At 58.4% G+C, this 56,793-nt stretch carries 50 protein-coding genes, 1 tRNA gene and 1 riboswitch (2 of these 52 only partly in view); of the genes, 24 read left to right on the forward strand and 27 right to left on the reverse strand.

Annotation, left to right across the window (positions count from 1 at the left end):
* Positions 1-355, reverse strand: partial view of an ABC transporter permease gene (locus JSY17_RS04225; RefSeq protein WP_201014376.1) — the 5' portion only. It extends 506 nt beyond the left edge of the window; 355 of the gene's 861 nt are visible here — the first part of the coding sequence; it begins with the start codon at positions 353-355; its stop codon lies beyond the left edge, outside the window.
* Between the two features lie 261 nt (positions 356-616).
* A complete protein-coding gene (locus JSY17_RS04230; RefSeq protein ID WP_206400662.1) occupies positions 617-1,267 on the reverse strand; it encodes an imm11 family protein in 651 nt (216 codons plus the stop codon).
* Between the two features lie 469 nt (positions 1,268-1,736).
* Between JSY17_RS04230 and JSY17_RS04235 the strand changes: the two genes are divergently transcribed.
* Positions 1,737-1,916, forward strand: coding sequence for a hypothetical protein (locus tag JSY17_RS04235; protein ID WP_117183870.1), 180 nt, complete (start codon positions 1,737-1,739; stop codon positions 1,914-1,916).
* Between the two features lie 340 nt (positions 1,917-2,256).
* Here the strand turns inward: JSY17_RS04235 and JSY17_RS04240 are convergent.
* The 13 genes from JSY17_RS04240 to JSY17_RS04300 form a co-directional block, all read right to left on the reverse strand.
* Positions 2,257-2,330: transfer RNA gene (locus JSY17_RS04240), tRNA-Gly, on the reverse strand.
* Positions 2,331-2,487: 157 nt separating this feature from the next.
* The gene (locus JSY17_RS04245) at positions 2,488-3,369 is read right to left on the reverse strand and encodes an alpha/beta fold hydrolase (RefSeq protein WP_206400663.1); all 882 of its coding nucleotides are present in this window, start codon (positions 3,367-3,369) and stop codon (positions 2,488-2,490) included.
* Between the two features lie 307 nt (positions 3,370-3,676).
* Positions 3,677-4,369 carry a pseudouridine synthase gene (locus JSY17_RS04250; RefSeq protein WP_117165946.1) on the reverse strand — a complete coding sequence of 231 codons (693 nt, stop codon included), beginning with the start codon at positions 4,367-4,369 and terminating at the stop codon, positions 3,677-3,679.
* Between the two features lie 41 nt (positions 4,370-4,410).
* Positions 4,411-4,641 (reverse strand): cysteine-rich CWC family protein, encoded by a 231-nt coding sequence (locus JSY17_RS04255; RefSeq protein ID WP_122370933.1) that lies wholly within the window; start codon positions 4,639-4,641, stop codon positions 4,411-4,413.
* Positions 4,638-6,119: a sensor domain-containing diguanylate cyclase gene (locus JSY17_RS04260; RefSeq protein ID WP_206400666.1), complete on the reverse strand. Its 1,482-nt coding sequence runs from the start codon at positions 6,117-6,119 to the stop codon at positions 4,638-4,640. The genes JSY17_RS04255 and JSY17_RS04260 overlap by 4 nt, the downstream gene beginning before the upstream one ends.
* 102 nt (positions 6,120-6,221) lie before the next feature.
* On the reverse strand, positions 6,222-9,551 hold the full coding sequence (locus tag JSY17_RS04265) for a dermonecrotic toxin domain-containing protein (protein ID WP_232849260.1): 3,330 nt from the start codon (positions 9,549-9,551) through the stop codon (positions 6,222-6,224).
* A gap of 81 nt (positions 9,552-9,632) precedes the next feature.
* The gene (gene atzF, locus JSY17_RS04270) at positions 9,633-11,447 is read right to left on the reverse strand and encodes an allophanate hydrolase (RefSeq protein WP_206400669.1); all 1,815 of its coding nucleotides are present in this window, start codon (positions 11,445-11,447) and stop codon (positions 9,633-9,635) included.
* 36 nt (positions 11,448-11,483) lie between these two features.
* Positions 11,484-15,077, reverse strand: a complete 3,594-nt coding sequence (gene uca / locus JSY17_RS04275; RefSeq protein ID WP_206400673.1) for an urea carboxylase — start codon at positions 15,075-15,077, stop codon at positions 11,484-11,486.
* 112 nt (positions 15,078-15,189) lie between these two features.
* Entirely contained in the window at positions 15,190-15,804 is a 615-nt protein-coding gene (locus tag JSY17_RS04280) for an urea amidolyase associated protein UAAP2 (RefSeq protein WP_117183861.1), read from the reverse strand.
* A gap of 12 nt (positions 15,805-15,816) precedes the next feature.
* Complete coding sequence (locus tag JSY17_RS04285; RefSeq protein WP_117165952.1) at positions 15,817-16,542, reverse strand: urea amidolyase associated protein UAAP1; 726 nt, start codon at positions 16,540-16,542, stop codon at positions 15,817-15,819.
* Positions 16,543-16,556: 14 nt separating this feature from the next.
* Complete coding sequence (locus JSY17_RS04290; protein WP_206400675.1) at positions 16,557-17,321, reverse strand: ABC transporter ATP-binding protein; 765 nt, start codon at positions 17,319-17,321, stop codon at positions 16,557-16,559.
* A complete protein-coding gene (locus JSY17_RS04295) occupies positions 17,318-18,133 on the reverse strand; it encodes an ABC transporter permease (RefSeq protein WP_117165954.1) in 816 nt (271 codons plus the stop codon). Before JSY17_RS04295 ends, JSY17_RS04290 begins: the two co-directional genes overlap by 4 nt.
* A 27-nt stretch (positions 18,134-18,160) precedes the next feature.
* A complete protein-coding gene (locus tag JSY17_RS04300) occupies positions 18,161-19,234 on the reverse strand; it encodes a putative urea ABC transporter substrate-binding protein (protein ID WP_117185024.1) in 1,074 nt (357 codons plus the stop codon).
* A 62-nt stretch (positions 19,235-19,296) separates the two neighbouring features.
* Positions 19,297-19,399, reverse strand: a riboswitch (guanidine-I (ykkC/yxkD leader).
* A 480-nt stretch (positions 19,400-19,879) separates the two neighbouring features.
* Between JSY17_RS04300 and JSY17_RS04305 the strand changes: the two genes are divergently transcribed.
* The gene (locus JSY17_RS04305) at positions 19,880-20,221 is read left to right on the forward strand and encodes a hypothetical protein (protein WP_162880414.1); all 342 of its coding nucleotides are present in this window, start codon (positions 19,880-19,882) and stop codon (positions 20,219-20,221) included.
* 62 nt (positions 20,222-20,283) lie between these two features.
* On the opposite strand, the gene JSY17_RS04310 is transcribed toward JSY17_RS04305, so the two are convergent.
* Positions 20,284-21,390 carry an enoyl-CoA hydratase/isomerase family protein gene (locus tag JSY17_RS04310; RefSeq protein WP_206400933.1) on the reverse strand — a complete coding sequence of 369 codons (1,107 nt, stop codon included), beginning with the start codon at positions 21,388-21,390 and terminating at the stop codon, positions 20,284-20,286.
* A 131-nt stretch (positions 21,391-21,521) separates the two neighbouring features.
* Between JSY17_RS04310 and ung the strand changes: the two genes are divergently transcribed.
* Complete coding sequence (ung, locus tag JSY17_RS04315; RefSeq protein ID WP_117165957.1) at positions 21,522-22,205, forward strand: uracil-DNA glycosylase; 684 nt, start codon at positions 21,522-21,524, stop codon at positions 22,203-22,205.
* 115 nt (positions 22,206-22,320) lie between these two features.
* On the opposite strand, the gene JSY17_RS04320 is transcribed toward ung, so the two are convergent.
* The 4 genes from JSY17_RS04320 to JSY17_RS04335 form a co-directional block, all read right to left on the reverse strand.
* Positions 22,321-23,346: an AbrB family transcriptional regulator gene (locus JSY17_RS04320; RefSeq protein ID WP_117183853.1), complete on the reverse strand. Its 1,026-nt coding sequence runs from the start codon at positions 23,344-23,346 to the stop codon at positions 22,321-22,323.
* Positions 23,339-24,853 carry a tripartite tricarboxylate transporter permease gene (locus tag JSY17_RS04325; RefSeq protein ID WP_200977362.1) on the reverse strand — a complete coding sequence of 505 codons (1,515 nt, stop codon included), beginning with the start codon at positions 24,851-24,853 and terminating at the stop codon, positions 23,339-23,341. The genes JSY17_RS04320 and JSY17_RS04325 overlap by 8 nt, the downstream gene beginning before the upstream one ends.
* A gap of 1 nt (position 24,854) precedes the next feature.
* On the reverse strand, positions 24,855-25,313 hold the full coding sequence (locus JSY17_RS04330) for a tripartite tricarboxylate transporter TctB family protein (RefSeq protein WP_200998921.1): 459 nt from the start codon (positions 25,311-25,313) through the stop codon (positions 24,855-24,857).
* A gap of 65 nt (positions 25,314-25,378) precedes the next feature.
* Positions 25,379-26,365, reverse strand: a complete 987-nt coding sequence (locus tag JSY17_RS04335) for a Bug family tripartite tricarboxylate transporter substrate binding protein (protein ID WP_183133944.1) — start codon at positions 26,363-26,365, stop codon at positions 25,379-25,381.
* A 428-nt stretch (positions 26,366-26,793) separates the two neighbouring features.
* Between JSY17_RS04335 and JSY17_RS04340 the strand changes: the two genes are divergently transcribed.
* On the forward strand, positions 26,794-27,465 hold the full coding sequence (locus tag JSY17_RS04340; RefSeq protein ID WP_117183845.1) for a response regulator: 672 nt from the start codon (positions 26,794-26,796) through the stop codon (positions 27,463-27,465).
* Positions 27,458-28,843 (forward strand): sensor histidine kinase, encoded by a 1,386-nt coding sequence (locus JSY17_RS04345; RefSeq protein ID WP_117165963.1) that lies wholly within the window; start codon positions 27,458-27,460, stop codon positions 28,841-28,843. Before JSY17_RS04340 ends, JSY17_RS04345 begins: the two co-directional genes overlap by 8 nt.
* Here JSY17_RS04345 and JSY17_RS04350 read toward each other — a convergent pair.
* Together JSY17_RS04350 and ygfZ are read right to left on the reverse strand one after the other, a co-directional pair.
* Positions 28,837-29,658: an HDOD domain-containing protein gene (locus JSY17_RS04350; RefSeq protein WP_117183843.1), complete on the reverse strand. Its 822-nt coding sequence runs from the start codon at positions 29,656-29,658 to the stop codon at positions 28,837-28,839. The genes JSY17_RS04345 and JSY17_RS04350 overlap by 7 nt on opposite strands.
* A 110-nt stretch (positions 29,659-29,768) precedes the next feature.
* The gene (ygfZ, locus tag JSY17_RS04355) at positions 29,769-30,710 is read right to left on the reverse strand and encodes a CAF17-like 4Fe-4S cluster assembly/insertion protein YgfZ (protein ID WP_206400677.1); all 942 of its coding nucleotides are present in this window, start codon (positions 30,708-30,710) and stop codon (positions 29,769-29,771) included.
* 142 nt (positions 30,711-30,852) lie between these two features.
* Between ygfZ and JSY17_RS04360 the strand changes: the two genes are divergently transcribed.
* Positions 30,853-31,107: an FAD assembly factor SdhE gene (locus JSY17_RS04360; protein ID WP_117165966.1), complete on the forward strand. Its 255-nt coding sequence runs from the start codon at positions 30,853-30,855 to the stop codon at positions 31,105-31,107.
* Positions 31,091-31,555, forward strand: a complete 465-nt coding sequence (locus JSY17_RS04365) for a protein YgfX (RefSeq protein WP_117183840.1) — start codon at positions 31,091-31,093, stop codon at positions 31,553-31,555. The genes JSY17_RS04360 and JSY17_RS04365 overlap by 17 nt, the downstream gene beginning before the upstream one ends.
* Here JSY17_RS04365 and nadB read toward each other — a convergent pair.
* Positions 31,524-33,140: an L-aspartate oxidase gene (gene nadB, locus JSY17_RS04370; protein ID WP_201012748.1), complete on the reverse strand. Its 1,617-nt coding sequence runs from the start codon at positions 33,138-33,140 to the stop codon at positions 31,524-31,526. The genes JSY17_RS04365 and nadB overlap by 32 nt on opposite strands.
* Positions 33,141-33,725: 585 nt before the next feature.
* On the opposite strand from nadB, the gene rpoE reads away from it, so the two are divergent.
* The 11 genes from rpoE (at position 33,726) to pdxJ (ending at position 44,083) form a co-directional block, all read left to right on the forward strand.
* Positions 33,726-34,307: an RNA polymerase sigma factor RpoE gene (gene rpoE / locus JSY17_RS04375; RefSeq protein ID WP_002554912.1), complete on the forward strand. Its 582-nt coding sequence runs from the start codon at positions 33,726-33,728 to the stop codon at positions 34,305-34,307.
* Between the two features lie 32 nt (positions 34,308-34,339).
* On the forward strand, positions 34,340-34,930 hold the full coding sequence (locus tag JSY17_RS04380) for an RseA family anti-sigma factor (protein ID WP_025261578.1): 591 nt from the start codon (positions 34,340-34,342) through the stop codon (positions 34,928-34,930).
* 8 nt (positions 34,931-34,938) lie between these two features.
* A complete protein-coding gene (locus JSY17_RS04385) occupies positions 34,939-35,895 on the forward strand; it encodes a MucB/RseB C-terminal domain-containing protein (RefSeq protein ID WP_206400685.1) in 957 nt (318 codons plus the stop codon).
* A gap of 358 nt (positions 35,896-36,253) precedes the next feature.
* A complete protein-coding gene (locus JSY17_RS04390; RefSeq protein WP_232849277.1) occupies positions 36,254-37,636 on the forward strand; it encodes a DegQ family serine endoprotease in 1,383 nt (460 codons plus the stop codon).
* A 171-nt stretch (positions 37,637-37,807) separates the two neighbouring features.
* Positions 37,808-39,604, forward strand: coding sequence for a translation elongation factor 4 (lepA, locus tag JSY17_RS04395; RefSeq protein WP_117165971.1), 1,797 nt, complete (start codon positions 37,808-37,810; stop codon positions 39,602-39,604).
* A 9-nt stretch (positions 39,605-39,613) separates the two neighbouring features.
* Positions 39,614-40,468: a signal peptidase I gene (gene lepB / locus JSY17_RS04400; RefSeq protein WP_117165972.1), complete on the forward strand. Its 855-nt coding sequence runs from the start codon at positions 39,614-39,616 to the stop codon at positions 40,466-40,468.
* A gap of 116 nt (positions 40,469-40,584) precedes the next feature.
* Positions 40,585-40,962, forward strand: coding sequence for a DUF4845 domain-containing protein (locus tag JSY17_RS04405; RefSeq protein ID WP_117183831.1), 378 nt, complete (start codon positions 40,585-40,587; stop codon positions 40,960-40,962).
* Positions 40,959-41,648 carry a ribonuclease III gene (gene rnc / locus JSY17_RS04410; protein WP_117183829.1) on the forward strand — a complete coding sequence of 230 codons (690 nt, stop codon included), beginning with the start codon at positions 40,959-40,961 and terminating at the stop codon, positions 41,646-41,648. The genes JSY17_RS04405 and rnc overlap by 4 nt, the downstream gene beginning before the upstream one ends.
* Positions 41,641-42,543, forward strand: a complete 903-nt coding sequence (era, locus tag JSY17_RS04415) for a GTPase Era (protein ID WP_095068607.1) — start codon at positions 41,641-41,643, stop codon at positions 42,541-42,543. Before rnc ends, era begins: the two co-directional genes overlap by 8 nt.
* 65 nt (positions 42,544-42,608) lie before the next feature.
* Complete coding sequence (recO, locus tag JSY17_RS04420; protein ID WP_206400686.1) at positions 42,609-43,292, forward strand: DNA repair protein RecO; 684 nt, start codon at positions 42,609-42,611, stop codon at positions 43,290-43,292.
* A 50-nt stretch (positions 43,293-43,342) separates the two neighbouring features.
* The gene (gene pdxJ, locus JSY17_RS04425; RefSeq protein WP_117165975.1) at positions 43,343-44,083 is read left to right on the forward strand and encodes a pyridoxine 5'-phosphate synthase; all 741 of its coding nucleotides are present in this window, start codon (positions 43,343-43,345) and stop codon (positions 44,081-44,083) included.
* Between the two features lie 62 nt (positions 44,084-44,145).
* Here pdxJ and cmoB read toward each other — a convergent pair whose 3' ends face one another.
* The 3 genes from cmoB to JSY17_RS04440 form a co-directional block, all read right to left on the reverse strand.
* Positions 44,146-45,105: a tRNA 5-methoxyuridine(34)/uridine 5-oxyacetic acid(34) synthase CmoB gene (gene cmoB, locus JSY17_RS04430; protein ID WP_117185030.1), complete on the reverse strand. Its 960-nt coding sequence runs from the start codon at positions 45,103-45,105 to the stop codon at positions 44,146-44,148.
* Positions 45,102-45,845, reverse strand: coding sequence for a carboxy-S-adenosyl-L-methionine synthase CmoA (gene cmoA / locus JSY17_RS04435; protein WP_206400693.1), 744 nt, complete (start codon positions 45,843-45,845; stop codon positions 45,102-45,104). Before cmoA ends, cmoB begins: the two co-directional genes overlap by 4 nt.
* A 100-nt stretch (positions 45,846-45,945) precedes the next feature.
* Entirely contained in the window at positions 45,946-46,338 is a 393-nt protein-coding gene (locus JSY17_RS04440; RefSeq protein ID WP_117185031.1) for a protease inhibitor I42 family protein, read from the reverse strand.
* Between the two features lie 734 nt (positions 46,339-47,072).
* Between JSY17_RS04440 and JSY17_RS04445 the strand changes: the two genes are divergently transcribed.
* The 6 genes from JSY17_RS04445 to JSY17_RS04470 all read left to right on the forward strand — a co-directional run bounded on the left by JSY17_RS04445 (position 47,073) and on the right by JSY17_RS04470 (position 54,768).
* Positions 47,073-48,107 (forward strand): polysaccharide biosynthesis protein, encoded by a 1,035-nt coding sequence (locus tag JSY17_RS04445; RefSeq protein WP_117183820.1) that lies wholly within the window; start codon positions 47,073-47,075, stop codon positions 48,105-48,107.
* A 2-nt stretch (positions 48,108-48,109) separates the two neighbouring features.
* Positions 48,110-49,228, forward strand: a complete 1,119-nt coding sequence (gene wbjC, locus JSY17_RS04450) for a UDP-2-acetamido-2,6-beta-L-arabino-hexul-4-ose reductase (RefSeq protein ID WP_122370946.1) — start codon at positions 48,110-48,112, stop codon at positions 49,226-49,228.
* 23 nt (positions 49,229-49,251) lie between these two features.
* Positions 49,252-50,382, forward strand: a complete 1,131-nt coding sequence (gene wecB, locus JSY17_RS04455; RefSeq protein WP_117165981.1) for a non-hydrolyzing UDP-N-acetylglucosamine 2-epimerase — start codon at positions 49,252-49,254, stop codon at positions 50,380-50,382.
* A 14-nt stretch (positions 50,383-50,396) separates the two neighbouring features.
* Positions 50,397-51,653: a glycosyltransferase family 4 protein gene (locus tag JSY17_RS04460; protein WP_206400694.1), complete on the forward strand. Its 1,257-nt coding sequence runs from the start codon at positions 50,397-50,399 to the stop codon at positions 51,651-51,653.
* Positions 51,650-52,618: a UDP-glucose 4-epimerase family protein gene (locus JSY17_RS04465; protein ID WP_200998904.1), complete on the forward strand. Its 969-nt coding sequence runs from the start codon at positions 51,650-51,652 to the stop codon at positions 52,616-52,618. Before JSY17_RS04460 ends, JSY17_RS04465 begins: the two co-directional genes overlap by 4 nt.
* Positions 52,619-52,773: 155 nt before the next feature.
* Positions 52,774-54,768, forward strand: coding sequence for a polysaccharide biosynthesis protein (locus JSY17_RS04470; RefSeq protein WP_117184011.1), 1,995 nt, complete (start codon positions 52,774-52,776; stop codon positions 54,766-54,768).
* A gap of 63 nt (positions 54,769-54,831) precedes the next feature.
* On the opposite strand, the gene lon is transcribed toward JSY17_RS04470, so the two are convergent.
* Positions 54,832-56,793, reverse strand: the 3' portion of a protein-coding gene (lon, locus tag JSY17_RS04475) for an endopeptidase La (protein WP_117183813.1). It continues 456 nt past the right edge of the window; the window shows 1,962 of its 2,418 coding nt (coding positions 457-2,418); the start codon falls outside the window, past its right edge; it ends in the stop codon at positions 54,832-54,834.

Here is a 56,793-nt window from a genome sequence, read left to right on the forward strand (position 1 = left end):
TCGCTGTGCTTAAGAACAACAGGGCGCGATCCAGGAATCCACCCGTGCGCAAGCCCGCAATAACCCCCAGCGGCGGCCCGATGAGCAGGGAAAGTATCAAGCCGCTGAGGGCCAATGGAATTGAGCTACTCAAGCCCTGAGCAACCTTGTCCACTACGGATTCCCCCGAGACCAGCGATTTGCCGAGATCAAAGGTCAGCAGGTCGCCCATCCAGCCAAAAAAAAGCGACATCAGCGACTGATCAGGGGGCAAGTTGGCACCGCGCTGAAGGATTATTGACAAAAACGTCAGTGCTCCGACCAGTAATGCAACCCATACGGCTTGCAACAGCCTGACGCTCAACAAGCGAATCATGCTGCGCACTCCTCAGCGATAGCAGGTAGCGGCTTGCGAGTGGCGTACACCCTGCTGATGTAATGGAAAATACTGTGCGGACGCGGCGGCTTTGGTTGCAGAACTGCCCCGGTGAACGGTTCTATAGTGATAGTTGCGACTGCCGACGACCCAGCGGGCGTTTCCGATAGAGCGGTCATCAGTGGGATGTTTTTGATGAGCATTGGATGTCCATGTCGTGAGAATACGAAAGTCTGCTCGGGCAAACCGCGTTGATGGGGATTACAGATCTGCGGCGTCCCGCAGTGATACGCCGTTCAGATTCGAGGCGTTCAACGCTTCAAACATTTCCCGGTCACAAATGGATTGGACTCCGAGCCGAGGCTGTCGGAAGACGTGGGCTTTACCCACCACCGATGGCTTGAAGATGAGGCTGGCGCCCCCCGAGATGCTGTAAAACCTGAGGTCTTCTCCGGTGCCATGATCCCGTTCGTATTCGATCCTGACCCGCGAGGCCTCTTCATCAAGCGCGTCCAGATAACGCACCACATTACACAGGTAGTATTGGGGGCCTGCAGAACCGTCGGCTCGCGTGAAGTCACACGCTGTAAACGCGAACGCCTCGGGATCTACCGATTCAAATACCCGCTTCAGGGCTTGTGAAACTATCCAGATACTGGCCAGGATTTCAAAATCCCTTGGCGATCCGCCCAGCTCAGGCAGGTGAACCAGTTGGGGTCTTTCAGGGTATTGATTGGCGTCGCCATTGGGTGGCTCCATCGTGTATCTGCCGGGAAGAAGAAGGTTTTTCTTGTTGGCGATTTCCAGCCCGGGTCCTATGCCGTCACTCCAATGACTCGCATCGAGAACGAAATACCTGCCTTGCTGACAGGTATGTGAGGTCGTGGCGGGAGTTTCACGTTGATCACTCATTGTGGCCTCAATGGTGGGTGCGCTGGCATGCACCCTTCACCTGAAAGTCTTCTGAGTGAATAATTAAATCAACGGCCGATATTTGAAATAGTACACCTGTACTATGTTTTCCTTGCATGGCAAGTGCTAGGTTTAATCTATTTAACTGGTGAGTGTAATCGTCCATTAAATGTTTGGATAGTTAAGGGTGCCTGATTTGCAACAGGCCTGAAGTCCGTACTGAATCCATGCTGCTGCCGGGCCCTGACGCGGCTTACAACCCATTGATGTAAAATAACTTCATCCCGAATGGGTCACGTGACTAGACCGCATTCTGAGTTTGCTCCCTTCATATAGGTCATCTGTACTATTGATGTGATTGCGATTCAGGCATCAAATACACTGGCAAGCCCGGTAAAAGCATTTTTATTATAAAGTTCAATATTACCAAGTTTAAAATTCGCTGGTTTCTGTGAATCGTGGAGTACTTATGAAGACTAACATAAAGAAAAAACATTCGCCAAAAATTGGAGTGGCTCTAGCCATTGTAATGGGACTCGCATTCAGCGGTACTGCAAGTGCCTGGACATTTGAAAATGGCTGGAGCTGCCAGAATAAGTGGTATCAGATGGGGCTTATTGAGCTGATTGCTTGTGGTGGTGGAGGCTAGGGTTAAACAAGTTTGAACGGCTTTCGTTCGCCGGCTCTGGACCGGATCAAGACCGGTGACGACCATGAGTTTAAGGATACCCAGGACCGTGTACGCAGGTTTGCTGAGTCGGCCTGGGCATCATGAATACATGGGCGCTAGCTATGACACGAGTGGAGGGCGTCAGCAACTCACAGATCACTATCAGCAAACCGCGTCGGTTGAAGACTGCTTCGTTAATATGATCGCTAATGCTCAAGACATCGTCGGGGATTATTGCCTGCTCTTCCAGCAACAATGCGGAACGGGTGTTCACCGCATTTTGTACCGGTAGTCAGTGGATTTCGCTGGACTGAAGAAGTGGAGCGGGTAGAGGGAATCGAACCCTCAACTAAAGCTTGGGAAGCTTTCGTTTTGCCACTAAACTATACCCGCTCAAAGCGGCTGACTTTTTACCAGATGGCTGTGCCGAATTAAAGCGCTATTTCAACCAGCCGCGCTTTCAAGCTGTATTTCGCCCAGGAATACCATTCGCCACATGCTGCTTTCCATGCGCTGGCGAATGGTTCCTCGGCTCTGTCGAGCGCCGGGCTCATAAGGCGAATGCATGGTGCTGAGCCTGGTTGTAGGCGTGGCGAACCGGTTCTGCGGCGGGTTGCAGGAAACTCAGCAACGCCCGTTTTGAATCGCGGCAAGCGGCTTTGTGTTCCATGTCCAGAAAATGCCCTGCGGCTTCGATGGTGCTGAAGCTGCAGTTCTGCACGTATTTGGCGAAGAGCACCGCGTCATCCGCTGCGGTGTATTCGTCCCAGGCACCGTTCATGAACAGCACGGGTACGTTGATGTTTTTCGCAGCAGTCAGGTAGTTGCTCGGGTCGAGTTCCAGCACCTGGCTGATGTGATAGTGCATCTGGTCGTATTCGTGCAGGTCCAGGCTGCTGACATGCCGATAGTTGAAGCGTTTGAACAGCGATGGCAGGTGTTTGCCGATGGTGTTGTTGATCAGGTGGCCCACTTCATAGCGGTTGTGGTCGCCCAGATGTTTCACGCCGCGGTTCAGGTAGTCGCGCATGTGTTCGTTGAGGATCGGCGAGAACGAACTGATGACGGCGCTCTCGATGCGTTTTGGCCGGTGTGACAAGGCGACCATGGCCGCGGCTCCGCCCCATGAAAACGACATGACGTGTTCTGCGTTGAAGTGGTCGATCAGCTCCAGCAGGATATGGCCTTCCATTTCCCGGGTCAGAGGCTTGTCGTGCCGGTTGTGTGGCTTGGATTTACCGGCATAGGGTTGATCGTAAAGCACCACGTTGAACTGTGGATAAAGGTTGCGAACTGTCTGGGCAAAGGAAGCAGTGGTGGCCAGTGAGCCGTTCACCATGACGATGGTTTTTTCCGCGGCGTCGGCGCGGTAGAACTCCGTGTAAACCCGAAACTGTCCTTGTATATCAAGCACGGCGATTTCTGGCCTCATATGTATGTCTCCTGACTTACAGATATGCGTATGCGCTGGCGCAAATAAAAAAATGCACGGTTTGGTGACAGGTAGGCATTAGCCTTGAAGGCCCATGTCGATCCTAACGATCTGTTCGACAGGTATTGTTATTGGCGGGCAATTTGTCGTGAACCCGAGGGCTCGGTACGGCAAAAGGTTTCTTAGAATGCGTTGCTGACTTGCCAGTCACATGTGGACTGACGATTGGATTCAAGCAGGCGATCCGGGAACCCGCAAGTCCCGTTCGTAATTGATTTGGTCGTTCCGCCGAATGGTCGTGACTTTTTCAGATCGACTGAATTTGTTCGCGGCTCAGTGCCCGATAGCTGCCGGGCTCTAGCTCGGGGGCCAGGGCCAGAGGCCCCATGCTTTCTCGATGCAGAATCAATACTTTATTGTCGAAATGACCGAACATCCGTTTTACCTGATGGTAACGGCCTTCCACGATGCTGAGTCTTGCACTGCGAGGTCCGAGCAGGGTCAGAGTGGCAGGTTGGGTGGTGATGTTCTCGTAGGCAAAGTAAAAACCCTCGGCGAATTTCGCTATGTACCGTTCGTCGATCAGTTGCTCTGTTTCGACGTAATACACTTTGGGCAGTTTTGTTTGCGGCTGAGTCAGTCGGCGGGACCATTGTCCGTCATTGGTAATAAGCATCAGGCCGGTGGTATTGAAATCCAGTCGACCGGCGATATGCAGTTCATGTTTGTCAGGCTCATCCAGCAAGTCGAGTACGGTGGGATGTTGTGCATCGACGGTTGCACTCACATAACCACGTGGTTTGTGCAGCATGAAATAACGCGCTGCCTTGCCTGCCTGCAATAACTCGCTGTCGAACTCCACACGGCTGAACTCGCGGACTTCATGATGCGGATCGCCAGTCACCTGGCCGTCAACTTTGACTCGCCCGCTGGCTAGCGCCAGACGTACGTGCTGGCGATTGAAACGGGGCAGGTTGCTGAGGAAGCGATCAAGACGCATGACGAGCAGAGGGCGATGGACAAGGAGAGCGCATGGTACGCCTATCGTAGCGGTTTGGCCTGCAGGCTGTCTGCGACGCCTGCGCAGCGCGGGCACAGACAGGCCCGATTGCGCAGCTCTGCGGGCAGGGCTTCAAGCACGCCCGGGTCGATGCTTTGCGAAAAGCACCAGCACGCCTGATCGACCGTGCGCGGGTCGGCCAGTGTGCAGGAGTTGCTCATGCCGCACACCGGGCACAGGCTGGAGTCGGGTTCTGTCGCTGTTGTGTTCATGCTGGGATCGGCTTCTCGATACAGACTTGATTGCGACCGTTGAGCTTGGCGCGATAAAGGGCCAGGTCGGCACGGGCGATCAGGCTTTGCAGGGTATCATCGCTTTGCAGTTCGGCCAGCCCGACGCTGACCGTAATCTGCAACGGCATGCCGGAAAAGATATACACATGCTGCTCGGCCAGTTCACGGATCTTTTCGGCAATCCGTTGGGCACCCTTGATGTCGCTGCCCTTGAGCAGAATGATGAACTCTTCGCCGCCCCAGCGGCAAATGATGTCTGACTGGCGCAGACAGCTTTTAAGGTCATTGGCAAAACCGGCCAGTACTTCATCGCCTGCCAGATGGCCATGAGTGTCATTGAGCCGCTTGAAGCGATCCAGGTCCAGCAACAGTGCGGTCAAGGGGATGGCTTCGCGCTGGGTATCCTTGAGGGTATTGACGGCCAGCAGGTTGAAGCCCCGGCGCGTGGGCAGGCCGGTCAGGCTGTCGAGGGTGGCATGGGCTTCAAGCTTGCGCTGGTAGCTGACGATGATTCGATGCAGGAGCAGCACAATGACCAGCGTCACGATCAGGCAGATGAACAGGTTCAGGTACAGCGAATGGCGAACATCGCTCAGGGCTGCTTCTTCCTGCTTGTCGACGATCAGGTACCACTCGAGTTCAGGGATGAAACGCACATTGAGAAAGTGCCCTTCGCCCCGATTGCGGTATTCAAAGGTGCCGCTGTGAGGGTGGGGCAGTTTGTCCTGCAGATCCTTCATGCTGGGCAGGTCTTGCAGTCGTTGACCGATCGTGGCGCCTTGCGGTCCGCCCCCGGCTCCTGTCAGTACGATGCGTCCGAACGCGTCGACAAAGTAGATGTTGCGCTCATAGCGCTGTTGATAACGGTCGATGAGCCGGGTGACGGCATCAACCGTAAGGCCCACCCCGGCCACTCCGATAAACCGGTTGTTGTAGTCGAAGACTTTGTAGTTGATGAAAAAGGTCAGGTGGTCTTTGTTGGCCATGTCGGGATCAAAACTGATCTCATAAGGCACGTTCATATCCCGCACCCGGAAATACCAGGCATCGCGCGGCTCCAGGGGGCTGACTTTTTTCAGAATGCCTTTGGCCTGGTAATAGGTATGAGTGGCATCGGAGATGAAGAAGGCGGTGTAAGTACCGTAATGCTCCATGACCTCCTTGAGGTAACGGGTCATTTGTTCGGGATTGCGTTCTCCATCGACTACCCAGTCGCGCATGAAGGTGTCGCGCGACATCATCGAGGAAATTAGAGCGGGCCTTACCAGATCCTTCTGGATTTCCGAATAGACCGTATCCGACGTCAATGGCAACTCAGTGTTGATAATACCTTCGCGAATGGATTCCCGTGATGCGTAATAGCTCAACAACGTGGTTGCCAGAAAACCGCTTCCCATCAAAAGAACCAAGGTCATCAATAATGAACGGTGAGAGGTAATTGCAGACTGATGGGGCATGAAAAATCCGCTTTCTTGAATATCCTTGAGAGTTTGCATATTAGATGAATCATGGATTCATTAATAACAGGATATATAAAGCAAGTCTCTGGCCACTTTCAGTCAGGGGCTGTTCATAAGTGACGGGGCCAGATAGGCCGGGCTTCTGCGCAGAAAGGCGTCAATCGCGGAACATCGACAGTGCACCAAAAGAATCCGGTCATAATGAATGCCCTGTGCCGATAATGTCTTGAACAGATCATCCAGCGTGGGGGCGGACATTGCAAAACGGTTACGCACCGTCAATACATCCATCGGCGTGGATGGGAGTTGGCCTTTGAGTGACGAGACATTTGAGTTGCGCACAATATTGGCAATGTCCTGATAGCTTTCATCGGCTACCGTCTGGAACTTGGATAATGTGTAATTCTTCAATCTGCCTTGAATCGATGTGCCTGCCATGAGTTTGTCGGTTATCACCAGAGAGGGTAATGAGGAGGGAGGTATTGCCAGGGTATTGCCCTGGGTATTGGATATGGCGAACGGGCTGACTTTTCTGCTGACGATGCGGTGCAGCTTCGGATCGGCAAGCAGATAACCATGGGGGGCATAAGTGTGTATTTCTGTGCCGTTGGGGATCTGGACTGTTGAACTCCACGGCAGGTGATGGCCGTGGGTACTGACTACCAGCGTTCGGGCCTGGCCTTTGCTGGATGTCCAGAGTAGAAACTTGCGTCCGAGTTTCCATACGTGAATGGGCAGGTTGCCATAGACGGGATGGCCTGGCACGGTCCAGACCTTGAGTCTGCTGTCGGTGTGAAAGAACTTCTCCACCCGGGTTTGTCGCGGTTGCATGGAGCGTCCGAACAGTGAGACCGGATTGAAAGGGCGCGCTGCAGTGGCACGTTGTGTGCGGACGATACCTTTTACCGGTGTCACGACCTTCTTGAGAGCTCCCAGCAGCCTGGGTGTATAAGGGGCAAGAGTGAACAACCCCAATGACAGGGCCGACAGAATGGCCTGCTTCTTTTCTTCGCGACTACCGCCGGGCTGATTGGCTGCGATGGCATTGAGGGACGTAATACCGATATCCAGGGCCAGCATGGCAATGAATGCTGGTGTCAGCAGCAAGGACATGGGAGCCAGTACCCATTGCAGATGGCTCAGACGCTGGGTCCAGTAGCGCAGTGAAATCTGGGTCGAGGTCACGATCTGCTGTCGGGCTTCCTCCAGAGTGTTCTGTTTCAGCGTCTGGCGCATGAAAGTGAACGGCGAGCCCGGCAGCAGGTTTCGGTGTAACGAGTGATTCAGTGCCTTGCGTGTATCGGGGTTGTATATCACGTCTGTCCACGGACGCAGTATCGACGCAGGAGGGGCTGGTGCCTGGACGCCGCCCCATAGCCTGAACAGATAGTTCAGGCGTTCCTGATTGCGTCCCGGTACGTAGTTCAGCACGGCGGTACGCCACTTTTCGTCCCGGGTGGCTTGCTTGAGGTATGCCTGAAGTGCCTCCTCGTCCCTGCACTCCATGAACGCCTTGGGCAATCCCGCCTGATACAGCACTTTGTGCGGTTTGTAGGGCGTTTCAAGTACCAGCAGGCTGGCGCAATACTGATGTTCGATACCTTCCACGAAGCTGCCCTGCACATCAAAGCCCAGGGTGAGCCATCGTACGCCCGGGCCCGCCAATGACTCTACGATGCGGTCGAAGCCGCTGCGCAGCAGGCTGCCCTGTTTGAGGCAGATGATGGCCTGGTTGATGAACTGGCTCTGAAACGTCTGCTCGATCCTGTCTGCCTGTTGCTCCCAGAACTCATCGAGACGTCGTGACATCAGTTGCAGAAAGTCGATGGCTTTTATCTTTTCTTCGATGGCCTGGGCGCTGACTGCAAGCTCCTTGTCGTCTGACCAGACGCCTTCGCCGGTCGGGTCCAGATAAACCACCGTGCGACCGCCATGGTCGATATAACCTGCCGGGTACTGCACCCGATAATTGTTCATCAGGGCTTCGCTGAGGCTGACGGGTTTCTCGTCGGGCACATGTACATGAACGATGGGACGCATGATGCTGCCCAGCGGAGTTGTCGAATGCCCGCGGCGATAGGCAATGAATACATGGTCAGGATTCAGCGCCACCCCATGCAGAGAACGAATGGCTTCACCCATGAGCTGTGCCGAGATTTTCAGTGGCGCTGGGATTTGCCCGAGAACCGGTGCCTGTGTCTGCCAGAGGTCCACCGCACCCGCGAGGGTCAGGCCGCGGGCAATGGGCTTGAGCAGGTCGATATCGTGGAGCTCGTCCACGTTTTCCAGCAGATCGAGTGCGAATCTTTTCTGTGCATCTGTCAGACAGGTGAATGCATCACCCTGAATCACCACCGACTTGATGGCGAGTGGCGCGTTTTCACTGGCGATGTGCTGGTTCAGCCAGAGTCGGTGCTGTACGGAGGCATTAAGGGTGTCGAGCAGCTTCTGGGTGATCTGACCTGGATCGTCGCTGATGTATTCGCTGATGGCGGCTCCATGGCCCAGCAGATGAATGAAGCAATGCGAGGTGTTCAAAGACCGGACCTGAAAGATACCGGGCACGGGTTGGCCGTTGATGGTGAGCATGTGGATCTGCGAGCCTTCTCCACGTGTGCTCTGTTCCAGTGAGCGGCTGTCGGTGGGGAAGTCCTTGAATCCCAGTGCATTCAGGGTCAGGTAATAGCAGTCGCGGCTGATCCTTTTTCGAGCGAACTTTTGGGCCAGAGCATCGAGAAAGGACAGTCTCGCCAATGATCGGTAGGTGGCTTCATGCTTGCTCCAGAAGCTATTGACTCTGCTGGTGTAGTCATCGATCCACGGGGCATTGATGATCAAGCCAAATAGCGTCCTCGAGCTCAGTGAGGGTGTATCGGGATCCACCAGAGCCTCGGTTATCGTGCAGCTCAACAGGTCCGACAGACGGGCTGCATCGCCAGCGATCAGAGCCAGTTCGGTCAGCGGAAGTCTGGCGCTGTAACGCTCGCGTCCGCGCTCATCGACCGAAGGCCGGGTTTCGGTCGTGAAGGTGATGTGCAGGTTGTCGGGATTCAGTTGCTTGCCGGTCTTTTGCTGCAGCAGGTTTTTCAATTGTTCGTGGATATACATCCGTCGTGGAGGCGGGCAGTCCATGTCCAGTTGCAGGGTTTTCAACAGCAGCACGGAGTCGGCAATCAGCTTGAAGCCCGGACTTTTCCTCAACCTTTTCAGGCGGCGTATGTCTTGTTGGTCCGGCTCGACCGAGGGTGTCGGTGGCGCGACGGGGGCATGCGGCGTGGTTTCGTGGGGCGAGTAATACAGCGGCCCAAGGGAAAACGCCCCCGAGCCATTGAGACTGTCTTTTCGTTCCGAGTCAGGCCCTGGCAACAGGTTGAAGTCGGGGTGTTCCAGACCGGAGGTAATAGAGGGGGATTTCCAGAGATCATCCATGACAGTGACATAGTTAACGAAGTGAATGGTCGCTGACTATGTCACTGCCAATGCTGCGCAATTGCCTATCTATTTATGGATTCATCGCTGCTGCAGATAGGCATGCCAGCCGCCCAGATGGCTGATATCGGTCGCGCCTTCGAGGCCGTAAGGTTCGCAGATGAACCCGCTTTCCCAACGACCATCGGCCAGTTGCACCTTGCCCAGCCCCAGCGGTGCGGGAATGCCGGTCAGGAACGATCCCAGTTCACGACTTGGCAGCTCCCAGACTTCCACTTCTATCGCCACGCCATTTTCTGCGACACGCAGCATGCCCGGACGAAACGGTGGACCACCCGCCAGGGCGTACAACTGATAGTCGGGCGAGCTTTGCGTCAACTCCAGCAAGCGTGCGCCGCGCTGTTTGAGCTGCCAGTTCAGGGCCAGACCGTCCAGATGGGCACCACACACCACCAGACGGCTCATGTCATTGCGCGCGACTGACTGGGGGGCAGACCGATCGGGAGTGCGGCCACTGATCAGCGGCAATGCGGTCTGGCGCTGCAAGGCATCGGCCATGCTCAGCAGGTATTGATCGGTAAAGGCCCGGCCAAACAGCGTCACGCCCCATGGCAGGCCGTTGTTCATGAAGCCACTGGGCACTGCAACGGCCGCGTAATCCAGCAGGTTGACGAAGTTGGTGTAGTAACCCAGTTCCGAGTTGCGCAGCACTGGCTCGGCTTCGAGTTCTGCCGAGGTGACCGGGCGACCGATGCTGGGTGTGACGACGAAGTCCAGCCCTTCGAGCGCCTTGTCGCAGATGGCCTTGAGTGTCTGCAGGCGATATTGCGCCCTGAACGTATCGACCCCGGTCACTGCCGGTGCCTTGGCCAGTACGGCACGGATAACCGGCAGAACGGCTTCGGGACTTTCCTGCATCAATTGCCCGGCCACGCTGTAGCGCTCGGCAACCCAGGGGCCTTCATACAGCAGTCGCGCAGCCTCAAGGAACGGCGACAGATCCAGTGTCACGGCTTCACCGCCGATTGCCTTGAGATGGGCGAGCGCTGCTTCAAACAGTTGCGGGCCTTCGGTGCAACCGAAGAACTTCAGGTCTTCGGCACGCGGGACACCGAAGCAGAAAGTGCGAGGAGCGCCGAACGCCGAAGCGTCGTTCCACAGCGGGTTGCTGCGGCTGTATTCATCGCGCGGGTCCGGCCTGGCCACCAGCCCCAGCAACTGGCTGGCTTCCCGCGCCGTGGCGGTGAAGGTGGTGACGCAATCCAGCGTTCGGCAGGCCGGTACCACACCTGCTGTGGAAATCAGGCCTTTGCTGGCTTTCATGCCGACCAGATTGTTCAGCGCAGCGGGTACCCGGCCCGAGCCAGCGGTATCGGTGCCCAGCGAGAAGCTGCTGACACCCAGTGCCACGGCCAGCGACGAGCCGGAACTCGACCCGCCTGACGGATAGTCCTTGAGCACGCTGTTGGGGCATGCGCCATAAGGCGAGCGACTGCCGTTCAGGCCGGTGGCGAACTGATCGAGGTTGGTCTTGCCCATGGGCACTGCGCCGAGCGCGATCAGTCGTTCGACAATGGTCGCCGAACGCTGTGGCACATAAGCGTAAGCCGGGCAGGCTGCGGTGGTGGGGATGCCTGCCAGGTCGATATTGTCCTTGATCGAAAAGGGTATGCCGTACAGCGGCAGGTCGTTGATTGCGCTTTTTTCCAGTGCGGCTAGGTAAGGCTCGAGTTCAGTCGGGCTGAGCAAGTGAATGAACAGGTGAAAATCAGGATTCAGCGCGGCGGCTTTTTCCTGCAGAGCCAGGATCAGTTGCCGTGGCGTCAGGCTGCCGGACTGATAAGCGGCACGCAGGGTGTCGAGTTGCAGGTCGCCCGGGAGTACGTTGTGGTTCATGGCAAATTCCGTCGAAAGAGTTGAAGGCACAGGTTTTCAGTCCGTTTCCAGAACGACCACACGCTGCCCGGCGCGCACCGCCGAGCCGGGTTGTACCCGTACATCGCGAACGATGCCGTCTACGGGAGCCAGCAGCGGGATTTCCATTTTCATGGACTCCAGAATCACCAGCACATCGCCTGCTGCAACCCGTTCACCGGGCTGGACCTGCACTTGCCAGAGGTTGCCGGCAATATGGCTGTCGATCCCTTGCTGGCCTGCTTCGAGGGCCGGCTCGTCAGTGAGCGGTGCAGCACTTTCCTCACTCTCGAAGTTGGCTTGCCCGCTGGCGATCCAGCGCTCGCGCTCGGCCTGGAATGCGGTTTGCTGCTGGCCGCGGAAGGCGGCGATGCCTTCGGCTTCGCGATTCAGAAAAGCCTGGTAGTCGGCCAGGTTCAGGGTGCTGTGTTCGATCTCCAGCGGATAGCGGCCCAGCGGGAAGTCGCGGCGGATACGCAGCAACTCGTCGGCACTCACCGGATAGAAGCGGATCTGATCGAAGAAACGCAGCAGCCAGGGTTTGCCGTCAAAGGCGGCGACTTCGCGATAGCGGTTCCACATCTGCAGCGTGCGGCCCACGAACTGATAGCCGCCGGGGCCTTCCATGCCGTACACACACATGTAGGCACCGCCGATACCCACCGAGTTTTCGGCGGTCCAGGTGCGGGCGGGGTTGTATTTGGTGGTGACCAGGCGGTGGCGCGGATCCAGTGGTGTGGCCACTGGCGCGCCGAGGTAGACATCGCCCAGGCCCATGACCAGATAGCTGGCGTCGAATACGGTGCGTTGCACCTCGTCCAGATTGGGCAGGTCGTTGATACGCCGGATGAACTCCAGGTTGCTCGGACACCAGGGCGCATCCTTGCGCACTGTGGTCATGTATTTCTCGATTGCCAACTGGCAGGCAGGATCGTCCCAGGACAGGGGCAGATGCACGATGCGTGACGGGACTTGCAGATCCCCGGCCGCACAGACCGCATCCCATTCACCGGCGACGATATCCAGCAATTGCCCCAGCGGCAGTTGCTCGGGCTGGTAATGCACTTGCAGGGAGCGAATGCCCGGCGTCAGGTCGATCACCCCCGGCAATGCCTTGCCTTCCAGTGCCTGCATCAAGGCATGTCCGCGGAAGCGCAGTACCAGATCCAGTTCGGGCGCACCGATTTCCAGCAGCACATGGGTATCGCCCGATAGCCGTGCAACCAGACGCTTGTCATCCTGGCCGATGTCCAGCACGACAGGTGATGCCAGCAAGACGGAACATGCGTCATTGTAGGAGCGCGACAGCGCGGGGCGGGACCTCTCACAGATGAGGGCGCGGGCCATTTCCAGGCTGACCGGGCTGAAGCGCACTTTATCTCCGGCCTTGAGTTGCCCCAGTTGCCACAGATCCGCTTCGATGATGGTCACCGGACAGACGAATCCGCCGAGGCTCGGGCCGTCCGGGCCGAGGATGACCGGCATGTCGCCGGTGAAATCCACGGCACCGATGGCGTAGGGATTGTCATGGATATTGGACGGGTGCAAACCCGCTTCGCCACCATCGGCACGCACCCACTCAGGCTTTGGTCCGATCAGGCGCACGCCGGTGCGGCTGGAGTTGAAATGCACTTCCCAGTCAGTGGCAAAGAAGGTGTCGATGTAGCCCTCGGTGAAATATTCCGGCGCACCATGAGGCCCGTAGATCACGCGAATCCGACGCACATCTGCCAGGGGCTCGATCTGCTCATCCGGCACACGCTGACCGGCGCTGCGATCGGCAAGAGCCTCAATATGCAGCACATCCCCGGCACGCAATGCCCGTCCGCCATGTCCGCCGAACTGGCCGAGGGTGAAGGTGCTTTTGCTGCCCAGATAGTCCGGCACATCCAGCCCGCCGCGCACGCACAGGTAACTGCGTGCCCCGGCACCGGCAATCGTGCCCAGTGCGAAAGTCGAGCCGGCCGGCACCAGCAGCGCGGTATTCATGGGCTGCGCTTCACCGTTCAGAGTGAGCGGAATCTGCGCGCCCGTGACAGCCACCACCGCATCGGTATTGAAGCGCAGCAGTGGCCCGCTCATGGTGATTTCCAATGCCGCGCAGCCTTCGGCATTACCCAGCAGGCGGTTGCCCTGGCGCAAGGCGCGGCTGTCCATCGGACCTGAAGGTGGCACACCGACGGCCCAGTAACCGAGGCGGCCCGGATAATCCTGCACCGTGGTCTGGGTGCCGCCACTGAGTACTTCAAAGGTGTCGGCCTGGTAGATCAGGCCTTCCAGGCAGCGGGTCCATGGCTGGCCGCTGGCAAAGGGCGTATCGACGATGATCTGCCGCAGGTAATCGCGGTTGGTTTCCACGCCATACAGGCGTGTATCGTACAGAGCGTTGGCCAATCCATCGCTGGCCTGCTGGCGATCCGGTGCCCAACTGATGAACTTGGCAATCATCGGATCGAAAAACGGCGGAATCTCGCACCCGGCTTCGACCCAGGTGTCGATGCGCAGGTTTTTGCCATCGGCAGCCGGAAAGTCCACGGCGGTGAGCAGGCCGGGGCAGGGCTGGAAGTCGCGCCCCGGATCCTCGGCATACAGACGCGCCTGAATGGCATGGCCGCTCGGTCGCAGGGTAGCCTGCAACTGACTGAGCGGTGGCAGATCCCCGGCTGCCAGTTGCACCATCCACTCGACCAGATCGACACCCCATACCTGTTCGGTGACGCCGTGTTCGACCTGCAGGCGGGTATTCACTTCCAGGAAGTAGAAGCGCTGATCTTCGCTGTCGAAGACAAACTCCACAGTACCCGCGCTGCGATAGCTGACGGCTTTGGCCAGTTTGATGGCGGCTTCGCAGAGTTCTTCGGCCATGCCATCGGGCAGATTGGGGGCCGGGGTTTCTTCCAGGACTTTCTGATTGCGGCGTTGCACCGAGCAGTCGCGTACGCCAAGGGCCAGCACTTCGCCCTGACCATCACCGAAAACCTGCACTTCAAGGTGGCGAGCGCGCTGGATGTATTTTTCGATAAACACGCCGGCGTCGCTGAAGTTGTTCTGCCCCAGGCGTTTTACCGCTTCAAAGGAGTCGGCCAGTTCTTCGGCGTCAAGGCATACCCGCATGCCGATCCCGCCACCGCCTGCGGTGCTCTTGAGCATCACCGGATAACCGATGCCACGTGCCGCCGTGAGAGCCGACTCAAGGCTGTCGAGCAGTTCGGTGCCTTCGAGCATCGGCACGCCATGCTCTCTGGCCAGTGCGCGAGCGGTGTGCTTGAGACCGAAAACACGCAGTTGTTCGGGCGTCGGGCCGACGAAGGCGATACCGGCGTCTTCGCAGGCCTGGGCGAACGCCGCGTTTTCCGAAAGAAAGCCGTAGCCGGGATGAATCGCTTTGGCGCCACTGTTTCTGGCAATGGCGAGAATCTTGTCTACCGCCAGATAAGTACCCGAAGCTCCGCCTTCGCCCAGGCTGTGGGCTTCATCGGCCTGCATCAGGTGCAGGCTGGCAGCATCGGCTTCGGAGTAGACCGCAACGCCCTTGACCTTCAAGGTGCGCAGGGTTCGCAGGATGCGGCAGGCAATGGCACCGCGGTTGGCGATCAGCAGTTTGTCGAACATGGCATAAACCCCGGAAACCCAGATTCGCTCGGTTTCTTGATGGGAAGCGGGCCGTCCCGCTATGGGTCGTTGCGCACAACGGTCGTCCGTTGTGGAGGGCTCGTTTTCTGAATCAGTCGCGAATCAGCAGGCGAGCCGGAGTCGGGTTGTAACCGTTGCAGGGGTTGTTCAGTTGCGGGCAGTTGGAGATCAGCACGATCACATCCATCTCGGCCCGCAGCTCGACATACTTGCCGGGTGCCGAAATGCCGTCCTCGAATGTCAGGCCACCTTCGGCGGTCACCGGTACATTCATGAAAAAGTTGATGTTCGGGCCGATATCGCTCTTGCCCAGACGCCCGTCATGGGCGCAGGCACGCAGATAGTTGTCGCGGCAACTGTGCATGTGGAGTTTTTCCAGGGCATAGCGCACGGTATTGCTTTCCTGGGCGCATGCACCGCCGAGGGTGTCATGGCGTCCGCAGGTATCGTCGACGATGGTCAGCATCGGCTGGCCGAGGTTGGAATACAGCACGCTGCCGGTGGTCAGGTACACGCTGTTCTGGCGGCGCAGAGTGCGTTGCACGTCATAACGCTCGCGTGGGTTGGCCAGGCTGTAGAACAGGGTATCGACGGCCTGGTTGCCTTCCAGATCGAGGATGCGGACGGTCTGACCGGCCTTGACCTCGGCCAGGAACGGTTCGCCAGCGGGAATGGTGGCGTCGCAGCAATGTTGAGTCGAATGCATGGCAGGGCCTCCTCAGGCGAACAGACGATCAGTGTTGATAAAGCCGCGCTGGTTTTCCGGACGCGACATGCGGCAGTGCTCGGCCACGCTGGCGTCGGCTTTCATCCAGCTCAGCTTCAGGGGTTGCGGGGCGTACTTGGGGTTGGGGTCCATCGGATGTTGCAGGGCGGTGAGGACCACCAGGGTGTCCATCGGCGCATACAGTTCGATGTAGTCACCGGCTTTTGAGTTTTCGGGCACGAAATGCAGGCCGCCGGTTTCGTCCACATTGACCCGGCTGAAGAGGTTCAGGGTCATCAGCAGGTCAGACAGCCCCAGACCCCATTTGCCCAGTTCCACCAGCAGGTTGTCGACACCGTTGCGGAAGAAACCATTGCGCAGTTCCTGATAGCGACCCTGGCCATATTTTTCTTCGACTTCCGCTGCGTTGAGCACGCCGCCGATGCTGTCGCTCCAGCCGCAAGTGTCGGCAGTGATCGCCGCCAGCACGCGGCCCATGTCCGAGTACAGGCAGTGGCCGCTGGTGAGTTTGGCGGTGTGTTGGCACTTGAGGCTGTCGGGCAGGTTCAGGCGCTCGGTCTTTTCATGGGCATTGAGCAGCGTCAGGCTGACATTGGCGTTGCCGTTGAGGTCGGTCAGGCGCAGCAGCTCACCGCGCTTGAGCACGAATGAGCGATGAGCGCCGCCGGGCAGCAGCTCTTCGGCGAACACGGGAAACAGGGTGGTTGAGTCAGTCATGAGTCGGTCTCCTTTCAAGCCGATAGCAGCGAGTCGAGGGCCGCGCGGGCAGCACGGCGGTCGCTGTTCAAGGGGATGTCGTAAGTGATGCGTGCGCCATAGGCACCGGGGGCGTGCGGGTCGTGGCGCACCTTGTCGAACACCATCAGCCGGGTGCCGAGGTTGAAACCTTCGGACAGGTCGTGGGTGACCATGAATACGGTCAGCCTGGTTTCCTGCCACAGCTCCAGCAGCAGGTTGTGCATGTCCTTGCGAATGCCGGGGTCCAGCGCGCCGAACGGTTCGTCCAGCAACAGGACGCGAGGCTTCATGATCAACGCCTGAGCGATGGCCAGCCGTTGCTGCATGCCGCCGGACAGTTGGGTCGGGTATTTGTCCAGCGCATGTCCCAGCCCGACTTTGTGCAGCAGCACAGCCGCCTGTTCCCGGGCATCGCGCCTGGCCTGACCGAACAGGCGTCCAAGCCAAGGTGCATTCGGCAGTTCCAGACCCAGCGCCACGTTATCCAGCACGCTCAGGTGCGGGAACACCGAATAGCGCTGGAAGACCACGCCACGGCTTGGATCAGGTTCGTTGGCCAGAGTCTGGCCGTCCAGGGTGATGGCGCCACGGCTGGGAATTTCCTGGCCCAGCAGCAGGCGCAGGAAAGTGGATTTGCCACAACCCGACGCACCGACCAGCGTGCAGAACTCACCCTCGGCGACTTCCAGATTCAAGCCTTCGAGCACCACTTGATCGCCGTACTGCTGCCAGACATTGCGCACACTGATAAAGCTCATCCTCGTGCTCCTTCATACCAGGGGAATGCACGACGGGTCAGGGCCTTCAGACCCCAGTCCATCAGCCAGGCGAGCAGGGTGATCCAGATCACGTAAGGCAGGATCACGTCCATGGCCAGATAGCGGCGTACCAGAAAGATCCGGTAACCCAGTCCGTCAGTGGAGGCGATGGCTTCGGCTGCGATCAGAAACAGCCACGCCGAACCCAATACCAGCCGCAAGGCGATCAACAGGCGTGGCAGCAGTTGCGGCAGGATCACCCGCAGGATCAAGGTCCAGGTCGAGGCACCGAGGGTTTGCGCCTTGATCAGCAGTTCCACCGGGATTTCCCGGGCGCGCTGTTCCAGATCCCGGGCCAGAATCGGCGTGATACCGATGACGATCAGCATCACTTTGGACAGCTCGCCCAGCCCGAAAACGATGAACAGAATCGGCAGGATTGCCAATGGCGGGACCATCGACAGCACCGTCAGCAGCGGTGAAAGCGGCGCGCCGAACATCGGCAGGATGCCCGACGCAATGCCCAGGCACAGGCCCAGCAAGGCGCTGATCCCCAGGCCGATGGCCAGTCGTTGCAGGCTGGAGCCGGTGTCCTGCCACAGCAGATAGCTGCCGGTGCGGGTGTCCTCGGTGAATGCCATGCGCTTGACCGCATCGGCCATCTGCACCGCGCTGGGCAGCAGTTTGTCGTTGGGGTTTTCCATCAGCCGTGTCGCCGAGCCCGTGAAGTAGGCGAACAGCAGCAGGGCGAATGGCAGGATCACCAGAATCAGGCGACCGGCCCGATCCGGGTGGCGATTTATCAAGCGCATGGCAATGACCTTTGGACTGGGTGCGGTTTACAGCTTGTTGTCGACGGCCATCTGCACGTAGCTGGGGTCGAAGTGCAGCTTGAGGTTGGCCTTGTCGCCTTCGGTCACTCCCTTGGCGAATGACATGCCCACGGCACTCGCGTCCCTGGCGCCTTCGCCGAGCAGTCCGTGTTCGAAGGAGAAGCTGGCGACCTTGCGCATGGTGTCCGGCAGTTGTGCGCTGGTCACGAATGCCAGGGCTTCCTGCGGTGTGGCGAACAGGCGGGTGGTGTCGAGCTGCGACTGGAAGCCCGCCAGATCGGTGCCCGATGCCTTGGCCATGTGCTCCAGTGCCGCCTTGCTGGCCGCCGACTTGGCGTTCATCAGGGCTACCACTTCAAACCATGCGCCGGTCAGGGCTTTGCCCAGTGCCGGGTTGTCTTTGAGGGTCTGGGTGTTGACCACCATCATGTCCATGATTTCGCCAGGGATCTTGCTCGAATCGAACACCTGGGTCACACCGGGCTTGCTCTTGATCTCCGAGAGCATCGGGTTCCAGGTGGTGACGGCCTTGACTTCATCGGTATTGAAGGCCGCCGAGATATCTGCGTCCGAGGTGTTGACCACCTTGAGGTCTTTTTCGGTGAGGTCCGCGCTGTCCAGTGCACGGGCCAGCAAGTAGTGGGAAACCGACAGCTCGACCAGGTTGACGTCCATGCCTTTGAGGTCTGCGACTTTCTTGCCTTCGCCCTTGATGACGATGCCGTCGTTGCCGTTGGAGAAGTCGCTGACGATCAGTGCGGTACTTTCAACGCCACCGGCAGCCGGGATGGTCAGGGCGTCCATGTTGGTCATGGTGCAACCGTCGAACTGGCCTGCGGTGTACTGATTGATCGATTCGACATAGTCGTTGAGCTGGGTGACATCGATCTTGATGCCGTACTTCTTCGCCCACTTGTCGACGATTCCCTGGGTGCCGGCGTATTCCCACGGCATCCAGCCTGCGTAGATGGTCCAGCAGACGTTGAAGTGATCTTTGGGGGCGGCTTGTGCCGAGAGGCTCAATGCAGCGATGAGGCCTGCTGCGAGCAGACCGGACAGGCGGGACTTTGGCTTGTGCATGCTGAATAAACCTCCAGTAGTGAAAGGGGCGGCCAGGAGTCGATCGACACCACTGGTGTCCTGTCTCCCGGGCTTTTATCCCGCCGTGTAACCTCTACTGGAGGTCGCCGACTCTCGGACCAGCCACTTGCCTGTCGGCAAGCCGGAACCCTAGTCGGCTATTGCAAATTGTGGTGCCGCGAAGCTGTGTTGACTCCTGCACATCAATCGTTAAGCGAGAGTTGTGCCAACTCGCTGCAAGCCTTGTTTCTCCATGGGTGGCGGAAAAAGGGGAGGAGATTTCTGCTCGGGATTGCCTTGTGCTGGTGCAGGTTTGCACCGTGATGAGGCAGTCGGGGTTGAAATGTTTTGTAGCATCTTTGTAGTGAAGGGCTACAGCCCCGACAGGCCTTGTTTATCAAAGGCTTGCGAGCCATTTTGCCATTATTGAAAGGGATGGGTGGCCCGGGAAAACCCGCACTAGATGGCCTTTTTGCGGTCTGATTACTCGTCTGCTGACCCAATGTGCAGACGCCGACCAGCGTCGCTGGTTGTGCCCAACCGCGGTCCAAGGAGGCCGCCATGTATCGAAGACCCTTGCTTATCGCTTTTCTGGCCCTGTTCATGACAGGTTGCTATGCAGGTCCTGGTTACTACGAATCCGAGGTGTACACACAACCGACGACTGTCGTCGCTGGAGGGTATGCTTATGACAACGGTTACCGCTCTTCCTATTATCAGGAGCGGCGCATTTATGTAGCGCCTCAACCACGCTATTACTACAGCCAGCCACCCCGTTATTACGCACCACCGCCGCCACCGCGCTATTACGGTCCGCCACCGCAACCGCGCTACTACAACCCCGGTCGTCCACCGGGCAATGCATGGCGCGATAACCGCTTCCGTGGCAACGACGGTTATCGGAACAACTACCGCAACGATTATCGCAATGACTACCGAGGCGGCGGTCGTTCATGGGATCGCGGCCGGGGTGATGGCCGTTATTGATAGCTGATCCACGTCGTGTGGGAGCGGATGAGTCCGCTCCTGCCTGGCGATACCTTTTGAGGCTACGACAGATCCGCCAGCGGATGCCTTCCTTCCCAGGCCTTGGCAAAGTGAGCTTCGATCACCGCCCTCGGTATCCTGGCCACATCCTGCCAGTGCCAATGGGGCGTGTGGTCCTTGTCGATCAGGCGCGCCCGCACACCTTCGTTGAACTCCGGATGACGACAGCAGTTGAGGCTCATGGCGTATTCCATCTGGAATACCTGAGCCAGTGACAGATGCCGCGCCCGGATGATCTGCTCCCAGATCAGATGAGCAGTCAATGGGCAGCCTTCCAGCAGGTTCTTCGCGCAACGAGCCAGCAGCGGGTCGTCCTGATGTTGCAACTGACCGATGGCATTCCAGGCACTGTGCAGATTCCCGACATCCAGCAACTCATCGATCTGTTGCCTGCGCGGCAGCCACTGGGCGGCTGGCAAGCGGGGGATGGCTTCGTGTTGCAGGGCCTTGAGCAGGCTGTTGAGTTGTACGTCGGTCTGTTCCTGCCAGTTCAGTTGCAGCAGGCTTTCGATCAGTTCGTCTTGCTGTTCGTCGAGCAGGAAACGGTCGGCCAGGTCCAGATCCAGCGCGTCACGGCCATTGATGTGGGCACCGGTCAGTCCCAGGAACAGCCCCATTTGCCCTGGCAGGCGAGACAGAAACCAACTGGCACCGACATCCGGATACAGACCGATGCTGATTTCGGGCATTGCCAGGCGGCTGCTCGGGGTGACGATGCGAATGCTGGCGCCTTGCAGCAATCCCATGCCGCCCCCCAGCACATAGCCGTGGCCCCAGCAGATCAAGGGTTTGGGGTAGGTGTGCAGGCTGTAATCCAGGCGATATTCCGCAGCAAAGAAGCTGGCAGCCAGAGGTGGCACAGTGTCCGGAGCTTCGCGACAGGCCTCGGCCAGCGAGCGGACCTCGCCGCCGGCACAAAAGGCTTTCGGCCCCTTGCCGCGCAGCAGCACGCACACGATCTGCGGGTCGTCCGCCCAGACTGCGAGTTTGTCCTGAAGAGCTAGAATCATCGGCAACGACAAGGCATTGAGCGATTTTTCGGCATCCAGGCTGGCGATGCCTATCCGGGCGCCATCCTGTCCGTGAAGCTCTTCAAATTGCAGATTCATCATGACCTCTCATAGGCAGTTGCAAACGACGTTCTGCCCTCCAGTGTAGGAAACTGCTGGTTTACTGCTGTGCATTTGACATTGGCAGCCAGCTTTCCTAGTGTCGCGCAGTGTTTTTACCGGGTACGACCATGACAAGCGACGACCGCATCAAACTTGAGCCCAGCTGGAAGCAGGCGCTGCGCGAAGAGTTCGACAAACCCTACATGTCGCAACTGCGTGAGTTCCTGCGCCAGGAGCATGCTCAAGGCAAGGAAATCTATCCGCCAGGGCCGCTGATCTTCAATGCGCTCAACTCTACTCCGCTGGACAAGGTAAAAGTGGTGATTCTTGGCCAGGACCCGTATCACGGCCCCGGTCAGGCGCATGGTCTGTGCTTTTCGGTGCAGCCCGGCGTGCCTGCGCCACCTTCGCTGGTGAACATCTTCAAGGAATTGAAGCGCGACCTGAACATCGACATTCCCAACCACGGCTGCCTGCAATCCTGGGCCGATCAGGGCGTATTGATGCTCAACACTACCCTGACCGTACAACGGGCCAATGCGGCGTCTCATGCCGGCAAAGGCTGGCAGCATTTCACCGACAAGGTCATCGAAGTGGTCAGCGCCCACCAGCCGCATCTGGTCTTCCTGCTGTGGGGCTCACATGCCCAGAGCAAGCAGAAGCTGGTGGATGCCACCAAGCATCTGGTGCTGACCTCGGTCCATCCTTCACCGTTGTCGGCCTACAGAGGTTTTCTGGGCAATGGCCATTTCAGCCGCACCAACAAGTATCTGGAGCAGAACGGGCTGGAGCCGATTGATTGGCGGCTTTAGGGGGGAGCTTTAAGCCTCAAGCTGCAAGCTTCAAGTCAAAAGCTTGCAGCTTGCAGCTTGCAGCTTGCAGCTTGCAGCTTGCAGCTTGCAGCTTGCAGCTCCTATCTCCTATCTCCTATCTCCTATCCCACCGCCTGTACAACGGTTCTGCCAGAAACAGCACGAACAGCAGGCGCATGACTTGCATTGCCGTCACCAGCGGAACCGATAGCTGAAGCACTTCCGCTGTCAGGCTCATTTCGGCGATGCCGCCGGGCATCATGCCCAGGGTCAGGGAGCGCAGGTCCAGGTGGGTGAGGGTGCTCAGGCCGAGGGCGGCGAGAGCTGCGATCAGCATGGTCAGTGCGGTGCCCACCAGCGTACGTCCCAGAAAGGACGGTGCCCGCCGGAAGAATTCACGATTGAAGTGACAGCCCAGGCCGCTGCCGATCAGCAGTTGACCGAGCTGGCTGGCCCCGTTGGGCAGTCCGATTTTCAAATCCCAGGCGACACTGACCACCGAACTGAGCAGCAAGGGGCCGAACAGCCAGGGATTGGGTTGTTTGAGGCGTTGCCAGAGCAAGGCCAATAAAGCGCCAGCAGGCAGCAGAAACAGCAGCCACCGCCAGTCAACGGTTGTGGAATGCAGGGTTGGAGTGCCGTCCCCCAGCAGGTATTTGAAGATCGCCGGTACGCATAGCACCACGGCCAGCACCCGCAGGCTTTGAGCTGCAGCCACACTGCTGAGGGTAGCGCCATTGCGTGCGCCCAGGTTGACCATCTCCCCCGAACCACCCGGCATGCTCGAGAAAAACGCCGTAGGACGATCCTCCCCGGTGCGCAGCATCAGCCAGACGCCGACCACGCTGGAAAGACTGGTGACCAGTGCGCCCACGACAATCAGGCCGAAGTGTGCCAGTACTTGCTCGATGACCGCAGGGGTGAAGTGCAGACCGATCCCGATGCCGATGATCAGTTGACCGAATTTGCGGCCGCCGGGAATCTGCGTCAGTTGCCAGGGTGTCAGGCAGCGAACCAGGATGATCGCCAGCAGCGAGCCGACCATCCATGGCAAAGGCCAGCCGACCTGGCTGGCGAGGTATCCGCCAAGCAGGCCGACCAGCGGGGTGCCCCACCAGCTGCGAAAGGACCGATCAGACATCGGCCAGTGCGCGAGACTGCCTGGAGCGCTTGCGCCAGATCCGGTACAGCGGGAACAGCAGCATGAAAACCGTCACGATCCAGACACCGATGCTGATCGGGCTGGCCCACAGGATTTCCAGCGCGCCATTGGAAATCGACAGCGCGCGACGCAGGTTCTGTTCCATCAGACCGCCCAGAATGAAGCCCAGCAGGATCGGCGACAGCGGGAAATCCAGCTTGCGCAGGATGTAGCCGAAGATACCGATACCCACCATCAGGAACAGGTCGAAGGTCGTGGCATGCACGGCATAGACGCCAATCGCGGTGATGATCGCGATCACCGGCACCAGCGCCCAGTTCGGCACGGCAAGGATGCGGGTGAAGATGCGGATCATCGGGATGTTGAGGATCACCAGCATGATGTTGGCGATGAACAACGAGGCGATCAGGCCCCAGACAATGTCCGGTTGCTGCTGGAACAGCATCGGGCCAGGCGTGATGTTGTACAGCGACAGGGCGCCGATCATCACCGCCGTGGTGCCGGAACCCGGAACACCCAGGGTCAGCATCGGCACCAGTGCACCACAGGCCGTTGCGCCGATGGCGGTTTCCGGTGCCGCGAGGCCGCGCATGTCGCCCTGGCCGAACTTGCCGCTCGGGCCGGCAATGCGTTTTTCGGTCATGTAGGCCACGGCGCTGGCCAGTGTTGCACCGGCACCGGGCAAGACGCCCAGACCGAAACCGAGCAGGCCGCAACGAATGTTCACGATGAACACCGCTGAGGCTTCCTTGAGGTTGAACAGCATGCGCCCGGTGGCTTTCACGGCTTCCTGGCCGCGATGGGTTTTTTCCAGCAACAACAGAATCTCGCTGATGGAAAACAGGCCCAGCACCAGCACCACGAACTGAATGCCGTCCGTCAGATGAATGTTGTCACCGGTGAAACGGTACACGCCGCTGTTGGCATCGATACCGACTGCCGACAGGAACAGGCCGATCAGGGCCGCGATAAAGGTCTTGAGTGGTCGATCTCCCGCCATGCCGCCGAGGCAGACAATCGCAAAGACCATCAGCACGAAATACTCCGCCGGTCCGAAGGCTATCGCCCATTTGGCCAGCATCGGTGCAAACAGCACCATGCCGCAGGTGGCGATGAATGCCCCGATGAACGAACTCCAGGCCGACAGCGACAAGGCGACACCCGCCAGTCCCTTGCGGGCCATGGGGTAACCGTCCAGTGTGGTCATTACGGTCGAGGCTTCGCCGGGGATGTTCAGCAGGATCGAACTGATACGACCGCCATATTCACAACCCAGATAAACCGCAGCCAGCAGAATCAGTGCCGATTCGGGCGGCAGGCCAAGGGCGAAAGCGATGGGAATCAGCAGCGCGACACCGTTGATCGGACCAAGGCCCGGCAGCAGGCCGACGACGGTGCCGATCAAGGTGCCTGAAAGTGCCGTGACCAGATTGTAAGGCGTGAGGGCGACACCGAATCCCTGGCCCAGATAGCTGAAAGTATCCATATCAATTCTCCAGAACGCTGAGCAGGCCCAGGGGCAAGGGGACGTCCATGGCTTTATCGAACAGCAGATAAAGGCCGACGCTCATCAGGGTCACGACTACGATGCTTGGCACCCAGCGACCGCCATACAGGCGCGCCATGGGAACGCCGATCAGGATGCTGCTGAGGATGAAGCCCAGAGGCTCGAACAGGCCGGCAAAAACCAGCAACAGCGCGATGCAGGTGCCGATCTTGATCAGGGTTTCGCGATCCAGAGGCGGTTCGTCTTCGGAATGCACGATGGGTGTCGGGCGAAAGAGCAGGTACAGCAGAGCCAGGCCCATCAGCCCGAGCATCAGCAAGGGAAAGGCGCGAGGCCCTACAGGCTCATAGGAAAACGGGGCCTGGTAAGGCCAGGCCATTAGCGTCAGGCCTGCGCATACCAGTAAAAGTACAGCAGCGAAAATGCGTTGCAAGACCATGGGAAGCTCCTGTTTTGCGCCTGACCGGCAGGCGCAAAGAGTCGTCAGTCAATTGGGTTCGGCAATCACTGAATCAGGCCGAATTCCTTGGCCAGCATCTTGTAGTCCGCAACTTGTTTCTTGACGTAGGCATCCAGTTCCGGGCCGGTCATGGCGAAGGGGAACAGCTCGCGCTGGTCGCGCAGCTTGGCGAAGTCCGGGGAAGCCAGCATCTTGTCGAACGAGGTTTTCCACCATTCATAAGCTTCGTCGCTGACCTTGGGGCCGACGTAGAAGCCGCGAACCACAGGCCAGACGATGTCGTAGCCTTGTTCCTTGGCGGTCGGGATGTCTTTCATTTCCGGCTCGTCGATGCGATTCTCGGCGAAGACCGCCAGCAGTCGCATATCACCGCTCAGAATGTGAGGCATGGAGTCGGAGATGTCGGTACTGCCCACCTGAATGTGCCCGCCGAGCAGGGCGGTCGCGATTTCACCGCCGCCTTCCAGTGCTACATAACGCAGGGCGCGCGGGTTGATACCGGCGGCCTTGGCGATCAGGGCGGTCTGCATCCAGTCCTGACTGCCGACAGTGCCACCGGAGCCGATCACCACTTTGCTTGGGTCGGTCTTGAGAGCCTGAACCAGATCGTCGAGAGTTTTGTAAGGCGAATCGCTCTTGACCGCGATGGCGCCGTAGCTGGTGCCTACTGCGGCGAGCCAGCGCACGGCATTTTCATCGAAGCGTCCGAACTTGCCTTGGGCCAGGTTGAGCAGTGAGCCGCTGGACCACGCCACCAGTGTCCCGGCATCGGAGGGTCGTTGCGCGACCACGGCGTTGTAAGCCACGGCACCGACACCGCCGGGCATGTAGGTCACGCGCATCGGGGTGGTGAGGATCTTTTCGTTGATCAGTGCGCTCTGCACCAGCTTGCAGGTCAGGTCGAAGCCACCACCCGGCGAGGCCGGGGCGATGCATTCCGGACGCTTGGGTTCTGCGGCGAACAATTGGGTGGCAACCAGCATGCAGCCAGCAGCCAGGCTCAAATGACGCAGGGATAAAATCATGGTCAGTCTCCTGAAGCGTTTTTGTTTTTGGATTTAGAGAAGCTGTTCGGCACGATCTGTGTCGGACGTGCTGTCGGGCGACACGCTTTATCGCAGATGAGGGCATCGCAAGCGGGATGTGGATTCGCAGAGCAAGAGCGAGGTGGTCGAGTGTTCGACACGATAGACGGGTAGCGAAGCCTGGGATGGCTTGGACATGGTTGACTCCATTTATTGTTTTTATTTTACAGACGCATCCGGGCGCCTTTATTTGCGTACCCGTATTTTCGGGCCGTACCGCGATGCTAAATGGTGAACCTTTCACAAACCTTTCAACTATCTTTCAGGTGGCGACTCAATAGCCTCCAGTTGTTTCAATGCTTCACAGGTTGTGGCACGCCTGTACACTCCGCCTTCGTGCCTTCATTACAACATTCATGATTCAGGAGACGGCGATGCGTGTTCTTCTCGTCGAAGACCATCTGCAATTGGCTGAAAGTATCGCCCAGGCGCTCAAGAACGCGGGTTTGAACGTTGATGTCCTGCACGACGGCGTGGCTGCCGACCTGGCCTTGAGCAGTGAGGAATATGCAGCGGCAATTCTCGATGTAGGGCTGCCGCGTCTGGACGGGTTCGAAGTGCTGGGGCGTTTGCGGGCGCGGGGCAAGAACCTGCCGGTACTGATGCTGACTGCACGCAGCGATGTGAAGGATCGGGTCCATGGCCTCAATCTGGGGGCCGACGATTATCTGGCCAAGCCATTCGAGCTGTCTGAGCTGGAGGCGCGGGTCAAGGCGCTGCTGCGTCGCAGTGTGCTGGGTGGCGAGCGGCAGCAGCGCTGCGGCGTGCTGGCCTATGACCTGGACACCAGACGTTTCACGCTGGGCAGCGACCTGCTGACACTGACCTCCCGTGAGCAGGCCGTGCTTGAAGTGCTGATTGCCCGGCCGGGTCGGGTCATGAGCAAGGAGCAACTGGCGGCCCAGGTGTTTGGCCTTGATGAAGAAGCCAGCCCGGATGCCATCGAGATCTATGTCCATCGCCTGCGCAAGAAGCTCGATGGCCATCCCATCGCTATCGTGACGTTTCGCGGCCTGGGTTATCTGCTGGAAAATCGCGATGCATAACGACAGCCTGCGTTGGCGACTGTTATGGAACCTGGCATTACTGCTGATCGTGCTGATGCTGGCCAGCGGCATGAGTGCCTACTGGAACGGGCGGGAAGTGGCCGACACGGCCTATGACCGCACGTTGCTGGCATCGGCGCGGACCATCGCGGCCGGCCTGACCCAGCGTGACGGCACGTTGAGTGCCGACGTGCCTTATGTAGCCCTCGATACCTTTGCCTACGACAGCGAAGGTCGCATTTATTATCTGGTCAACGACATCAACAAGACGTTGATTTCCGGCTATGAAAACCTGCCTTCTCCGCCGCCCGGCACCTTGCGCACCGACGATTATCCGGCACTCGCCAAGTTCTACAACGGGGTTTACCTTGGCCAGGATGTGCGAGTGGTCAGCCTGCTCAAGCCGGTCAGCGAACCCGGCATGAACGGGATGGCGGAAATCCGCGTGGCTGAAACCCAGGAGGCGAGGGTTCGCATGGCCCGCAGCCTGATGGCCGATACCCTGTTGCGCCTGGGTATGCTGGGCGGCGGTGCCTTGTTGCTGGTCTGGATCACGGTCAGTTCCACATTGCGCCCGCTGGAGCGATTGCGCACCGCAGTGGAGGAGCGACAGCCCGATGACCTGCGCGCGCTGCCCATGGTGGAAGTGCAGCGTGAGCTGCGTCCGCTGGTGAATGCGCTTAACCACTTCACCGAGCGCCTGCGCTTGCAGTTCGAGCGTCAGGCCCAGTTCATTGCCGATGCGGCCCATGAGTTGCGCACGCCACTGGCAGCACTCAAGGCGAGGGTCGAGCTTGGCTTGCGCGACCCTGATCCCGTGCAATGGCGTTCAACCCTTGAAGCCGCTGCTCAGGGAACGGATCGACTGACCTCTCTGGCCAATCAGTTGTTGTCACTGGCGCGTATCGAGAACGGTGCCCGTGCGATTGCCGAAGGAGGCGTGCAGAAGCTGGATCTGAGCCAGCTGGCTCGCGAACTGGGCATGGCCATGGCGCCATTGGCCCATTCCCGTGGCGTTGCCCTGGCGCTCGAGGCTGATGAGCCGGTCTGGTTGCGGGGCGAGCCGACGCTGCTCAATGAGTTGTTGAGCAACCTGATCGACAATGCCCTGGCGCACACTCCGGTGGGAGGCAATGTGGTGTTACGGGTTTATGCGCCATGCATTCTTGAGGTTGAGGACGATGGTTCAGGCATTCCTCAGGAAGACCGCGAGCGGGTGTTCGAGCGTTTCTACCGCCGTAATCAGCAGGGCAGCGGTTCCGGCTTGGGGCTGGCGATAGTCGGTGAGATCTGCCGCGCCCATCTGGCGCAGATATCCCTGCATGACGGGGCGCAGCGTGGCCTGAAAGTACGGGTCAGTTTTGCGGCCTATCAGTAAAGCATGCCCATGGCTTCGTCCATTTCCGCACTCAGCAGTCCTCCTGCCACATTCAGCCCCAGTTGGTGAAAGGCTGGCAGGTCGACAATATCGATCTGGCTGAAGGGGTGATTGGTGTTCCTGTGGATGTGGACGGTTGCGACCTGCACCAGATCGATGTAATCGGCGCTCCGGGACACTCGGGTGAAGTCCTGGAACTTGGCCGGGACGGCGGCCAGTGGTTCCGGGAAGTCCCATGAGCGCAGCAGGCGCTCACCGATGATCGGGTGAATGTTGTCGATCACATGGTTGAGGCTGATCGGGTCTGACAGCAGGTCGAAATGCTCTTCGGCATAGGTCAGGATCGGCAGGATGCCAATCAGGTGAATCAGCCCGGCAAGTGTCGCCTGATCCGGCTTCAGGTTGGTGTGCCTGTGACAGAGGGTGTAGCTGATCCCGGCCACCTGCAGGCTCTGTTTCCAGATTTCCCGCATCTTGTGTTCGATGACTTCCGACTTGGCGTGAAACATCTGCTCGACCACCAGGCCGATGGCCAGGTTGCAGGTGTAATTGACCCCCAGGCGGCGGATCGCGGTGTTCACGTCACTGACTTCAAAGTTGGCACGCAGCAACGGGCTGTTGGCAACCTTGATAAGGCGTGCGGACAGGGCGGTGTCACTGCCGATGACTCTGCTCAGTTCGGCAATGCTTATTTCGGTGTTCTCGGCAGCCATGCGGATTTTCAAGGCTACCTCTGGCAGTGTAGGCAGAAACAAGGCATCTCTATCGATTGCCTTGATCAGGTTTCTCTGCACCTCGTCAGCCATCTTGCTCATGTTGCATCTCGCAGCCGTTTGGGGTGTTCGAGCCGCCTGGCGCCGTGTGGGCGTCAGGAGGCCGGATGACTTTTGTGACAGTTGTAGCGCGCGGGTGTTCGCTGCAGGATTTAACGCTGGGTTTCGAGCTTGCTGTCCAGGGTGTAGGGCAGTTCGCTCAATTGCAGGGTTGGTCCGTCTGGCGAGCCGAGATGAAGGTCGCCGCTTTCAGCGGCATCGGCTTGCAATACCGCCAGCAGTTCGATGCCTTGTTCGGCACTGGCTGCGATAACGACATTACCTACGGCGCTGTTGTGTACGGGAGAGAACAGTGCCGTGCCGGGTTCTGGAAGTTCGCTGGCCTCAAGCGTAAGGCGATAAAGCCTGCGCTTGAGTTTGCCAAGATACTGCATGCGGGCGACGATTTCCTGGCCGGTGTAGCAGCCTTTCTTGAAGCTGACGCCGCCGACGGCCTGCAGATTGATCATCTGCGGGATGAATTCTTCGCGAGTATTGCCCACGACCTGACCGATACCGGCGCGGATCTGGCCCAGAAGCCAGTCATTGAGCGGGCCTTCGGGCAACTGGGCGGCCAGCCGTGACTTCACATCGTCTGCCTGTTCGGCACGAACCCAGAGTTCGGCGCGGGCAGGGGACACACGAATGGCCAGCAAGTCGTTGGCGCGTACCAGTGCGTCGGTCTCTTGAGGCAGGTCCAGCCCGAGGCTGACCAGGGCACCGTCGCCATCCTGCAGACCGAAACGCACCCAGGCGCTGCTCTCGTCGGTCAGTTTGGACTTGGAGAAGACCGCATATTTTTTCAGGTCCAGCAATTGCGGCTCGATCAGCTCGCTGGCCATCGCCAGCAGGCAGCCATCGCCTTCAAGCACAATGCGGAAACTCGACTGCATGCGGCCTTTTTGAGTGCAGCGGGCACCCAGGCTGGATTTGCCGTCGTTGAGGTAGTTGAGGTTGCAGGTCAATTGACCTTGCAGGAATTTGCTGGCATCCACGCCGCGAACGGCAAGAATGCCCTCATGGGATAGCGTGCTGAAGAAAGCTGAGTGTGCCATGGTCATCGCAAGAGGAAAAAGTCTGGGGCACATCATAGTGCCGAGTCGTGAATATGGGTATATGAAAACTGCTGCGACCATTGGGCAATTCGCTCAACCGGCTCGCGCCTGTATACTCGCGGCCTATTTTGAGGAGCGCTCCATGGTCGAAGACGTCGAACTCAACCGCCTTTATTGGCACAGCCGCCGCGGCATGCTTGAACTGGACGTACTGCTGGTACCGTTTGTCCGGGAAGTCTACCCGCAATTGAATCAGGAAGATCGTGAGCTTTATCGTCGCCTGCTCACTTGCGAGGATCAGGACATGTTCGGCTGGTTCATGCAACGCGCCGAGTCGGAAGATCCCGAGTTGCAGCGCATGGTTCGCATGATTCTGGACCGTGTCCAGCCCAAGTGACGGCTTCGAGTGCCACTGGCAGGCTTCGCGCCTGCTGCTGGCCGGGTATCTGAGCGTTCAGTCACTGGCGCTCGCTGCCCTGTTCTGGCTCGATATTCCCGGCTGGGCTTCTGTATCTGGCGTTGTGCTGTGTCTTGTCCATGGGTTGTGGGTCGTTCCACGGTCGATTCTGCTCAGTCACCGTTCGGCAGTGACGGCCTTGCGACGTGATCGCAAGGGATGGCAATTGTGGAGCGAACAGGAGGGCTGGCAGCCCGTGCAGCTCTGTCGCGACAGCCTGGCTTTGCCGTGGATCGTCATTTTGCGCTTTCGTCCCGTAAAAGAGGGGCGAGTGGCGCGCTATGTGAAAAGCATCTGCATCCCGCGTGACGCGCTGACGCCGGATACCCACCGACGCCTGCGCGTACGCTTGAAATTCAGTTCGCGTAGGTGGGCGGTACCAGAATAGTGTCCAGGGCCTGGGGCAGCATGTCCGGGTAATCCAGGGTGTAATGCAGGCCGCGGCTTTCCTTGCGCTCCATGGCCGAGCGGATCATCAGTTCAGCCACCTGTGCCAGGTTGCGCAGTTCGATCAGATCGCGGCTGACTTTGTAATTGCTGTAGAACTCATCGATCTCATCGAGCAGCAGGCGAACCCGGTGCTGGGCGCGTTGCAGGCGCTTGTTGGTGCGCACGATGCCGACGTAGTCCCACATGAAGCGCCGCAACTCGTCCCAGTTGTGCGCAATGATCACGTCTTCGTCCGAATCGGTCACCTGACTGGCATCCCAGGCGGGCAGGTTGTCCGGCATCTGGATATCGGTCAGTTGCTTCTCGATGTCCGCCGCTGCCGAGCGTGCGTAGACAAAGCATTCGAGCAGCGAGTTGCTGGCCATGCGGTTTGCGCCGTGCAGGCCGGTGAAGCTGGTCTCGCCAATGGCGTACAGGCCGGGCACGTCGGTGCGTCCCTTGTTATCGACCATCACGCCGCCGCACGTGTAATGCGCGGCCGGCACTACCGGGATCGGTTGTCGGGTGATGTCGATGGAGAATTCCAGGCAGCGCTCGTAGACCGTCGGGAAGTGGCTCTTGATGAAGGCTTCAGGCTTGTGGCTGATGTCCAGGTAGACGCAATCGATGCCCAGGCGCTTCATTTCATGGTCGATGGCCCGGGCGACGATGTCCCGTGGGGCCAGTTCGGCGCGCTCATCGAAGCGCGGCATGAAGCGTTCGCCGTTGGGCAGCTTGAGATACGCGCCTTCACCCCGTAACGCTTCGGTGATCAGAAAACTCTTGGCCTGCGGGTGATACAGGCAGGTCGGGTGAAACTGGTTGAATTCCAGGTTGGCGACCCGGCAGCCCGAGCGCCAGGCCATGGCGATGCCGTCGCCACAGGCGCCGTCCGGGTTGCTGGTATAGAGGTAGACCTTTGCTGCGCCACCCGAGGCCAGAATGGTGAAGCGGGCACCGTAGGTGTCGACTTCTCCGGTCTTGCGGTTGAGTACGTAGGCGCCCAGGCAGCGCTGGCCTGTCAGGCCCAGGCGTCGCTCGGTGATCAGGTCGATGGCGGCACGCTGATCCAGCAGTTCGATATTCGGGCGTTTGCTGGCCTGTTCGAACAGGGTCTTGAAAATTGCGGCTCCGGTCGCGTCGGCCGCGTGGATGATGCGGCGATGGCTGTGGCCGCCTTCGCGGGTCAGGTGGAATTCAAAACCGCTTTCTTCGTTGTCCGAGTATTCGCCGCGGGTGAACGGTACGCCCTGATCGATCAGCCACTGGATGGATTCACGGCTATGTTCGACCGTGAAACGCACCGCTTCTTCATTGCACAGGCCGCCACCGGCGTTGAGGGTGTCTTCGACATGAGACTGTACGGTGTCGGTGTCGTCGAGCACGGCCGCGACGCCACCCTGGGCCCAGAATGTAGAGCCATTGGCCAGATCGCCCTTGCTCAGGACCGCGATGCGCAAATGTTCGGGAAGGGTCAGCGCCAGACTCAATCCTGCCGCGCCGCTGCCAATCACCAGTACATCGTGCTGAAAATGTTGACTCATCTATGAATTCTGCCTTTGGCGGCCATCAGGTTCTGTGATTTCAACACGTTTTTACGCCGGGCCACGGATCGGGTTGCCAGGCTGGATTTTGCTCTGTCATGCAGTTCGTGCTGAAACGGCAACAGGCCCTAGTATAAGTAAGGGGGTATCGGCACAATAGCCTCGCCTTTATGGCAATGTGAGACTATTGCGGTGCAGGATTGTGCTCCAGTCCATGACGTCATGCATACCGTTTTCCATTGGGTCGGTTACCACGGCTGCGGCATTGGCCTGACCCGGGGGAAAGTGTCTTTCGCCTGCGATTGAAGCTTGGGAACTTTTAATGAGGCCTATGCTCAATAGCGGGTTGCCTATAAAGGAACAGCGCCGGTCTGCACCAAGTCGATCGATTATCGACAGTGGAGCTGGCGACAAGACTATTCACGCAGCCGACTATGTTCGAGCTGCGTTTTTCGTGCAGGCCATATCACTGTCTGCAGGAAACTTGCTTGGAAGGGGAGAACTTTTGCGAAAAGCCCGAGTCTATGTTTGCAAGCCTGAACAATGGTTGATGCAACACCCCTCCAGGCTCAACGAGGAGTGTTCATGCTAACCCAGGAAGAGGATCAGCAGCTTGTCGAGCGCGTTCAGCGCGGTGACACGCGAGCATTTGATCTGTTGGTGCTGAAATATCAGCACAAGATTCTAGGGTTGATCGTGCGATTCGTGCACGACACCCATGAGGCTCAAGACGTTGCACAGGAAGCCTTTATCAAGGCTTACCGTGCACTAGGCAACTTTCGCGGTGACAGCGCCTTTTATACATGGCTGTACCGTATCGCCATTAACACGGCGAAAAACTATCTGGTATCGCGCGGTCGGCGTCCACCGGATAGCGATGTAAGGTCTGAAGATGCGGAGTTCTACGATGGCGATCATGGCCTCAAGGACATCGAATCGCCAGAACGTGCATTGTTGAGGGATGAGATCGAGGGCACTGTCCATCGGACCATCCAGCTTCTCCCGGAAGATTTGCGCACTGCACTAACTTTGCGTGAATTCGATGGTCTGAGTTATGAAGACATTGCGAGCGTCATGCAATGTCCCGTTGGTACCGTGCGCTCCCGGATTTTCCGCGCTCGGGAAGCCATCGACAAAGCCCTGCAGCCGTTGTTGCAGGAATCCTGAGACAGCGGCGATAGCCAAGAGAGGAAACCGCCATGAGTCGTGAAGCCCTGCAGGAATCGCTGTCCGCAGTGATGGATAACGAAGCGGATGAGTTGGAATTACGTCGGGTACTGAATGCCATTGACGATGCCGAGACACGTGCCACATGGTCGCGTTACCAGGTAGCTCGTGCAGCCATGCATAAAGAGTTGCTGGTGCCTCATCTGGATATTTCGGCTGCTGTATCTGCCGCAATCGCCGATGAAGTCAGCCCGCTGAAGGTCGCTCGCGGCCCGTGGCGCACTCTGGGTCGTCTGGCCGTTGCCGCATCGGTAACTGTCGCCGTTCTGGCAGGTGTTCGTCTCTACAATCAGGACGAAATCGCCGGTGCCCAGTTGGCGCAGCAGGTTCAGCAGCCAGCCAATCTGTCCGTACCGCAGGTGAAAGGCCCGGCAGTTCTGGCCGGTTACACCGAGCCAACCGAGCAGACAGGCCCTATGGCCAATGGTGTCCTGCAAGGTCAGGCCGGTGAAGGCGATCAGCGTCTGCCTGGCTATCTGCGTCAACACGCTCAGGAAGCAGCGTTGAAAGGCACTGAAAGCGCGCTGCCCTATGCGCGTGCTGCAAGTCTGGAAAACCGTTAAGGAAGAGCATGCGAGCCGTCCCGCTATTACCGCTTTTGCTCGGTGGATGGCTTGCCCTTCCCGCGCATGCTGACGATGCGCAAGACATGTTCAAGCGTCTTGCGCAAGCCAACCAGCAGCAGAGCTACCAGGGTACCTTCGTTTACGAACGTAACGGCAGCTTCTCCACTCACCGTATCTGGCACAGTGTTGATAACGGTAAGGTCAGCGAGAGGCTGCTGCAGCTCGATGGTTCAGCTCAGGAAGTCTTGCGTGTTGACGGTCTGACACAATGTGTCAGTGGCACGCTTGTCTCAGGCGTTGCCAATCCCTCCGATTCGACTGCGCGTATTTTCGATACCCAAAAACTCTCGGCCTGGTACGACATGACGATTGTCGGCAAGTCCAGGGTTGCAGGTCGGGCGGCTACCATTGTGGCCATTACGCCCAAGGACCAGCATCGTTACGGTATCGAGTTGCATGTGGATAATGAAACCGGTCTGCCTTTGAAGTCACTTCTGTTGAGCGAAAAGGGGCAGTTGCTGGAGCGTTTCCAGTTTACCGAACTCGATACAGTCGCACCTTCCGCAGCGTCGCTGCAGCCCAGTTCCGATTGCAAGGCGGTGAGTGCTGTCAAGGCCAAGGCCGAGCATGCGAGCGCGCCTGTTGCATGGCGCTCCGATTGGCTGCCGCCCGGTTTCGAGCTCAGCAGCAGTGCCGCGCGCAAGGATCCTGCCTCGAAGGCGCTGGTCTCCAGCCTGATGTACAGCGATGGCCTGGCGCGCTTTTCCGTATTCATCGAATCGGTGAGCGAAGGCGCAACTACGGATATCCGTACCCAGTTGGGGCCTACGGTTGCCGTATCGCGCAGGCTCACCACGCCGCGTGGAGTGGTCATGGTGACGGTGGTCGGTGAGATTCCCATGGGGACCGCCGAACATGTAGCCCTGTCGATGCGCAGTGCCGATGTGCAGGCCAGCAAGTAGCTCTCGCTGGACGTGCCATCTTGGAAATGAAGTCAATGCCCGGGATGTATAAAAGGTTTCATCTTGGGCTCAATAACACGCCAGACCGCAGTTCACATGGCCTTGGGCAGGGATACTGAAATGTTTGGTGAGGTTTGCAAGTTGCAAAAACTCTCTTTTTTTTCTATAGGTCACAGCCTTGCAGCTCTGGCCTTTGTCGTTTCTGGGGCCGGAAAGCTGATCCAGGGATAGTGTCGCGTCCGAATGCGGCGCATGGTGTCTTTGATCAGTCGCTCTGTACTGCTTAACTTTGCTCGTTGTTAACGGGAGCCGTATGTCGATACCACGCTTGAAATCTTATGTTTCGCTGATTGCCGCCATGATGATGCTCGGCCAGGTCGCTGTGGCTCAGGCCGAGGACTTGCCGGATTTCACTGGACTGGTTGAACAGGCTTCGCCTGCGGTAGTGAATATCAGCACCCGTCAAAAAATGCCCGATCGTGCAATTGCCGGTCAGGTGCCCGATCTGGAAGGTCTGCCACCCATGCTGCGCGAGTTTCTCGAGCGCAGTATGCCGCCGGGGTCTCGTGCTCCTGGAAAGGGTGATCGCCAGCGCGAGGCCCAGTCGCTGGGTTCGGGCTTCATCATTTCCGGTGACGGTTATGTTCTGACCAATAACCATGTGATCGATGGCGCCGATGAAATCATCGTGCGTCTTTCCGATCGCAGTGAGCTGAAGGCCAAGCTGGTCGGTACCGATCCGCGCACCGACGTTGCTGTCCTGAAAATCGATGGCAAGAACCTGCCGACCGCCAAGCTGGGTAATTCCAACAAGCTGAAAGTGGGCGAGTGGGTACTGGCCATCGGCTCGCCGTTCGGCTTTGATCATTCGGTGACCAAGGGTATCGTCAGTGCCAAGGGCCGCAGCCTGCCGAACGATACCTATGTGCCGTTCATTCAGACCGACGTAGCGATCAACCCGGGTAACTCCGGTGGTCCGTTGTTCAACATGGCCGGTGAAGTCGTGGGTATCAACTCGCAGATTTTCACCCGCTCGGGTGGCTTCATGGGGCTGTCGTTCGCGATTCCGATCGACGTGGCCATGGATGTCGCCAATCAGCTCAAGGCCAACGGCAAGGTCAATCGTGGCTGGCTGGGTGTAGTGATCCAGGAGGTCAACAAGGACCTGGCCGAGTCCTTCGGGCTCGACAAGCCTGCCGGTGCTCTGGTTGCCCAGGTGCTTGAAGATGGCCCGGCGGCGAAGGGTGGTCTGCAGGTTGGTGATGTGATCCTCAGTGCCAACGGTCAGCCGATTGTGATGTCTGCCGACCTTCCGCACCTGATCGGCAACCTCAAGGACGGCAGCAAGGCCGAGCTTGAAGTGATCCGTGATGGCAAGCGCCAGAATCTGACCGTCACCGTCGGCGCACTGCCGGACGAAGGTCAGGAAATGGGCGCTGCCGGGCCGGGAGCCGAGCGCAGCAGCAATCGCCTGGGTGTTTCGGTGATCGAGCTGACCGCCGAGCAGAAGAAGAGCTTCGACCTCAAGGGCGGCGTGGTCATCAAGGAAGTGCAGGGTGGTCCGGCAGCCTTGATCGGTCTGCAACCAGGCGATGTCATCACTCACCTGAACAATCAGGCCATCGTTTCGGCGAAGCAGTTCACCGATGTGGCCAAGAGCCTGCCGAAGGATCGTTCCGTCTCCATGCGTGTTCTGCGCCAGGGTCGGGCGAGTTTCATTACCTTCAAACTGGCTGAGTAATCGACAGGTCTGACGAAAAGGGGCGGTAGATACCGCCCTTTTTTGTGGATGTCTGCCGGATGGGAATTGTTCTGTATAGCTCCGGGCGTGACGCCTCTTGCTTCCTTCAGGTACAATTCCCGGCTATTTTTCGGCGGGCAATCTGCCTGCAACCTTTTTGAGTGTTGATCCGTGAGTGATTTGAGTCATATCCGCAATTTCTCCATCATCGCCCACATTGACCATGGCAAGTCGACGCTGGCCGACCGCTTCATTCAAATGTGCGGTGGCCTGTCCGAGCGCGAAATGGAAGCGCAGGTCCTCGATTCCATGGATCTTGAGCGCGAGCGCGGGATCACCATCAAGGCCCACAGCGTAACCCTGTACTACAAGGCCAAAGACGGTAAGACCTACCAGCTGAACTTCATCGACACCCCGGGCCACGTGGACTTCACCTATGAGGTCAGCCGTTCCCTGGCGGCCTGTGAAGGCGCGCTGCTGGTGGTCGATGCCGGTCAGGGCGTGGAGGCACAGTCGGTTGCCAACTGCTACACCGCTATCGAGCAGGGCCTTGAGGTCATGCCGGTACTGAACAAGATGGACTTGCCGCAGGCCGATCCCGACCGCGTCAAGGAAGAGATCGAGAAGATCATCGGTATCGATGCCACCGATGCCGTGGCATGCAGTGCCAAGAGCGGCATGGGCGTCGACGAAGTGCTGGAGCGTCTGGTTACCACCATTCCTGCTCCCGAAGGCAATATCGAAGACCCGCTGCAGGCGTTGATCATCGACTCGTGGTTCGACAACTACCTGGGCGTTGTGTCTCTGGTGCGTGTGCGTCATGGCCGCGTCAAGAAAGGCGACAAGATTCTGGTCAAGTCCACCGGCAAGGTGCACCTGGTCGACAGCGTCGGCGTGTTCAACCCCAAGCACACTGCAACCGCAGACCTGAAAGCCGGTGAAGTGGGCTTCATCATTGCGGGCATCAAGGACATTCATGGTGCTCCGGTCGGTGACACCCTGACCCTGAGTTCCACTCCCGATGTCGACGTGCTGCCAGGCTTCAAGCGCATTCAGCCTCAGGTCTACGCCGGCCTGTTCCCGGTCAGTTCGGACGATTTCGAGGACTTCCGCGAAGCGCTGCAAAAGCTGACGCTCAACGACTCTTCGCTGCAGTACCTGCCGGAAAGCTCCGATGCCCTGGGCTTCGGCTTCCGTTGCGGCTTCCTGGGCATGCTCCACATGGAGATCATCCAGGAGCGCCTGGAGCGCGAATACGACCTCGACCTGATTACCACTGCGCCAACGGTAATTTTCGAGCTGCAGCTCAAGAACGGTGAAACGATTTACGTCGACAACCCGTCCAAGCTTCCTGACCTGTCCGCGATCGAGGACATGCGTGAACCGATCGTGCGGGCCAATATTCTTGTGCCTCAGGAGCACCTGGGCAACGTCATTACGCTGTGCATCGAGAAGCGTGGCGTACAGCACGACATGTTGTTCCTGGGTACCCAGGTTCAGGTGAGCTATGACCTGCCGATGAACGAAGTTGTTCTGGACTTCTTCGATCGTCTCAAGTCTGTCAGCCGTGGCTATGCTTCGCTGGATTATCATTTCGATCGTTACCAGTCTGCCAATCTGGTCAAGCTCGATGTGTTGATCAATGGCGAGAAGGTCGACGCCCTGGCGTTGATCGTGCACCGTGACAACGCGCACTACAAAGGGCGTGCGTTGACCGAGAAAATGAAAGAACTGATTCCGCGGCAGATGTTCGATGTGGCAATTCAGGCTGCCATTGGTGGTCAGATTGTGGCGCGTACAACCGTCAAGGCACTTAGAAAGAACGTACTGGCCAAATGTTATGGCGGCGACGTGAGCCGTAAGCGCAAGCTGCTTGAGAAACAGAAGGCCGGTAAGAAACGCATGAAGCAGGTCGGCAACGTGGAAATTCCACAGGAAGCTTTCCTTGCAGTGCTCAGGTTGGAATAGTCAGGTCCTATGTCACTAAATTTCCCGCTGTTGTTGGTCATCGCAGTCTTTGTCTGTGGCGTGCTCGCACTGATCGATCTGGTTTTCCTGGCGCCTCGTCGCCGGGCCGCCATTGCGACCTATCAGGGCAGTGTCAGTCAGCCGGACATCGCGGTTGTTGAGCAATTGAACAAAGAGCCTTTGCTGGTCGAATACGGCAAATCGTTCTTCCCGGTGCTGTTTCTCGTGCTGGTGCTCCGTTCGTTTCTGGTCGAACCCTTCCAGATTCCTTCGGGCTCCATGAAACCGACGCTGGAGGTGGGTGATTTCATCCTGGTCAACAAGTTCTCCTACGGCATCCGTCTGCCGGTGCTGGATCAGAAAGTGATCCAGATCGGCGACCCGAAGCGTGGCGACGTCATGGTGTTTCGCTACCCGAGCGACCCGAGCGTCAACTACATCAAGCGTGTAGTGGGCCTGCCGGGCGATCACATCCGCTACACCAGCGACAAGCGTCTGTTCGTCAATGGCGAGCTGGTTGCCAAGAAGCTGATCGGCAGCGAGCCGGGTACTCTGGGCAGTGCCGAGCTGTATGAAGAGCTGCTGGGCGATGTCGAGCACCAGATCCGTCAGGAAATGAGCCGCTACCGTGCACCGCCTGACAGCGAGTGGACTGTGCCGGCCGCCCATTACTTCATGATGGGTGACAACCGCGACAACTCCAATGACAGCCGTTACTGGGACGATCCGAACATTCCCAAGGACGAGCTGGGCATGGTTCCCGACAAGAACATCGTCGGCAAGGCGTTTGCTGTCTGGATGAGCTGGCCCGAGCCCAAGCTCAGCCACTTCCCTAACTTTTCCCGTGTAGGGCTGATCAAGTAATCAATGCGGCGCTGCTAGAACAGCGCCGTATCTCATTTGGGCTGGCCCGAAACGCTTCCGGTCGACAAGACATGTCGGTTGCGTGAACGGGCTATCCTTGGGGTCGAGGTCGAAACATGACGTTTTCCGCTTCTCAGAAAGGTTTGTCGTTCGTGGGGTGGCTGATTGCGCTGGCGTTTGTCGCATTTGTGACCAGCACGGCTTTCAAGCTGATTCCGCACTATCTTGACTACATGTCGATGAAGAAGATCATCGAGTCGGTCGAGAGCAATCAGGCCCTGGATATCACCACGGTCGACGATTTTTACAGTTATGTCGGTAAGAACATGCAGGTCAACAATATTCGGGATGTGGATTTGAACAATGCTTTAAAGGTGGCGGTGCAGAACGGCAAGTTCAGCGCCCATTTGAAATATGAACAGCGTGAGCCGTTGATCCAGAATATCGATCTGGTGATGAAGTTCGATCAGCAATTCAGCGTGGGTAAACTGTGAGCGTATCCTTGAGCCGCCTTGAGCGTCAGCTCGGCTATACCTTCAAGGATCAGGAACTGATGATCCTGGCCCTGACTCACCGCAGCTTTGCTGGCCGCAACAATGAGCGTCTGGAGTTCCTGGGGGATGCGATCCTCAACTTCGTGGCCGGTGAAGCCCTGTTCGAGCGCTTCCCGCAGGCCCGCGAAGGCCAGTTGTCGCGGTTGCGCGCACGTCTGGTGAAAGGGGAGACCCTGGCATTGCTGGCCCGTGGTTTCGATCTGGGCGAATATCTGCGCCTTGGCTCCGGTGAATTGAAAAGTGGCGGTTTCCGTCGCGAGTCGATTCTGGCCGATGCCCTTGAAGCCTTGATCGGTGCCATCTATCTCGACTCGGGGATGGAAGTTGCGCGTGAGCGGGTCCTGGCCTGGCTGACCAACGAGTTCGACAGTCTGACTCTGGTCGATACCAACAAGGACCCGAAAACCAGACTGCAGGAATTTCTCCAGTCCCGTGCCTGTGAGTTGCCGCGTTACGAAGTGGTGGATATCCAGGGCGAACCGCATTGCCGGACGTTTTTCGTCGAATGCGAGATCACCTTATTGAATGAAAAGAGTCGAGGTCAGGGTGTCAGTCGTCGCATTGCCGAACAGGTAGCCGCGGCCGCAGCACTGATTGCCCTGGGCGTGGAGAACGGTAATGACTGATACAACTGCAACTCGCTGTGGCTATGTTGCCATCGTCGGCCGCCCCAACGTAGGCAAGTCCACGCTGCTCAACCACATTCTTGGCCAGAAGCTGGCGATCACCTCGCGCAAGCCGCAGACCACCCGTCACAACATGCTGGGTATCAAGACCGAGGGTGCCGTGCAGGCGATCTATGTCGATACCCCCGGCATGCACAAGAACAGCGAAAAAGCGCTCAACCGCTACATGAACAAGACCGCTTCGGCTGCCTTGAAAGATGTCGATGTCGTGATCTTCGTGGTTGACCGCACCCGCTGGACCGACGAAGACCAGATGGTGCTGGAGCGTGTCCAGTACGTGCAGGGTCCTGTCATCCTGGCGATCAACAAGACCGATCGCATCGAAGACAAGGGCGAGCTGATGCCGCATCTGGAATGGCTGCAGGGTCAGTTGCCCAATGCGTCCATCGTGCCGATTTCTGCGCAGCACGGGCATAATCTCGACGCGCTGGAAGGCCTGATTGCTTCCCATCTGCCGGAAAACGATCACTTCTTCCCGGAAGACCAGATTACCGACCGCAGCAGCCGCTTCCTGGCTGCCGAACTGGTTCGCGAGAAAATCATGCGCCAGCTGGGTGCCGAGCTTCCGTACCAGATCACCGTCGAAATCGAAGAGTTCAAGCAGCAGGGGCGGACCTTGCATATCCACGCCCTGATTCTTGTTGAGCGTGACGGTCAGAAGAAAATCATCATTGGCGACAAGGGTGAGCGGATCAAGCGTATCGGCAGCGACGCCCGTCGCGACATGGAGCTGCTGTTCGATTCCAAGGTCATGCTCAACCTGTGGGTCAAGGTCAAGGGTGGCTGGTCCGACGATGAGCGCGCCTTGCGTTCATTGGGTTACGGCGACCTGTAAGTGTTTCTGTCACCCGGTCATGATTTTCGTGACCGGGTGAATCTCCTTTCTTCCGAGCCATCCCGATGAGCACGCCAACCGGCCAACTTGCTTATGTGCTTCACAGCCGGGCCTATCGCGAAAACAGCGCTCTGGTCGACTTCCTCACCCCTCAAGGCCGTTTGCGCGCCGTGCTGCGTAATGCTCGGGGCAAGGCCGGTACGCTGGCGCGTCCTTTCGTCCCTCTTGAGGCCGAGTTTCGCGGGCGTGGCGAGCTCAAGAATGTCGGGCGCATGGAAGGTGCCGGGGTTGCCGTCTGGCTGTCCGGCGAAGCCTTGTTCAGCGGCATCTACCTCAACGAACTGCTGATTCGTCTGTTGCCGTCCGAAGATCCTCATCCCGCCGTTTTCGACCACTATGCCGCGACCCTGACGGCCTTGGCACAGGGGCGTCCTCTTGAGCCTCTGTTGCGTTCGTTCGAGTGGCGATTGCTGGATGATCTGGGCTATGGCTTTGCGCTGGATGTGGATATCAATGGTGATCCTCTTGCTGCGGATGGTTTGTACCGTTTGCAAGTGGATGCGGGGCTGGAACGGGTCTATCTGTTGCAGCCCGGCCTGTTTCAGGGCGTCGAGCTGTTGGCCATGGCCGAGGCCGACTGGAGCGCTCCGGGTGCGCTGTCTGCCGCCAAGCGCCTGATGCGCCAGGCATTGGCCGTGCATCTGGGCGGCCGTCCCTTAGTGAGTCGTGAACTGTTTCGCAAGCCGTGAACAGGCTTTATGCTCTGCGGCCTGCTTCGATCAAATTTCAGGAGACATCCGTGACCCAAAGCACTCGCATCCTTCTTGGCGTGAACATCGACCACGTTGCCACCTTGCGTCAGGCTCGCGGTACGCGTTATCCCGATCCGGTGAAAGCCGCGCTGGATGCCGAAGAGGCGGGTGCGGATGGCATCACTGTGCATTTGCGTGAGGACCGTCGGCATATCCAGGATCGCGACGTCTTGCTGCTCAAGGACGTGTTGCAGACACGCATGAATTTCGAGATGGGCGTGACCGAAGAAATGCTCGCCTTTGCCGAGCGTATTCGTCCGGCCCATGTATGCCTGGTGCCGGAAACCCGCCAGGAACTGACCACCGAAGGCGGCCTGGATGTGGCCGGGCAGGAAGAGCGGATCAGGGCGGCGGTCGAGCGCTTGGCGAAGATCGGCTGTGAAGTCTCGCTGTTCATCGATGCCGACGAGCAGCAGATTGCTGCCTCAAAGCGCGTCGGTGCTCCGGCCATCGAACTGCATACCGGCCGCTACGCCGATGCGCAGACGCCGTCTGAAGTCGCCGAAGAGCTCAAGCGCATTGCCGATGGCGTGGCTTTTGGTGTGGCTCAGGGGCTGATCGTCAATGCCGGTCACGGTCTGCATTATCACAACGTCGAAGCGGTGGCTGCGATCAAGGGTATCAACGAGCTGAACATCGGCCATGCGCTGGTGGCGCATGCCTTGTTCGTAGGATTCAAGGCTGCAGTGGCCGAGATGAAGGCGTTGATTGTGGCAGCAGCGAAGTAAGCCTTTCGCGGATGAATCAGCTCCCACACCAATGGTGCTGGCACTGATTCATCCGCAAAAGATCAGGGCTTGCGCCCGACAATCACGGCGCGCATCGGCGCAGGCAGGCCTTCAATGGTGCGGCTGTGATCGGTCGGATCGAGAAAGTCGCCCAGCGACTGATAACGCATCCACTCGGTGCTGCGCTGCTCCTGCACGGTGGTGGTGCTGACATCGACGCAACGGACATCGACGAATCCGGCGCGTCGCAGCCACAGTTCCAGTGCTGGTACTGACGGCAGGAACCACACGTTGCGCATCTGCGCATAGCGATCTTCCGGGACCAGCACTTGCTGCGCATCGCCCGGCACCACCAGGGTTTCCATGACCAGTTCACCGCCTTTGACCAGGCAGTCTTTCAAGGCCAGCAGATGGTCGACAGGCGATTTGCGGTGATACAGCACGCCCATGGAAAAAACGGTATCGAAGCCTTCGAGGTTGGCGGGCAGATCTTCCAGAGCAAAGGGCAGGTGCCAGGCTGGCAGGTCTGGCAGATAGCGCTGCATGGCCTGGAACTGGCAGAAAAACAGCCAGTTAGGGTCCACGCCAATCACGCTCTCTGCTCCGGCGCCCAGCATGCGCCACTGGTAATAGCCGTTGCCGCAGCCCACATCGAGGATGCGTTTGCCCTTGAGATCCAGATGTGGCGAAACACGGGACCATTTCCAGTCCGAGCGCCATTCGGTATCGACATGCACGCCGAATACATCGAACGGCCCCTTGCGCCAGGGTGACAGGCCCATCAGGGCCTGACGCAGACGGGTGCGGGTTTCGTCGTCACACTCGACTTCCAGAGTAAAGCTGTCGGCCAGCTCGACATGTTTCGCCGTCAGTGGGGGCAAGGCATCCAGCGCACTTTGCCAGCGTTGCAGATCGCCGTGCCCCTTGGCCATCTTGGTGTCGAGTTGTGCCTGCAGGCCATTGGCCCATTCAGCCAGTGGCGTGCCTGCAAGGCGGCGAACGAGTGGAGCGAGATCAATCATGGCAAGGCAATCAACGAGGCAAAGTTAAGGCATTGGAACCAGGGGACGACCTTGGAGAACCCCGCGGCCAGCAGGCGTTGGCGGTGTTCTTCAAGGCTGTCGGGTTTCATGACGTTTTCGATGGCGCTGCGCTTCTGGGCTATTTCCAGATCGCTGTAGCCGTTGGCGCGCTTGAAGGCGATATGCAGGTCGGTCAGCAGGGCATGTTCCTGCTCGTCGCTGAAGCGCAGCTTTTCCGAGAGAATCAGGGCGCCGCCTGGCACCAGCGCCTGGCGAATGCTGGTCAACAACGACAGGCGTTGTTCCGGGGCGATGAACTGCAGGGTGAAGTTCAGGGCCACCACTGAGGCGGGCTGGAACTGCAACGCCAGAATGTCGCCTTCGATCACCTCGACCGGCAGCAACTCCTGAAACATGGAGTTCTGTGCATTGAGGTATTCACGGCAGCGTTCGACCATCGCTGCCGAATTGTCCACCGCGATGACCTTGCAGCCTTCGCTGCGCACATGGCGGCGCAGGGCCTGAGTCACGGCACCGAGCGAACTGCCAAGGTCATACAGAACGGTATCGGGGCGGGCGAACTGTGCCGCCAGCACGCCCAGATTCTCGACAATGGTCGGATAGCCGGGCACCGAGCGCTTGATCATGTCAGGAAAGACCCGAACCACATCCTCGTTGAAGGCGAAGTCAGGCACCTGAGCCAATGGCTGGGCGAAAATGCGGTCGGGTTCTTTGCTCACGGCGGTTCCGGCGAAGGCTTTGAAAGGCGGGCATTCTAGCCAAGTTGTCGCCGGGATGCATGAATCAGAGAGCGTTGTCTGACAGAGCGTGCGAAACGCCTCAGTTCACTGTAATTGCACACTCGAAAGTCTGTTCGGGGGCCGCTTCGGGTGTCCAGGGTTGCTGGTAGATCATCACCAGTTGCCCGGTACCTGCATCGGTCGCCTTGTAGCGCCATACCGATTGCCCGCCACTGCCCACCATTTCAGTGCTCTGCGAGTTTTTATAAACCTCCGGCCCCAGGCTGCGCAGAACATTCTGTGCCGGGTTCTGGATCTGCCAGCGAAAGCCGGTGGTGGGGTTGCTGGGCAGGGTGAGGATCAGGGTTTGTCCGCTCTTGAGCGTCAGCGGGCAGTCGCTCTGGGCTTCCACCGAGACGATGCTTTTCGGGGTTTGCGCACAGGCGGTCAGCAGGGCAAGGCTCAAGGGGGCGAGGAGACGGGCGTAGGTCATGGCAAGTTCCGGTTTTGCGTGACGATGCTGGAGCATAACGCATTGACGTGTGGGCACAACTGCGCTGCCCCGACTGACACCAAACCCTCCACAGTGGGAAGTTTTGTGAGTTTCGGAAAATTCATACAGCATCGATGGCCAATTGCCGGTTTGTTCCTGCTCTTTAATAGAGTATTCAAGCTTCCGTTAAAAAATACCGGGTCATGCGTCGCTTGCATGCTGTCAGGCCGTAATCGTTTCGCGTCATTCCAGTATTTTCGGCAGTGAATCCTGATGTCATATGACCTTCTTTTTCAGTCAATACAAGGGATGAATGTCTGCCGTGAATGCCAGCTCCTCAAAAGAAAGTGCCTGGAGATTGTGTAAAGTCCAGAATGAGGTGGCATTTCGATAGGGAAGTGGCACAATCGCCAAGGTTTTTTGTATGGCAGTTCATGTGCGGTTCAAGCGACCGCAAACAGTGACTGCCCGGCAAGCTGCAACCAGTCGGTGCGAACGGCTGTGAGCATTGGATTGTGCTCATGACTCTCGACGACGGTTCGCTGGACAATATGCACAGGATGGTCGCAGCGTGGACGTAGCAGGCGTTGCTGCGGGCGGCTTTTTTGTTTTCAAGGGCGTGGATCGGTTTTATCGATCGGTTATCCCGGCGCTCAGCAGTAAGACAAATTGGTTTTTTCGGCCTTGAAGTCTCGTTAATCCCAGGACTGCCTGCCTCATTTTCAGGAATTATTATGTTTAGCGGAAAAAAACTTCTCATCTCTGGTGGTACCGGTTCTTTTGGCAACGCTGTCCTCAAGCGTTTTCTCGACAGTGATATTGCGGAAATCCGTATTTTCAGTCGGGACGAGAAGAAACAGGACGACATGCGCAAGCGCTATGCCAATAGCAAACTGAAGTTCTACATTGGCGATGTGCGTGATTACCAGAGCGTGCTCAATGCCACGCGCGGTGTCGATTACATTTTTCACGCGGCAGCCCTGAAACAGGTTCCGTCCTGCGAATTCCACCCGATGGAAGCGGTCAAGACCAATGTCATCGGTACTGAAAACCTGCTGGAAGCGGCTATCCAGAACGAAGTTCGCCGCGTTGTCTGCCTCAGCACCGACAAGGCCGTCTACCCGATCAACGCCATGGGCATTTCCAAGGCGATGATGGAAAAGGTCATGGTTGCCAAGTCGCGCAATGTCGACGACAGCAAGACTGTCATTTGCGGTACCCGCTATGGCAACGTCATGGCTTCTCGCGGATCCGTGATTCCTCTGTTCATCGATCAGATTCGTGCCGGTAAAGAGCTGACCCTGACCGATCCGAACATGACCCGCTTCATGATGACCCTGGGCGACGCTGTCGACCTGGTGCTCTATGCGTTCGAGCATGGCAACAACGGTGACCTGTTCGTGCAGAAGGCTCCGGCGGCGACCGTCGAAGTCCTGGCCAAGGCGCTGACTGCACTGGTGGGCAAACCTGATCACCCGATTCAGGTGATCGGCACACGCCATGGCGAAAAACTGTATGAAGCGCTGCTGAGCCGTGAAGAAATGGCCTGCGCCGAAGACAAGGGTGACTATTTCCGCATTCCGCCAGACTTGCGCGACCTCAACTACGCCAAGTTCGTCGAACAGGGCGAGACCAAGATTTCCCGCACTGAAGACTACAACTCGCACAATACCGAGCGCCTGGATGTCGAAGGCATGCAGCGTCTGTTGCTCAAACTGGACTTCATGCGCGCCATCCAGCGTGGCGAGCACGCTACGCCGGAGGAGTGAAAATGAAGGTTCTGATTACGGGCGCCAACGGATTTGTTGGCCAGAATCTTGTTTCCCACCTTGGGGAACGGGCCGATGTGCAGGTCCTGCGCTTCACCCGTGAAGACTCTCTGGACAGTCTGCCGGCGCTGGTTGCTCAGGTGGATTTCATCTTTCACCTGGCGGGCGTGAATCGTCCACAGGACCCGCAGGAGTTCCAGACCGGCAACACCGATCTGACGCGTGCCTTGTGCGATGCGATCGTGAGCAGTGGTCGTCAGGTGCCGATTCTGTACACCTCCTCCAGCCAGGCCGAGCTGGACAATGCCTATGGCAGCAGCAAGCGCGGTGCCGAAGACGCGCTCCTTGCCCTGAATGCCAGCCATGGCGTGCCGGTTCATCTGTTTCGCCTGCCGAACGTTTTCGGCAAGTGGGCGCGGCCGAACTACAACTCGGCTGTGGCAACCTTCTGCCACAACGTATCCCGGGGCTTGCCGATCAGCATCAATGACCCGCAGGCGCGTATCAATCTGGTCTACATCGATGATGTGATCAGGCATTTCCTGGCCGTCATGGACGGCAAGCAGGCGGGTACGCCGTTTGTCAGTGTCGAGCCGCAATATTCGATCACCGTCGGTGAGCTGGCCGAGCAACTGCATGTGTTCCGCGACAGTCGCCAGACGATGATCACCGAGCCGGTCGGTACGGGCCTGGTGCGGGCCTTGTACTCGACTTACCTGAGCTACCTGCCACCGGACCGCTTCACCTATGAAGTGCCCAAGCATGGTGATCCGCGTGGCGTGTTCGTGGAAATGCTCAAGACCCGGGATTCCGGGCAGTTTTCCTATTTCACTGCGCATCCGGGCATTACCCGTGGTGGTCACTACCACCATTCCAAGACCGAGAAGTTTCTGGTCATCAAGGGCAAGGCCTGTTTCCGCTTCCGCCATATCGTTTCCGGCGCTTTCCATGAGCTGTTCACCAACGGTGAGCAGCCGCAGGTCGTCGAAACCGTACCCGGCTGGACCCACGACATCACCAATGTCGGTGAGGACGAGATGATTGTCATGCTCTGGGCCAATGAAATCTTTGACCGGGAACACCCGGACACTTATGCGCGCCCCGTCGGTACTGAAGCCTGAGCCGCTGTTGACAGGATATTGAAATGAAAAAGCTGAAAGTTGTAACTGTCGTGGGAACCCGGCCGGAGATCATTCGCCTGTCGCGGGTCATGGCAGCACTGGATGAGCATTGCGATCACATTCTGGTCCACACGGGCCAGAACTACGATTACGAGCTGAACGAGATCTTCTTTCAGGACCTGGGCATCCGCAAGCCGGACCACTTCCTGAATGCCGCCGGTGCCAGTGGTGCAGAAACCATCGGTAACGTGATCATCGCTGTCGACCGCGTGCTGGCTGAAATCCAGCCCGAGGCTCTGCTGGTGCTGGGCGATACCAACAGCTGCATGGCCGTATTGCCGGCCAAGCGTCGCAAGATCCCGACGTTCCATATGGAAGCGGGCAACCGCTGCTTCGATATGCGGGTTCCGGAAGAAATCAACCGCCGCATCGTCGACCATACGGCCGACATCAACCTCACGTACAGCACCATCGCCCGGGATTACCTGCTGCGCGAAGGTCTTCCTGCCGATCGCGTGATCAAGACCGGCAGCCCGATGTTCGAAGTGCTGGGGCATTACCGTGAAGGTATCGACAGTTCGGACGTTCTTACCCGTCTGGGGCTTGAGCCTGGCAAGTTCTTCGTCGTCAGCGCGCACCGCGAAGAGAACGTCGACTCGGACAAGAACTTCCTCAAGCTGGTGGACGTGCTCAATACCGTGGCCGAGCAGTTCGGTCTGCCGGTGATCGTCTCCACTCACCCGCGTACCCAGAAGCGGGTTGACGCCATGGGGGTGACGTTCCATGCCAATGTGCGCCTGCTCAAGCCACTGGGTTTCAAGGACTACAACAAGCTTCAGCTCGAATCGAAGGCTGTACTGTCCGACAGCGGCACGATCAACGAAGAGGCTTCCATCCTGAACTTCCCTGCACTGAACCTGCGTGAGGCTCATGAGCGTCCGGAAGGCATGGAAGAAGCTGCGGCCATGATGGTCGGGCTGGAAACCGAGCGCGTCCTGCAGGGCCTGAACATTCTCGACAGCCAGTCTCGTGGTGACGAGCGCAGCCTGCGTCTGGTGGGTGATTACAGCATGCCCAACGTCTCGGACAAGGTCGTGCGTATCCTGCACAGCTACACCGACTACGTGAACCGCGTTGTCTGGAAGCGTTACTGACCCGAGTGGTAGAAATGGCTGAAAAAGCGTTAAAAGTTCTTGTCGTAACGCAGTATTTTTGGCCGGAGAACATGCGGATCAATGATCTGGTCCGCGATCTTTCGGCAAAGGGGCATGAGGTCACCGTCTTGACGGGGTTGCCGAATTACCCTGAAGGCAAGGTGTTCGAAAGTTACCGCGAGAAGCCTGAAGAATTCGCTCAGTATTGCGGTGCCGATGTGGTCAGGGTGCCGCTTGTCCCACGGGGCAAGCGCAGTCTGACCCTGGTGCTCAACTACCTTTCGTTCTTCATCAGCGCTTCGACGCTGGGTGCTTTCAAGCTGCGTGGACGCAAGTTCGATACGATCTTCGTGTATGCCGTCTCGCCTGTCATGGCCGCCATTCCGGCGCTCGTGATCGGGAGTCTGAAGCGTGCGCCGGTATTTGTATGGGTGCTGGATCTGTGGCCTGAAACCCTGCGCGCAGTCGGTGTGCTGAAACAGCCATTGATGCTGGGACTGGTCGGCAAGGTCGTTTCGTGGATCTACAACCGCACAGACTATCTGCTGCTGCAATCCCACGGCTTTCTGGACAACGTTCGGCGCTATTGCACCCGACCGATTACCGATGATCGCCTGGTTTACTTTCCAAGCTGGGCTGAAGACGATTTTTCATCTTCAGCGCCGCCGTTGTGTGATTTGATCAAGCCGGACCCGAATGTATTCACGGTCGTGTTTGCCGGCAACCTGGGGGAAGCCCAGGATTTCCCTGCCGTACTGGATGCTGCCGAGTCGTTGCGTGCCAGTAATGCCGTGCGCTGGGTGATTGTCGGCGATGGGCGCATGAGTGAATGGATTGCCGAGCAGATTGCCGCCAGACAACTGGACAATGTGCATCTTCTGGGACGTCATCCGCTGGAGGCCATGCCGGGGCTGTTCGCCCAGGCCGATGCCTTGCTGGTGTCGCTGAAAACCAATGATGTGTTTGAAAAGACCATTCCGGGTAAGGTTCAGGCATACCTGGCGTCAGGAAGACCCATACTGGGAATGATCAATGGTGAAGCTGCGCGTGTAATCAACGAATCCGGTGCCGGTTTCGCCTGTGATTCCGGCGATGCCCAGGGGCTGGCGACGATTACCCGTGCACTTGCAGATGCCAGTATGACCGAGCGCGAAAGCATGGGTCGTGCAGGGCGCAACTATTACGAGCAGCACTACGCCAAGGGCAATCTTCTGATGCGTCTGGAAACCCTCTTTCATCAAGCCACCCTTCGCAAAGCGAGCCAGTCATGAGTTCCTCTTCTGTGTTGCTGACAGGTGCAACCGGTTTTGTCGGTAAGGCAGTCCTCGCCAGTCTGCTCAAGCGAGGCGATAAAGTGACGGCTGTGGTGCGCGGTTCTTCGGCACAGGTCGATTCCCGTGCCACGCTTGCCCGGATTTCCAGCCTTGACGGCCAGACGCAGTGGCAGGAATGTCTGCAGGACGTGCAGGTGGTGATCCATGCGGCAGCCCGTGTGCATGTCATGAACGATACCGAAGCCGATCCGCTGGCCGCCTTTCGCAAGGTCAATGTCGAAGGGACATTGAATCTTGCACGTCAGGCAGCCGCCGCGGGCGTTCGCCGTTTTGTCTTCATCAGCTCCATCAAGGTCAACGGTGAAGGCACCTTGCCGGGCCAGCCTTACCGTGCCGACGATACGCCTGCTCCGATCGATCCGTACGGTATTTCCAAGATGGAGGCCGAGCAGGGGTTGCGGGCTCTGGCCGAGCAGACCGGGCTGGAGGTCGTGATCATCCGTCCGGTGCTGGTCTACGGGCCGGGAGTGAAGGCCAACTTCCTGTCGATGATGCGCTGGCTGGACAAAGGCGTTCCGCTGCCTTTCGGAGCAATCGATAACCGCCGCAGCCTGGTTGCCCTGGATAATCTGGTCGATCTGATCGTTACCTGCACCTCGCATCCGGCCGCTGCCAACCAGACATTCCTGGTCAGCGATGGCGAGGATCTGTCGACGACCATGCTGCTCAAGCGCATGGCCGGCGCACTCGGCAAGTCGGCGCGTCTGCTGCCGATACCGTCTGCCTTGCTCGTTCTGGCGGCCAGATTGTTGGGCAAGCGTGCGCTGTCCCAGCGTCTTTGCGGGTTCTTGCAGGTCGATATCGAAAAAACGCGCTCGTTACTGGGCTGGAAGCCTGTAGCCAGTGTGGATCAGGCCTTGTCGGCGGTTGCTCGTCACTATCAGGGCACTCAGGACAAATAGGCCGATACCGGTTTTTGCCGGGTAATGGCATTCACGTTCAGTGCGGTAGCAGGCAAAGCGCCTGGTCACCAAATTGCGATAAATGGTTTTAAACGACGCCGCACGCCATGAAGTCCGCACAGCGCGACATGGAGTCAGGTGGAGGTAGAGGGATGATGATGAAATTACGTTCGCGAATGCTGGGTCTTTCGCGCAAGAACAAGCGAATCGTGCAGGTCGGCGCGGACATCGTGCTGGTCTGGGGCGCCTTGATACTCGCTTTTGTCGTGCGGCTGGGATTTGACGCGACCTTCTCCTCCATCGTCGATCACCTCTGGCTGTTCGCCGCCGCACCTGTTCTGACGATCCCCATTTTCATCCGCTTTGGCATGTACCGCGCCGTCATGCGTTTTTTCGGCAACGACGCGCTGATCACCATCGTCAAGGCCGTCAGTCTTTCCGCATTGCTGGTGTCGCTGGTGGTGTATTGGTATGGCGACCACGAAGTGGTGGTCCCGCGCTCGGTCATTTTCAATTACTGGTGGCTGAGCCTGATCATGATCGGCGGCTTGCGGCTGATCATGCGCCAGTACTTTCTGGGTGACTGGTTCATGGCTTCCCAGCATGTGCCCTTTACCTCGCGGGATAACGGATTGCCCAAGGTCGCCATCTATGGCGCTGGCGCGGCGGGCAATCAACTGGTCGCAGCCTTGCGTCTGGGACGCATGATGCGCCCGGTGGCCTTTATCGATGACGACAGCAGCGTGACCAAGCGCACCATCGCCGGGCTGGTGGTTTACAAACCCCGGCATATTCAGCAGATGATCGATGCCACGGGGGCCGAGGAGATTCTTCTGGCCATTCCGTCAGCGACCCGTGCACGTCGTCGCGAAATCCTCGAATACCTGGAAGGCTATCCGCTGCATGTCCGCAGCGTTCCGGGCTTCATGGATCTGGCCAGCGGCAGGGTCAAGGTCGACGATATCCAGGAAGTGGGCATCGCCGACCTGCTGGGGCGCGATTCGGTATCGGCCCAGGATGACCTGCTGGAGCACTGCATTACCGGCAAGGTGGTGATGGTCACCGGAGCGGGCGGTTCGATCGGCTCCGAGCTGTGCCGTCAGATCCTGATGCTCAAGCCTTCCCGACTGTTGCTGGTCGAGCACAGCGAGTTCAACCTCTACAGCATTTTCGGCGAGCTGGAAAAGCAGGTTCAGCAGGACGCGCTGGAGGTTGAGGTGCTGCCTATCCTGGGGTCGGTGCGCTACTTCGAGAAGATGGTCGATCTGATGCGGACCTGGAAGGTCGAGACGGTCTATCACGCTGCCGCCTACAAGCATGTGCCGATCGTCGAGCACAACAGTGCCGAAGGGGTGCTGAACAATGTCATGGGAACCCTGCATACCGCTCAGGCTGCGGTTCAGGTCGGTGTGGCCAACTTCGTACTGATCTCCACCGACAAGGCGGTTCGTCCCACGAACGTGATGGGCAGTACCAAGCGGCTCGCGGAAATGATCCTGCAGGCCCTCAGTCGCGAAGTCGCGCCTGTACTGTTTCGTAGCAGCAGCAACGTTGCCCACGTCAACAAGACCCGCTTCACGATGGTGCGCTTCGGCAATGTTCTGGGGTCTTCCGGCTCGGTGATCCCGCTTTTCCACAAGCAGATCAAGAGCGGCGGGCCGCTGACGGTGACACACCCGAATATCACCCGTTACTTCATGACCATTCCCGAAGCGGCTCAACTGGTGATTCAGGCCGGTTCCATGGGGCAGGGGGGGGATGTTTTCGTGCTTGATATGGGGGCACCGGTCAAGATCGTCGAACTGGCCGAGCGCATGATCAATCTGTCAGGCCTGAGCATGCGTTCCGAACGCAATCCCCATGGCGATATCGCCATCGAGTTCACGGGGCTGCGTCCCGGGGAAAAACTCTACGAAGAGCTGCTGATCGGCGATAACGTGGTGCCGACTCGTCACCCCATGATCATGAGCGCGGACGAAGACTTCCTGCCGTGGGATATTCTCAAGGAAAAGCTGGCCTCGCTTCTGGAAGCGGTGTCCTCGGACGACTACCCTCGGGTTCGGCAAATGCTGAGCGAACTGGTCGCCGGTTATAGCCCCGAAGGCGAAATCGTTGACTGGAAGCATCTGGAACAACGCGCCAATCAATAGCGCGGATGGCGCTTCGTGAATGAGTTGGCTCCCGGAGCCAACTCATTCACGACAGATGAACCATCAGAACAACACTTTCGCCACATCCGCAAAACGCTTGGCGAAATGGACGGTCAGTCCTTCCTTCAGGTAATCGGGTAGTTCCTCGAAGTTTCCGCGATTGGGTTCCGGCAGGATCAGCTCGTTGATCTTCTGACGCCGCGCCGCAATGACCTTTTCACGCACTCCGCCAATCGGCAGTACATGCCCGGTCAGGGTCAGTTCGCCGGTCATGGCTACGCCTTTCTTCGGTGGCTGATTGCGTGCCAGAGACAGCAAGGCACTGGCCATGGTCACGCCGGCACTCGGACCGTCCTTGGGCGTTGCGCCTTCCGGCACATGCAGATGGACGAAGGCTTCGTCGAAGAACTTCGTATCGCCGCCGAAGCTTTTCAGGTTGGAACTGACGTAGCTGTAGGCTATCTCTGCAGACTCTTTCATCACATCGCCCAGTTGGCCGGTCAGCTTGAAGCCGCGGTTGAGGGTATGGATGCGGGTCGCTTCGATAGGCAGTGTGGCACCGCCCATGCTGGTCCAGGCCAGGCCTGTGATGACACCGACTCCGGACAACACCTGTTCGCTGCGGAATACCGGCATGCCCAGGGACGCTTCCAGATCCTTGTTGCCGATCTTGATTACCGAGTCGGGTTCGTCCAGCAGCTTGACCACCGCCTTGCGCACCAGCTTGCCCAGTTGTTTTTCCAGTTGCCTCACACCGGCCTCGCGGGCGTAGCCCTCGATGACAGCACGCAGGGCGCTGTCGCTGATCGACAGCTTGTTCTTGGCGACACCGGCCTTGTCCAGTTGCTTGGGCCACAGGTGGCGCTTGGCGATGGCGAGTTTTTCTTCGGTGATGTAGCCCGACAGGCGGATCACTTCCATCCGGTCCAGCAGCGGGCCCGGGATCGAGTCCAGAGTGTTGGCGGTGCAGACGAACAGCACTTTGGACAGATCCAGACGCAGGTCCAGGTAGTGGTCGAGGAATTCGACGTTCTGTTCCGGGTCCAGGGTTTCCAGGAGTGCGGAGGCCGGGTCGCCCTGATAGCTTTGGCCCATCTTGTCGATTTCATCGAGCATGATGACCGGGTTCATCACCTCCACATCCTTGAGCGCCTGTACCAGCTTGCCTGGCTGGGCACCGATGTAGGTGCGACGGTGGCCCTTGATTTCCGCCTCATCGCGCATGCCGCCTACGCTCAGGCGATAGAAGGGACGGCCAAGGGATTCGGCAATCGAACGCCCGACGCTGGTCTTGCCCACGCCGGGTGGACCGACCAGCAGGACAATCGAGCCGCTGATTTCGCCTTTGTAGGCTCCCACGGCGAGAAATTCGAGAATCCGCGCCTTGATATCGTCGAGTCCGGCATGGTGCTGATCGAGCACCTTGCGGGCGTGCTTGAGGTCCAGCTTGTCTTCGCCGTAGATGCCCCAGGGCAACGAGCTGGCCCAGTCCAGATAATTGCGGGTCACGGCGTATTCGGGTGAGCCGGTTTCCAGGACCTTGAGCTTGCCGATTTCCTCATCGATTTTCTTGCGAGCCTGGGGCGGCAGGGTCTTGCCTTCCAGGCGCTGCTCGAACTGTTCGATATCGGCGCTGCGATCGTCCTTGCTCAGCCCCAGTTCCTGCTGGATGACCTTGAGTTGTTCTTTCAGGAAGAACTGGCGCTGATGTTCGCCAATCTTGCGATTGACCTCGGCTGAGATCTCTTTCTGCAGGCGTGCGACTTCAACTTCCTTGCGCAGCATCGGCAGGACTTTTTCCATGCGCTTGAGCATGGGCACGCAATCGAGCACTTCCTGCAGTTCGACGCCGGTGGCCGAGGTCAGGGCAGCGGCGAAGTCGGTGAGGGGCGAGGGATCGTTGGGGCTGAAGCGGTTGAGATAGTTCTTCAGTTCTTCGCTGTAAAGCGGGTTGAGCGGCAGCAGCTCCTTGATCGCGTTGATCAGGGCCATGCCGTAGGCCTTGACCTCGTCGGTCGGTTCGTT

The sequence above is a fragment of the Pseudomonas capsici genome, assembly GCF_017165765.1.
GTDB classification, from domain to species: Bacteria; Pseudomonadota; Gammaproteobacteria; order Pseudomonadales; family Pseudomonadaceae; genus Aquipseudomonas; species Aquipseudomonas capsici.

What these genes read in the sequence shown, in the direction of transcription:
- JSY17_RS04260 (WP_206400666.1), bottom strand. Translation starts at nt 6,119, where the DNA reads ATGCCCCATCAGTCTGCAATTACCTCTCACCGTTCATTATTGATGACC.
- JSY17_RS04385 (WP_206400685.1), top strand. Translation starts at nt 34,939, where the DNA reads ATGCGAGCCGTCCCGCTATTACCGCTTTTGCTCGGTGGATGGCTTGCC.
- recO (WP_206400686.1), top strand. Translation starts at nt 42,609, where the DNA reads ATGAGCACGCCAACCGGCCAACTTGCTTATGTGCTTCACAGCCGGGCC.
- JSY17_RS04230 (WP_206400662.1), bottom strand. Translation starts at nt 1,267, where the DNA reads ATGAGTGATCAACGTGAAACTCCCGCCACGACCTCACATACCTGTCAG.
- JSY17_RS04265 (WP_232849260.1), bottom strand. Translation starts at nt 9,551, where the DNA reads ATGGATGATCTCTGGAAATCCCCCTCTATTACCTCCGGTCTGGAACAC.
- JSY17_RS04255 (WP_122370933.1), bottom strand. Translation starts at nt 4,641, where the DNA reads ATGAACACAACAGCGACAGAACCCGACTCCAGCCTGTGCCCGGTGTGC.
- JSY17_RS04445 (WP_117183820.1), top strand. Translation starts at nt 47,073, where the DNA reads ATGTTTAGCGGAAAAAAACTTCTCATCTCTGGTGGTACCGGTTCTTTT.
- JSY17_RS04390 (WP_232849277.1), top strand. Translation starts at nt 36,254, where the DNA reads ATGATGATGCTCGGCCAGGTCGCTGTGGCTCAGGCCGAGGACTTGCCG.
- JSY17_RS04380 (WP_025261578.1), top strand. Translation starts at nt 34,340, where the DNA reads ATGAGTCGTGAAGCCCTGCAGGAATCGCTGTCCGCAGTGATGGATAAC.
- JSY17_RS04360 (WP_117165966.1), top strand. Translation starts at nt 30,853, where the DNA reads ATGGTCGAAGACGTCGAACTCAACCGCCTTTATTGGCACAGCCGCCGC.
- JSY17_RS04325 (WP_200977362.1), bottom strand. Translation starts at nt 24,853, where the DNA reads ATGGATACTTTCAGCTATCTGGGCCAGGGATTCGGTGTCGCCCTCACG.
- JSY17_RS04235 (WP_117183870.1), top strand. Translation starts at nt 1,737, where the DNA reads ATGAAGACTAACATAAAGAAAAAACATTCGCCAAAAATTGGAGTGGCT.
- ygfZ (WP_206400677.1), bottom strand. Translation starts at nt 30,710, where the DNA reads ATGGCACACTCAGCTTTCTTCAGCACGCTATCCCATGAGGGCATTCTT.
- atzF (WP_206400669.1), bottom strand. Translation starts at nt 11,447, where the DNA reads ATGAACCACAACGTACTCCCGGGCGACCTGCAACTCGACACCCTGCGT.
- JSY17_RS04285 (WP_117165952.1), bottom strand. Translation starts at nt 16,542, where the DNA reads ATGACTGACTCAACCACCCTGTTTCCCGTGTTCGCCGAAGAGCTGCTG.
- era (WP_095068607.1), top strand. Translation starts at nt 41,641, where the DNA reads ATGACTGATACAACTGCAACTCGCTGTGGCTATGTTGCCATCGTCGGC.
- JSY17_RS04310 (WP_206400933.1), bottom strand. Translation starts at nt 21,390, where the DNA reads ATGAATCTGCAATTTGAAGAGCTTCACGGACAGGATGGCGCCCGGATA.
- JSY17_RS04405 (WP_117183831.1), top strand. Translation starts at nt 40,585, where the DNA reads ATGACGTTTTCCGCTTCTCAGAAAGGTTTGTCGTTCGTGGGGTGGCTG.
- JSY17_RS04290 (WP_206400675.1), bottom strand. Translation starts at nt 17,321, where the DNA reads ATGAGCTTTATCAGTGTGCGCAATGTCTGGCAGCAGTACGGCGATCAA.
- uca (WP_206400673.1), bottom strand. Translation starts at nt 15,077, where the DNA reads ATGTTCGACAAACTGCTGATCGCCAACCGCGGTGCCATTGCCTGCCGC.
- JSY17_RS04330 (WP_200998921.1), bottom strand. Translation starts at nt 25,313, where the DNA reads ATGGTCTTGCAACGCATTTTCGCTGCTGTACTTTTACTGGTATGCGCA.
- JSY17_RS04250 (WP_117165946.1), bottom strand. Translation starts at nt 4,369, where the DNA reads ATGCGTCTTGATCGCTTCCTCAGCAACCTGCCCCGTTTCAATCGCCAG.
- JSY17_RS04320 (WP_117183853.1), bottom strand. Translation starts at nt 23,346, where the DNA reads ATGTCTGATCGGTCCTTTCGCAGCTGGTGGGGCACCCCGCTGGTCGGC.
- cmoB (WP_117185030.1), bottom strand. Translation starts at nt 45,105, where the DNA reads ATGATTGATCTCGCTCCACTCGTTCGCCGCCTTGCAGGCACGCCACTG.
- lepB (WP_117165972.1), top strand. Translation starts at nt 39,614, where the DNA reads ATGTCACTAAATTTCCCGCTGTTGTTGGTCATCGCAGTCTTTGTCTGT.
- JSY17_RS04245 (WP_206400663.1), bottom strand. Translation starts at nt 3,369, where the DNA reads ATGAGGCCAGAAATCGCCGTGCTTGATATACAAGGACAGTTTCGGGTT.
- JSY17_RS04350 (WP_117183843.1), bottom strand. Translation starts at nt 29,658, where the DNA reads ATGAGCAAGATGGCTGACGAGGTGCAGAGAAACCTGATCAAGGCAATC.
- JSY17_RS04440 (WP_117185031.1), bottom strand. Translation starts at nt 46,338, where the DNA reads ATGACCTACGCCCGTCTCCTCGCCCCCTTGAGCCTTGCCCTGCTGACC.
- JSY17_RS04460 (WP_206400694.1), top strand. Translation starts at nt 50,397, where the DNA reads ATGGCTGAAAAAGCGTTAAAAGTTCTTGTCGTAACGCAGTATTTTTGG.
- nadB (WP_201012748.1), bottom strand. Translation starts at nt 33,140, where the DNA reads ATGAGTCAACATTTTCAGCACGATGTACTGGTGATTGGCAGCGGCGCG.
- ung (WP_117165957.1), top strand. Translation starts at nt 21,522, where the DNA reads ATGACAAGCGACGACCGCATCAAACTTGAGCCCAGCTGGAAGCAGGCG.
- JSY17_RS04470 (WP_117184011.1), top strand. Translation starts at nt 52,774, where the DNA reads ATGATGAAATTACGTTCGCGAATGCTGGGTCTTTCGCGCAAGAACAAG.
- JSY17_RS04280 (WP_117183861.1), bottom strand. Translation starts at nt 15,804, where the DNA reads ATGCATTCGACTCAACATTGCTGCGACGCCACCATTCCCGCTGGCGAA.
- JSY17_RS04300 (WP_117185024.1), bottom strand. Translation starts at nt 19,234, where the DNA reads ATGCACAAGCCAAAGTCCCGCCTGTCCGGTCTGCTCGCAGCAGGCCTC.
- wbjC (WP_122370946.1), top strand. Translation starts at nt 48,110, where the DNA reads ATGAAGGTTCTGATTACGGGCGCCAACGGATTTGTTGGCCAGAATCTT.
- JSY17_RS04345 (WP_117165963.1), top strand. Translation starts at nt 27,458, where the DNA reads ATGCATAACGACAGCCTGCGTTGGCGACTGTTATGGAACCTGGCATTA.
- rpoE (WP_002554912.1), top strand. Translation starts at nt 33,726, where the DNA reads ATGCTAACCCAGGAAGAGGATCAGCAGCTTGTCGAGCGCGTTCAGCGC.
- wecB (WP_117165981.1), top strand. Translation starts at nt 49,252, where the DNA reads ATGAAAAAGCTGAAAGTTGTAACTGTCGTGGGAACCCGGCCGGAGATC.
- JSY17_RS04295 (WP_117165954.1), bottom strand. Translation starts at nt 18,133, where the DNA reads ATGCGCTTGATAAATCGCCACCCGGATCGGGCCGGTCGCCTGATTCTG.
- JSY17_RS04340 (WP_117183845.1), top strand. Translation starts at nt 26,794, where the DNA reads ATGCGTGTTCTTCTCGTCGAAGACCATCTGCAATTGGCTGAAAGTATC.
- JSY17_RS04465 (WP_200998904.1), top strand. Translation starts at nt 51,650, where the DNA reads ATGAGTTCCTCTTCTGTGTTGCTGACAGGTGCAACCGGTTTTGTCGGT.